This window comes from Gordonia sp. VNK21 (assembly GCF_046098115.1).
Classification (GTDB): Bacteria; Actinomycetota; Actinomycetes; order Mycobacteriales; family Mycobacteriaceae; genus Gordonia.
Genome location: NZ_JBJURU010000008.1, coordinates 41164 through 98834 on the forward strand (window position 1 = coordinate 41164; position 57671 = coordinate 98834).

Sequence of the window (57671 nt, forward strand, 5' to 3'; positions counted from 1 at the left end):
GGCCGCCTAGAGGCGTAGCTGGACCCGCTCCAACGCCTAGTCAAGCGGCGCGTACAAGGAGCTCCGGTGCAGGTGCTTCTGCAGGCTGCCGGAGCCGCCGAGGTGGAGCTAGGCGTCGACGTCGCCTGCCCGCGTCGCCTGCCACTCGCCCTCCCACTAGTCCGGCCGGTGCAGCATCACGTCGGCCAGGTCAAACTCCAGCTACTCGTCGGGCTACCAGTCGCCGTTGGCGTGCCACTTGCACTAGTCCAGCGGGTCGACGGCCGACTACCGGCCAAGCACCTGGACCTGCAGCCGGGCGTGGAAGTGGTACGGCGGCCCCGGTCGGCCCTAGCCGGGGTGGACTTTCCGGAGCGGCCGGTCGCGTGGCTCCCGACGCGGCTCGGCAAGCCGCCAGTGGCGGTGAAGCTTCTTCCGGGCCGGCTTGAGGAGCATCCAGTACATGACCAGGCCTAGCTACCGGAGGCTGCCGTGCTGCCCTCGCAACAGCCGGCCTGGCCGGCCCAGCCGGCCTGCGCCTCAGAGCTGCCGCCCTCAGACCAGCCAGTGCGTGAGTTAGGAACCCGGAACAGCCACATGCCTGAGTAGCTACCCTCCGTAGCGCGTCGGCGCCGCCCGTCCGCCACGGCCCGTCCCACTCGTCGAGCTTTACGGTGGTGAGCAACAGCTTCCGTGCCGTGTCAGGCATGGCCGACGGCACCGCGACGTCGTCACCCTCCCGCTCCCCGTCCGCTGCGCCCGTCCGCTGCAGCTGCGGATCGAGGTGGAGCCGCCGAGGCCGTCGGACGTCTTCGTGGACGTGGCCTCGAGGAACATGCGCGGCGAACTGATCCGCAACCTCGCCCAGGTCGATGCGGAGATCCGCCGGGTGATCGCACGGACCGTGGCCCAGGAGATCGAGAAGCCGGAGGCGCGTAAGGCGCGCTTCATCGACGTCTCCGCCGAACTCAGCCGCGCCCTGGAGGGCGACGCCGGCGCGGCCGCCGACGAGCCGGAGGAGAACGCCGAACCCGAGACCGCCGAACCCAGCGAGACCGCCGAACCCGGCGAGCCCGCCGAGCCGGTGGTGGCGGTCCAGGAGCCTCAGCCCACATCCGAAGGAGATGCGTGATGTCCGATCAGCAGGCGCCGCAGGCGGGGGAGCAGGGCAGCTATGTGCTCGTGAACCAGCCGTACGAGCGCGACACCCGGTACATCGAGACCCGGATCACCGCCGACGGCGCGGACGGCTACCCGGTCGAACCCGGCCGCTACCGGCTGGTCGTCTCCTACGCCTGCCCGTGGGCCAACCGGTCGATCATCGTCCGCCGGCTGCTCGGGCTGGAGAAGGTCATCTCCATGGGGGTGTGCGGGCCGACCCACGACAAACGCTCGTGGACCTTCGATCTCGACCCCGGCGGCGTGGACCCGGTGCTCGGCATTCCGCGGCTGGCGGACGCCTACTTCGCGCGGATCCCCGGCTACGAGAAGGGCATCACCGTCCCGGCGATCGTCGACGTGCCCTCCGGCGCCGTGGTCACCAACAACTTCCCGCAGATCACCCTCGACTTCGAGACCGAGTGGGCGCCGTACCACCGGCCCGGGGCACCGGTGCTCTACCCGGAGGAGCTGCGCGAGGAGATCGACGCGGTGAACGCCGTGGTCTACCGGGATGTGAACAACGGCGTCTACCGGTGCGGTTTCGCCGGCTCCCAGGACGCCTACGACGCCGCCTACGATCAGCTCTTCAGCCGCCTCGACTGGCTGTCCGAGCGGCTCGCCGATCAGCGCTACCTGGTGGGCGAGACCATCACCGAGGCCGACATCCGGCTGTTCACCACCCTCACCCGCTTCGACCCGGTGTATCACGGCCACTTCAAGTGCAACCGCCAGAAGCTGTCCGAGATGCCCGTGCTGTGGGCGTACGCCCGCGACCTGTTCCAGACCCCCGGATTCGGCGACTGCACCGACTTCGATCACATCAAACGGCACTACTACCAGGTACATCGGGACATCAACCCGTCCGGGATCGTGCCCAAGGGGCCCGATCTGGCCAACTGGCACACCCCGCACGGGCGCGAGAAGCTCGGCGGCGAGCCGTTCGGCGACGGGGAGCCGCCCGCCCCGCTCGACTGAGCCCGGGAATATCCCGGCCGCCCGCACCGTTGATACTTCTCGGTGCACAGGTGAGGAGGCCGTCGGTTGAGCAGGGTTCGCGGACACACCTTCGCCTCGCTCGCCGTTCCCAATTTCCGTCTCTACGTCACCGGCGCCTTCGTCTCCAACATCGGGACCTGGATCCAGCGCGTCGCCCAGGACTGGCTGGTGCTGCAACTGTCCGGGAACTCGGCGATCGCCGTCGGCATCACCACGGCGCTGCAATTCCTGCCGGCCCTGCTGCTCTCGCCGGTCGGCGGGCTGCTCGCCGACCGCTTCGACAAGCGCAAGCTGCTCATGGTCACGCAGACCTGGATGGCGCTCTCCGCCCTCATCCTCGGTGCGCTGGCCGTCTCCGGTGTCGCCCAGACCTGGCACGTCTACCTGCTCGCCTTCGTCTTCGGCATCGGTGCGGCCATCGACGCGCCCGCCCGGCAGGCGTTCGTCTCCGAGGTGGTCGGCGGCAAGTATCTGACCAACGCGATCGGGCTCAACAGCTCGTCGTTCAACGCGGCCCGGCTGATCGGGCCGGGCATCGCCGGACTGATCATGGCGGCCTTCGGCACCGGCTGGGCCATTCTCACCAACGGGGTCAGCTATCTGGCGTTCATCGTGGCTCTGGCCGCGCTCGACGAGAGCAGACTCCATCGCAGTGTCCCGCTGGCCCGGGCGAAAGGACAGCTGCGCGAAGGCTTCTCGTATGTGGCCCGGCGCAGCGATCTGCTCATCACCCTGGGGGTGGCGTTCGCCGTCGGCACCTTCGGGATGAACTTCCAGATGACCAACGCCCTGATGGTGCGCGGTCAGTTCGGCATGGGGGAGGAGGCCTACGGACTGCTCGGCTCGATCATGGGCATCGGCACCCTGCTCGGCGCGTTGATCGCCGCCCGGCGGGCCACCGCACCCGGCCTGCGCTTCGTGGTGGTGTCCGCGTCCACGGTGGCGGTGCTCATCGGCCTGTCCGGACTGGCGCCGACCTATCTGACCTATGCGATCAGCCTGCCGATCACCGGACTAGCCTCCCTGCTGACGCTCACCGCCTGCAACATGTACATCCAGACCGGTGTGGACCCGCAGGTTCGGGGCCGGGTGATGGCGCTCTACATGACGGTGCTGATGGGCGGCACCCCGATCGGCGCGCCGCTGCTGGGCTGGCTGGCGCAACTCTTCGGCCCGCGCGCGGCCCTGGTCGGCGGCGGGCTGCTGCAACTGGCCACCATCGTCGTGATCGTCGCCGCCGTGCGGCTCATGCTCCGCCGGCGCGAGGCCGCGGGGACGGCCGGAGCGGCTGCGGCGGAGGCGCCGCCCCGCGTGCCGGAGGCGCGGGGTGAGGTACCGGTGCCCGGTCACTGACCGGTAGCCTGCTCGGGTGCCCACCAGTGACCCCGCACTCGTGTCCCCGTCCACCGCACCGGCCGCCGCCTCCGGGCCTCCGGCCCCGGTCACCGCGCGGATCGCCGCCGATCTCCAGGTGGCCGAACACCGGGTCCGGGCTGCGGTCTCCCTGCTCGACGAGGGCTCGACGGTGCCCTTCATCGCCCGCTACCGCAAGGAGGCCACCGGCGGACTCGACGATGCGGAACTCCGGCGGCTGGAGGAGCGGCTGAGTTACCTGCGCGAACTCGACGAACGCCGGGACGCGGTGATCGCTGCGATCGACGAACAGGGCAAGCTCACCCCGCAGCTGCAATCCGCCCTGTGGGCCGCCGACACCAAGGCCCGCGTCGAGGACATCTACCTGCCGTACAAGCGCAAACGGCGGACCAAGGCGCAGATCGCCCGCGAGAACGGCCTCGAACCCCTCGCCCAGGCGCTGCTCGACGATCCGGCCCGCAACCCGGAGGAGACCGCCGCGGGCTATCTCGGCGACGAGGTCCCCGACGCGGCCGCGGCACTCGACGGCGCCCGGCACATTCTCATCGAACGCGCCGGAGAAGACGCCGAGCTGGTCGGCGCGGTCCGCGAACGCTTCTGGCGGGAGGCCACCGTACGCACCGAACCGAAGTCCGATCAGGTGGCGGCGAGCCCGGCCGCACAGAAGTTCCGCGACTACTTCGACTTCGCCGAAGCCGCCGCGACGATGCCCTCGCACCGGGTCCTGGCCGTCCTGCGCGGCGAGAAGGAGAACGTGCTGACGGTGGCCTTCGACGGCGGTGAGGACGAACCGTACGAGGCGCTCACGGCCGCGACCCTCGGGGTGGACCGGGCCGCGGCCGGGGCGGCCACGCCCTGGCTGACCACCACTGTGCGCTGGGCCTGGCGCACCAAGCTGATGATCTCGGCCACCGTCGACGCCCGGCTGCGGCTGCGCCGCACCGCCGAGGAACAGGCCGTCGAGGTCTTCGCGACCAACCTGAAGGATCTGCTGCTGGCGGCGCCGGCCGGCACCCGGCCCACCCTGGGCCTGGATCCGGGTTTCCGGACCGGCGTCAAGGTGGCCGTGGTCGACGGCACCGGCAAGGTGGTCGACACCGCCACGATCTACCCGCACCAGCCGGCCAACAAGTGGGATCAGGCCAAGGCGATTCTGGGTGCGCTCGTCGCCCGGCATGAGGTGGATCTGATCGCGATCGGCAACGGCACCGCCTCACGGGAGACCGATGCTCTGGCCGGCGAGCTGGTCGCCGAGATCCGCACGGCCGGTCAGCGGGCACCGGCCAAGGCGGTCGTCTCCGAGGCCGGCGCCTCGGTGTATTCGGCCTCCGAATACGCCTCCCACGAGCTGCCCGAGCTCGACGTCTCGCTGCGCGGGGCCGTCTCCATCGCCCGCCGGCTGCAGGACCCGCTGGCCGAACTGGTGAAGATCGACCCCAAGTCGATCGGCGTGGGCCAGTATCAGCACGATGTGACGCCGGCGGTCCTGGCCCGCAGCCTCGACGCGGTGGTCGAGGACGCGGTGAACGCGGTGGGCGTGGAGGTCAACACCGCCTCGGTGCCGCTGCTGGCCCGGGTCTCGGGCATCACCGACTCGCTGGCGAAGGCCATCGTCGAGCACCGCGACTCGGCCGGCGCCTTCACCGACCGGAAGGGTCTCCTGGAGGTCCCGCGCCTGGGCCCCAAGGCATTCGAGCAGTGCGCGGGCTTCCTGCGGATCCGGGGCGGCGGCAATCCGCTCGACGCCTCGGGGGTCCATCCCGAGGCCTATCCGGTGGTGCGGCGCATCCTCGACGCCACGGGGCGCGAGCTCACCGAGCTGATCGGCGACGAGCGGGCGCTGGCCGCCCTGAATCCCGCGGATTTCGCCGACGAGCGCTTCGGTGTGCCCACCGTCACCGACATCCTCGACGAACTGCGCAAACCCGGTCGCGATCCGCGGCCGGCGTTCGAGACCGCAACCTTCGCGCAGGGCGTCGAGAAGGTCTCCGATCTCACCCCCGGGATGGTGCTCGAGGGCGTGGTGACCAATGTCGCCGCCTTCGGCGCCTTCGTGGACGTGGGCGTGCACCAGGACGGACTGGTGCACGTCTCGGCGATGTCCGAGAAGTTCGTCTCCGATCCGCACGAGGTGGTCCGCTCCGGCCAGGTGGTGCGGGTCAAGGTGATGGAGGTCGACGTCGACCGCCAGCGCATCGGGCTGTCGTTGCGGCTCAACGACGATCCGGCGAATCCGCGCGGCGGCCGCTCCGGTGGACGCCCCGGCGGCCGCAAGTCCGAGGGCGGCAAGCGCGGGCAGAACAAGCACAGCCAGAACCCCCGCGGCGGGGAGCGGCCGGCGAACGGCTCGATGGCGCAGGCGCTGCGCGATGCCGGCTTCGGCCGGTGATCAGCGCAGCCGGACGCCCCGGGGGTAGAGGCGGTCGGCGAGGGCGCGTTTGCGGCGCCGGGCCGAGGTCACCGCGTCGGCGGTGAAGCCCCCGTCGGCCGGCGGCCGATCCGGGACGAGGTCGCCGCCGGCGACGATCGGCCAGTCCGAGCCGAGGGCTCGCAGGCTCGCGTGTTTGGTTCCGTAGTAGTCCGGCTTCGGCACCACGGCCACCCCGGGCTCCCCGGCGGCGGCGGCCACCAGATGCGGGTGGAAGCGGGTGGAGAGCCAGGTGTGGCCGCCGCGCAGCGGCAGGCCGTTCTCCCAGACGTCCAGGAACGACAGCCGCTGCGCCCCGGACAGCCGCTCGCCCATCAGCCCGGGCACCACCATGTCCAGGCCCGGAATCGCCTCGATCACGATCACCCGGTCACCGGGTACCCGCCAGTGGTCGAGGACCTCGGTCAGATAGCCGGCCAGTGCGCCGGCGCCGCGGAGCCCGCCGTGCTCGAAGTCGTCGGTCAGGTCGCTCTGCGCGCACAGCACCACCCGACCGGACGGCGCGACGGCCGGGCGCTCCGGATCGATCGCGGGGGAGAGCCACGCATCGTCGCCGCTGAACGAGGCACCCGGCTGGTCGGCGATCAGGTCGTGTGAGGGCTGATCCCGGACGTCGACGATGTCGAACCCGCGCAGATCGTCGGAAAGACGTTGCGCGGCACCACCGGTGACCGCCGGCAGCAGTCCCTGACCGGTGGCCGCGGCGCGTGCGCCGGTGGTGCGCGCCACGGCCGCGAGGGCGGCGACCAGACTCACGTGCTGCGGCCACACCGCGTTCACGTAGCCGCCGCCGAGCAGGTGCAGGGTCCTGGCGCGCAAGAGCATGTCGACGCCGTGGCCTTCGCGCGGGGCGGGACCGAATCGGCTGGCCGCCTGCGCCACCCACTCCCAGGGCGCCTGCGGGTCGATCCCGTCGCGATCGGCGCCGTGCGCATAGCCGGTCAACTCCCAGAGGGTGTTGACGAAGACCGCGCGCCGGTTGGCGCGGCGCAGCATCAGCGCGGCGGCGCCGGGCCGCGGACAGTCGACCACCACGGTGGCCAGGGGGCGATGGCGGGCCAGATGGCGCAGCCAGGCCTGCGCGATCAGCTCATCGCCGTAGTTGGGGAAACCGGCCGGGCAGACGAGGTAGATCAGATCGGCGCTCTCGGCCGCGCGCCGGGCACGGCGGCGCAGGCCCGTCAGGGTCGGGGTCATCCGGGGATCGGCTCCGGTCTCAGTCGTCGCTGTCGCCGACGAGGGTGGCGACGTGGTCGGGGACGAACTTGCTCAGCGAGCGGGGCGGGCGGTGGTAGTTGCCCGACGATTCGAGCTTCTTGGGCAGCTTGACCCGCGGCCGCTCCACCGGCAGGTAGTCGATCGAGCCGAGCAGGTGCGCGATCATGTTGAGCCGCGCATGCTTCTTGTTGTCCGACTCGACCACGTACCAGGGGCTGGCCGAGGTGTCGGTGTGCACCATCATCTCGTCCTTGGCCCGCGAGTACTCCTCCCACCGGTAGATCGACTCCAGATCCATCGGGCTGAGCTTCCACTGCCGCACCGGATCGTCGCGGCGGGCGCGGAAGCGCCGGAGCTGCTCCTCCTCGGACACGGAGAACCAGTACTTGCGCAACAGGATTCCGTCGTCGATGAGCATCTGCTCGAAGATCGGGGTCTGCCGCAGGAAGCGGGTGTGCTGCTCCGGCGTGCAGAAGCCCATCACCTTCTCCACTCCGGCGCGGTTGTACCAGGAGCGGTCGAACAGCACGATCTCGCCGGGCGCCGGCAGATGCGCCACATAGCGCTGGTAGTACCACTCGCCCTTCTCCCGGTCGGTGGGCGCCGGCAGCGCCGCGACCCGGCACACGCGGGGGCTGAGGTACTGGGTGATCCGCTTGATGGCGCCGCCCTTGCCGGCGGCGTCGCGGCCCTCGAAGATCACCACCACGCGGGCGCCGGATTCGCGCACCCATTCCTGCAGTTCCACCAGTTCGGTCTGCAACCGGAACAGTTCGGACTCGTAGGCCTTCTTCGACAGCTGGGGACCTGACTCGGTCTTGCCCTTGGACTTGCTCATGGACTGATCGTAGTCCGGCCGCCCGGGCGATCCGAGCCGGTCCGGGTGTTCAGGTCAGCGCGGCCACCGCATCACGTTCGGCCTCGAGCTCGGCGACGGACGCATCGATGCGTGCGCGTGAGAAGTCGTTCACCTCAAGGCCTTCCACGATCTCCCAGCGGCCGTCGCGCGAACGCACCGGGAAGGAGCTGACCAGACCCTCGGGAACGCCGTAGGCGCCGCTCGAGACCACCGCGGCCGAAGTCCACACCTCGCCGGGCGTGCCGAGCACCCAGTCGTGAACGTGTTCGATGGTCGCATTGGCGGCCGATGCCGCCGACGATGCGCCGCGGGCGGCGATGATCGCCGAGCCGCGCTGGGCGACGGTGGGAATGAAGTCGTCGGTCAGCCAGCCGCGGTCCTGCGCGAACTCGCTGCCCGGCCGCGCTCCGGCGTGTGCGTGGAAGATGTCGGGATACTGGGTGGCCGAGTGGTTGCCCCAGATACTGATGCCGCCGACCTGCGAGACCGGAACACCGGCGTGCCGCGCGAGCTGGGCGACGGCCCGGTTGTGGTCGAGCCGGGTCAGGGCGGTGAACCGCTCGGCCGGGATGTCGGGTGCGCAGGAGGCGGCGATCGCGGCATTGGTGTTGGCCGGGTTGCCCACCACGGTCACCCGCAGATCCGCGGCGGCCACCTCGTTGAGGGTGGCGCCCTGGGACTGGAAGATGGCGGCGTTGGCGGTCAGCAGGTCGCCGCGCTCCATGCCCTTGGTGCGCGGCTTGGCGCCGATCAGCAGCGCATGGTTCACCCCGTCGAAGGCGGCCCGCGGATCGTCGAAGACGTCCACGGAGGCGAGCAGGTCGAAGGCGCAGTCGTCGAGTTCCATCGCGGTGCCCTCGGCGGCGGCGACCGCGCCCGGCAACTCGAGCAGCCGCAGTGCCACCGGCTGATCGTCGCCGAGCATGGCGCCCGAGGCCACCCGGAACAGGGCGGCATAGCCGATGCTGCCGGCCGCTCCGGTCACGGTGACGACGGCGGGGGTGCGGGTGGTGGGCGACATGCGGGTCCTTTCGGGGCGGAGGCGGGGCGTGCTGCCGGACCGCAGCGGTCCGGTTCAGCGGGCGGTCAGGCGCAGACCGATGGCGGGATCGGCGGCGTTGGTCAGCGCCAGTCGATCGCCGTCGATCTCATACTTCACCGCTCCGGCCAGGACCGCCAGTACAGCCTGCTCGACGTCGGCGATTCCTTCCTCCAGACAGGCCTTCTCGGTGGTGGTCAGCGGCCCGATCGTGATGGTCTGGCCGCTCACCGTCGCCGGTCCGGAGACCGTGTTGCATCCGGTGTTGCCGGTGAGCCGGCCGTCGTCGCCGAAGCGCAGCCGGACGTCGGCCTGTTCGATGTCCACCGAGGACTCCACTCCCTGCTTGCGGACCAGGGACTGCAGGGCCCACTCGGTGCCCACCAGTGCGGTGGGCCGCTGCTGGGCCAGAGAGACGGTCTGATCGCCGCGGCGCAGCAGCAACCCGTCCGGGTCGGCGGGGGTCTCGCCGGCCGCGCTGACGGTCTGACTCCAGGTCACCGGTCCGGAGAAGAAGTCGCTGAGCCAGGCGTCGGCGTTGCCGCGCTCGCCGGCGCAGGCCATCCGGGTCCCGGCCAGCGGTCCGGTGGTGAGGGTGCCGCCGTCGAAGGTCACCGTGCCCGCGTGCCGGTTGCAGCCCGCCGTCGCGCGGATCCGGCCCTCCTCGGGAAAGGACACCTCGAGGGGGCCGCCGCCGGGGATGGCGGTGCCCTCGACGACATCGGAGACGAAGGTCTTGCCGACCAGCGAGGCCGGATCGACGGAGACGGTGGCGGCGTGGTCGTCGCCGTCGGCGCTGCACGCGCTGAGCGCGGCGGCGACGGGAATCAGTGCGGCACTCACGGCGGCCATCAAAGCGGTGCGTCTGCTCACCCTCGCCACGGTAGCCGGAGGAGGTGCGAGCCGTCGGGCTTCTGGCCGCGTACGGTAGAGCACGATTCGTCGCCCGCGCGCGTGGGCGGCCCCATGGCGATGCTTGAGGAGTGGGATAGCCCGGTGGGAAAGTTCTCGAACGCGATGTGGCGCATGCTCGGTGCGCAGACCTCCCGGAATCAGTCGAAATCGGTGGAGCTGATCGAGGCCTCGGCCGATCACGACGAGTGGGCCGCCGGCCTGTCCGATGCCGAGTTCGCGGAGGCTGCGGGCGATCTGGATCTCCTCGACGAGGGCGACCGCGCCAAGTTCCTGGCGCTGGCCCGCGAGGGCGGCACCCGGGCGCTGGAGATGACCCCGTTCGACGTGCAGCTGCAGGGCGCCCTGCGGATGCTCGAGGGCGACGTCGTGGAGATGGCCACCGGTGAGGGCAAGACCCTGGCCGGTGCGATCGCGGCGATCGGCTATGCGCTCTCCGGGCACAGTGTGCACGTCATCTCGGTGAACGATTATCTGGCCGTGCGCGATGCGAAGTGGATGGCGCCGCTCTACGAGCTGTTCGGGGTGAGCGTCGGCTCGATCGCCGAGGACTCCACCCGGACCGGGCGCCAGGAGGCCTACGGCGGCCAGGTCACCTACGGCTCGGTCAACGAGATCGGTTTCGACGTGCTGCGCGATCAGCTGGCCGTCAGCGCCGACGAACTGGTGGCGCCGGTGCCCGACGTGGCGATCGTGGACGAAGCCGACTCCGTGCTCGTCGACGAGGCGCTGGTTCCGCTGATCCTGGCCGGCTCCACACCCGCATCGATCGGCAACAAGGCCATCTACGACGTGGTCTCCCGGCTGAAGAAGAAGCACTACGAGGTGGACTCCGACGGCCGCAACGTGGCGCTCACCGACGAGGGCGCCGGCCTGGTCGAGGCCACCCTGGGCGGGATCAACCTGTACGACGACGAGCACGTGGGCAGCACGCTGGTGCACGTCAACGTCGCGCTCTACGCCTACTATCTGCTCGAACGCGATGTGCACTACATCGTGCGCGACGGCGGGGTCCATCTGATCAACGCCTCGCGCGGCCGGGTCGCCCGGCTTCAGCGCTGGCCGGACGGCGTGCAGGCGGCCGTCGAGTACAAGGAGGGCCTGGCGCTGACCGAGGCCGGCGAGGTGATCGACACGATCACCGTGCAGGCGCTCATCGGGCGCTACCCGCGGGTGGCCGGGATGACCGGTACCGCGATCGCCGCCGGCGAGCAGTTCCGGCAGTTCTACGGGCTGGCCGTCTCGCAGATCCCGCCGAACACCCCCAACATCCGCGACGACGAGCCCGACCGCGTCTACGACACCAAGGCCAACAAGGTCGAGGCCGTCGTCGACTACGTGGCCACCGTCCACGAGACCGGTCAGCCGATCCTGATCGGCACCCACGACGTGGCCCAGTCCGAGGAGCTCGCATACTTCCTCGACAAGGCCGGCGTGTCGGCGGTGGTGCTCAACGCCAAGAACGACGCCGAGGAGGCGGCGATCATCGCCGAGGCCGGGCGCAAGGGTGCGGTGACGGTGTCCACGCAGATGGCCGGCCGCGGCACCGACATCCGGCTCGGCGGCTCGAGCGGCGACGACGAGGCCCGCGAAGAGGTCCTCGAACTGGGCGGGCTGTGCGTGGTGGGCACCGGCCGCTACGACACCGAGCGTCTGGACAACCAGCTGCGCGGCCGGGCCGGCCGCCAGGGCGATCCGGGCCGGTCGGTGTTCTTCTCCTCGCTCGAGGATCCGCTGGTGGTCAAGAACATGAGCCTCAAGCGCGATCCGCAGTCCACCGAGGCCGACGGCTCGATGGGGGCGAAGGGCATCGAGACCGTCGAGCAGGCTCAGCGCATCGCCGAGGCCGCGATGCTCACCCAGCACTCGAACACCTGGAACTTCAACAAGCGGGTCAACGAGCAGCGTGAGGCCATCGTGCGCCGCCGCATGGACATCCTCAAGACCGAGGTCGCCGCCGACGAGCTGCGCGACCTCGAAGCCGAGCGTTGGACCGAGCTCGCCGAGACCGTCGACGACGAGGTGATCGCCGAGGCCGTGCGCCAGATCATGCTCTTCCACCTCGACCGCGGCTGGGCCGACCATCTGGCCTATGTGGCCGACGTCCAGGCCAGCATCCACCTGCGCGCGCTGGGCGACCAGAGCCCGCTCGAGGAGTTCAACAAGCTGATCTTCGCCGAGTTCACCAAGATCGTCGACGAGGCCCGGGAGGCGGCCCGGGAGACCTTCAGGACCGCCACCATCACCCAGGACGGTCTGGACATGGACGACGCCGACATGCACCGGTCGACGATGACCTGGACGTACCTGGTTCACGAGAACCAGTTCTCGTCCGGCTCGCAGGCGCTGCAGGGCATCGTGGGTATCTTCCGGTGACTCGGGCCGGGGACGGCGATTCGCGGGCGCGCGAGCGCTCGGATGCGGTGTGGACCGTCCCGAACGCGCTGAGCGTGATGCGCCTGGCACTGATCCCGGTCTTCATCTGGTTGCTGCTCGACGTCGACTCGCCGGGCTGGGCGTTCGTGGTGCTCTTCGTCTCCGGGCTGTCGGACTGGCTCGACGGGAAACTGGCTCGCTGGCTGGGCCAGTCGTCCCGGCTCGGTGCGCTGCTCGATCCGGCCGCCGACCGGCTGTACGTGATCATCATCCCGATCTGCTTCGGCATCCAGGGCTATGTGCCGTGGTGGCTGATCGGCCTGATCATCGCCCGGGACGTGCTGCTGCTGGCCACCGCGCCGCTGCTGGCCTCGCGCGGAGTGACCGCCCTGCCCACCCTGTACATCGGGAAGGCGGCGACGTTCGCGCTGATGAGCGCCTTCCCGTGGCTGCTGGCCGGGCAGATCGACGGCTGGGTGGGCACGGTCTTCTTCCCGGTCGGCTGGGCCTTCCTGATCTGGGGCGTCGGCATGTATCTCTGGTCGCTGGTCCTGTACTGGATCCAGACGATCGAGGTGCTGCGCCGGATGCCCCGGGTTGCGGGCGCGGCGAGCGCCCCCGGCCGATAGAATCTTCAGGTGCCGACCGGTGCTCTGCGCCGGTGACGAATGAAAGGTGAAACGTTGAGCGAGACCCAGATTCCCGACGACCTGCGCTACACCGAAGATCACGAGTGGGTGGCCAAGGTCGGACCGTCGACGGTCCGGGTCGGTGTCACCGACTACGCTCAGGATGCCCTCAAAGAGGTCGTCTACGTCCAGCTTCCCGAGGTGGGGGCCGAGGTCGTCGTCGGTGACTCGTTCGCCGAGGTGGAGTCGCACAAGTCGGTGTCGGACATCTACGGTCCGCTGGCCGGTACCGTGTCGGCGGTCAACGATGCGGTCGACGCGTCGCCGGAACTGGTCAACTCGGAGCCCTACGGACAGGGCTGGCTCGCCGAGATCACGGTGGCCGACGGGGTGGACCTGGACGAGGTGCTGGCCGGGCTGCTCGATGCGGCCGGCTATGCCGCAGTCATCGGGGACTGAACGGCCGATACGGGTGCGCCGGATATGATTTCGGCGTGGACGGAATCGTCGGTGACTGCTGACGCAGAGCCGACCCAACCGGTAGGTTCTCCAGGTAGGAGTTCCTGCTGTCGCGAACGCGCTCAACGGCGAGGAGTGTTCGCGGGAAAACTGATTGAGCGATATCCCGGCCGTGGCCGGTGAAGGAGTTGTGGTGAGCGGTAACGACGACGGTTTTGAAGCCCCCGTGGAGACGACTTCGGTCTTCCGCGAAGATTTCATCAAGGAGATCGACGCGCCCGCGACGACGCCGGAGCCCGCTGACACCGGAGTCGAGCGGCTCTCGCCGGGTACGGCACTGCTGGTGGTCAAGCGCGGTCCCAACGCGGGCTCGCGCTTCCTGCTGGATCAGCCGACCACCTCGGCCGGCCGGCACCCGGACAGCGACATCTTCCTCGACGACGTGACGGTCAGCCGCCGGCACGCCGAGTTCCGACTCTCCGGCACCGACTTCGAGGTGGTGGACGTGGGCAGCCTCAACGGCACCTATGTGAACCGCGAGCCGGTGGACACCGCGACCCTGAGCAACGGCGACGAGGTGCAGATCGGCAAGTTCCGCCTGGTGTTCCTGTCCGGCCCGCGTGCCGGGGAGACGGGCGCTTCTGCATCGTGACCGGGTCAGCTGCTCGCTCTGATGCCGGCGGCGACCGGTCGATGTCGATCGGCGCCGTGCTGGCCATCCTCCGGGAGGACTTCCCGGACGTCACCATCTCCAAGATCCGGTTCTTGGAGTCCGAGGGTCTGGTCACGCCCGAGCGTGCCCCGTCGGGCTACCGCAGGTTCAGCGACGCCGACTGCGAACGTCTGCGCTTCGTGCTGACCGCGCAGCGGGACCGCTATCTGCCGTTGAAGGTGATCCGTGAGCAGCTCGACGCGATCGACGGCGAGGGCGACGGCGGCGGCACCGCGCTGCTCTCGTCGGCGCGCAGCGCGGTGGCGCCGGCCACCGACTTCTCGTCCCGCGGCGGACGCGTCTCCCGCGAGTCGCTGATCGAGCGGACCGGGGTCGACTCGGCGTTCATCTCCGAACTGACCCGCAACGGTCTGCTGTCGGCGGGGCCGGGCGGCTTCTTCGACGAGGACGCGGTGCGGCTGGTCGAGGCGGCCGCGGCTCTGGCGAACTTCGGCCTGGAGACCCGCCACCTGCGGGCCTTCAAGGTCAGCGCCGACCGCGAGGCCGGCCTCGTGGCGCAGATCGCCAGCCCGATCGCCAAAGGCCGGGGGACCGGCTCGCGTGATCGTGCCGAGGAGCTGATCCGCGAGATGGCGGCGTTGTCGGTGACGCTGCATACTCAATTGGTGAAGGCCGCCGTCCGCGGCGTCCTGGACTGACGCGCCGGGCGTCAGGTGTGAATCGGCAACGGCAGAGGTGACTTCGATGGGTGAGATGCGCGTCGTCGGGATCCGGGTGGAGTCCCCGCAGAATCAGCCGGTACTGCTGCTCCGGGAGGCCGACGGGACCCGCTTCCTGCCGATCTGGATCGGGCAGAGCGAGGCGGCGTCGATCGCCCTGCAGCAGCGCGGCATCGAGCCGCCGCGACCGCTGACCCACGATCTGATCGTCAATCTCTGCGAGGCCTTCGACCAGAAGCTCACGCAGATCCGCATCGTCGACGTGTCCGAGGGCACGTTCTACGCCGACCTGGTCTTCGACTCCGGGATCGTGGTGTCGGCGCGGCCGTCGGATGCGGTGGCCATCGCGCTGCGCACCGGCGCGACCATCGTCGCCGCCGACGAGGTGCTCGACGGTGCCGGCCTGGAGATCCCGGACGAGGACGCCGCCGCCGAGGGCGGGGAGGAGCCGGGCACCAGCGAGGAGGAGCTCGAGGCCTTCCGGGAGTTCCTCGATCAGGTCTCTCCGGAGGACTTCCTGGGGCCGGACGCGCCGGGCTGATCGGCCGGCGCCGGTCACGGAACGGTCTCTCCCGAGTCACCGTTCACCTACACCTGAAGTTTAGGTTGAGGTTTACCGCGCGTCGCGTTGTCTCAGGCCCGCGATGACCCTAACTTCATACGCAAGCGCCGACGCGGTTGGTCGGCGGACACACCGGAACGACCCGGAGGAGTACCCTCGAACGAGGGACCCGCTCAGGTCCGAACTTGCGTAAGGGAGTTGCCGTGGCAGACCAGCCGTCCGATCTGCGGTCCGACGAACAGAAGACAGCGGACCAGGTCGCGCCCGCCGTTCCGGTGCAGGGCGGACTCGACGACATCGCGCCCGGTCTGTTCCCCAACGACACCGTGCCCGACGAGCTGGTCGGCTACCGGGTTCCCAGCGCCTGCCAGATCGCCGGCATCACCTACCGGCAGCTCGACTACTGGGCGCGCACCTCACTGGTGGTGCCCTCGATCCGCGGCGCCGCCGGATCGGGCAGCCAGCGGCTGTACTCGTTCAAGGACATCCTGGTCCTCAAGATCGTCAAGCGGCTGCTCGACACCGGCATCTCCCTGCAGAACATCCGGGTGGCCGTGGACCATCTGCGCCAGCGCGGGGTCGAGGACCTCGCCCGGATCACCCTCTTCTCGGACGGCACCACCGTCTACGAGTGCACCTCCGCCGAAGAAGTGGTCGACCTGCTCCAGGGCGGGCAGGGCGTCTTCGGCATCGCGGTCTCCGGCGCCATGCGCGAGCTCACCGGCACCATCGCCGACTTCCCCGGGGAGCGCGCCGACGGCGGCGTCTCGGAGACGGCGCCCGAGGACGAGCTCGCGGCCCGCCGCAAGAGCCGCACCCGCCGCACCGGATAGCGCCCGGCCTGTAAACTGGGCACACGCCGCTGCGCCGCGGGAGAGCGTTCGGTGGACGGATCGTCGTCCAGCGGGCCGCCGAAGGAGCAACACCTCTCCGTCAAACTCTCAGGCACCAGGACCGTGGCAGTTGCCGGCGTCTCTGGAAAGCGACGGCGCCAGCCGTCCGCCCACGGTGAAAGGCCGCGGCCGCCCCGGCGTCTGCGACTGAATCTCTCAGGCATCGCCACGGCGATATGACAGAGGGAGAGGACCCGCGTCCGTACCCCGGACCCGACCACCGAAGGTCCTCGTCGATGCCGACTCCCGCCGCACCCGAATTCGCCGCCCGACATCTCGGCCCGGATCAGGCCGAACTCGCCCGTATCCTCTCCGTCCTGGGTCTCGACTCGCTCGACCAGCTGGCCGAGAAGGTGGTCCCGGCGGCCATCGCCGAGGCCGGCGACTCCCTCGGCGCGCTGCCCGCACCCCTGAGCGAGACGCAGGTCGCCTCCCGGCTGCGTGAGCTGGCCGGCAAGAACGTCGTCGCCCGCAGCATGATCGGACTGGGCTACTACGGCACGCACACCCCGGCCGTGCTGCGCCGCAACATCCTTGAGAACCCGGCCTGGTACACGGCGTACACCCCCTACCAGCCGGAGATCAGTCAGGGCCGGCTCGAGGCCTTGCTCAACTTCCAGACCATGGTCGGCGACCTGACCGGTATGGAGGTCTCCGGCGCCTCCATGCTCGACGAGGCCACCGCCGCCGCCGAGGCGATGACGCTGCTGCGCCGGGCCGGCCGCAGCAAGTCCCAGCGCCTCGTAGTGGACGAGGACCTGTTCCCGCAGACCCGGGCGCTGATCGACACCCGCGCGAAGCCGCTGGGCATCGAGGTGGTCCAGGCGCGGCTCGACCCGCAGGCGCCCGGCGCCGGTCTGCCCGACGGCGACTTCTTCGGCGTCATCGTGCAGGTGCCCGGTGCCAGCGGCCGCATCACCGACCTGGCCCCGATCATCGAGGCCGCACACGAGCGCTCGGCGCTGATCGCCGCCGGCATCGATCTGCTCGCCGCCACCCTGATCACCCCGCCCGGCGAGCTCGGCGCCGACGCCTGCTTCGGCACCACGCAGCGCTTCGGCGTGCCGATGGGCTTCGGCGGCCCGCACGCCGGCTATCTGGCCGTGCACACCAAGCACGCCCGGCAGCTGCCGGGCCGCCTGGTCGGCGTCTCCAAGGACGCCGACGGCAATCTCGCCTACCGGCTGTCGCTGCAGACCCGCGAGCAGCACATCCGCCGGGAGAAGGCCACCAGCAACATCTGTACCGCACAGGTGCTGCTGGCGGTGATGGCGGTCATGTACGCCTCCTATCACGGTCCGGCCGGTCTGCGGGAGATCGCCCGGCGGGTGCACGGACTGGCCGCCGAACTCGCCGACCGGCTCACCGGGGCGGGGCTGACCGTGCGGCACGCGCAGTTCTTCGACACCGTCCAGGTGCTCGTTCCCGGGCGCGCCGGCGAACTCGTCGCCGCCGCCAAGACCAGCTACGGCATCAACCTGTGGCAGGCCGACGAGGACACGGTGAGCATCGCCCTCGACGAGACCACCACCGACGCCGACCTGGCCGACGTGCTGTCCGTCTTCGGCGCGGCCGGCGCCGCACCGGCGGGCTTCAGCGCCGACATCGAGAACCGGACCAGCGAATACCTCGGCCATCCGTGCTTCCACGCCTACCGCACCGAGACCGCCATGATGCGGTACCTGCGGATGCTCGCCGACAAGGACATCGCCCTCGACCGCAGCATGATCCCGCTCGGCTCGTGCACCATGAAGCTCAACGCGGCCACCGAGATGGAGCCGATCACCTGGCCGGAGTTCGCCGGCCTGCACCCCTTCGCACCCAACGCCGACAGCACCGGCATCCGAGAGCTCATCACCACCCTCGAGGACTGGCTGGTGACCATCACCGGCTACGACCGGGTGAGCCTGCAGCCCAACGCCGGCTCGCAGGGCGAATACGCCGGCCTGCTGGCCATCCGCGGCTACCACCGCTCCCGCGGCGACGAGCAGCGCGACGTCTGCCTGATCCCGGCCAGCGCCCACGGCACCAATGCCGCCTCGGCGGTGATGGCCGGCATGCGCGTGGTGGTGGTCGGCACCCGGGCCAACGGCGACGTCGACGTGGACGACCTGCGGGCCAAGATCGACGAGCACCGCGAGCGGCTCGCCGCCATCATGATCACCTATCCGTCCACGCACGGGGTCTTCGAGCACGAGGTGACCGACGTCTGCGCCGCGGTGCACGAGGCCGGCGGTCAGGTCTACGTCGACGGGGCCAATCTCAACGCCCTGGTCGGACTGGCCCGGCCCGGTCACTTCGGCGGCGACGTCTCGCACCTGAACCTGCACAAGACCTTCTGCATCCCCCACGGCGGCGGAGGCCCGGGCGTGGGTCCGGTGGCGGTGCGCGAGCACCTGGCACCGTTCCTGCCGAGCCATCCGCTCGCCCCGGAACTCCCGGACACCGGCATCACGATCTCCGCCGCGCCCTACGGCTCGGCGTCGATCCTGCCGATCACCTACGCGTACATCGCGATGATGGGCGGGACGGGTCTGCGGACCGCGACGCTGACCGCCATCGCCTCGGCGAACTACCTCGCCCGCCGGCTCGACGAGTACTTCCCGGTGCTCTACACCGACCCGCAGGGCTGGGTGGCCCATGAGTGCATCCTCGATCTGCGGGCACTGATCAAGGAGACCGGGGTGAGCGTGGACGATGTGGCCAAGCGGCTGGCCGACTACGGTTTCCACGCGCCGACGATGAGCTTCCCGGTGGCCGACACCCTGATGGTCGAGCCCACCGAGAGCGAGAACCTGGCCGAACTCGATGCCTTCGCCGACGCCATGATCGCGATCCGCGGCGAGATCGCCAAGGTGGCCGACGGCACCTGGACCGTCGACGACAATCCGCTCGCCGGTGCCCCGCACACCGCCGAATGCCTGGTCGGGGAGTGGAATCACGGCTATGACCGGCTCACCGCCGTGTACCCCCAGGGGTTGCCCTCGGCCGGCGCACGGCCCAAGGTGTTCCCGCCGGTGCGCCGGGTGGACAACGCCTACGGCGACCGCAACCTGGTCTGCAGCTGCCCGCCGGTGGACGCCTTCGCCGAGTGAGCACACGATGTGCCCAGCCGGCGTAGTGTCACCCGAATGGAGGACGCTACGCGTACGTTCGGACGGCTGGCGGCGGCGGTGCTGGCCGGTGGGATGCTGCTGGCGGCCACCGCCTGCAGCAGCGACGACGGCGGGGTCGGCGGCGGGGGCGGTACCGCGGTGACCGAGACGGTGACCGCCGCGCCGCCGTCGGACTCCGGGAACCCGGCACCGGCCACCGGAGAGCCCACCGCGACGACCGGCGATGCGGCCGGCGAGCCGACCGCGGTGAACCCCGACGACTACCGCTCCGGCGGGAGCAACGGTGGCGACGTCGCCTTCGTCTCGCCGAGCGGCAACATCTGGTGCCGCCTCGGCGCCGAGCAGTACACGGCCGGCTGCCAGGCGGAGAATGCCCCCATCCCGGCCGGCGCCGACTGCGCGGGCAGCGAGATGTATCCGCAGGACACCCTCAGCCGGGGATTCATCCTCGGACCCGACTCGGTGACCCCGTCGTGCTTCAACCAGGGGATCTTCACGTCACCGGAGAAGCGGGTGCTCGACTACGGGTCGAGCGTCAGCGCCAACGGGTACACCTGCGTCTCCCGGGTCGAGGGCGTCACCTGCACCACCGGTGCGGGCCGCGGCTTCGTGCTGTCGATGCAGGAGGCGCGGGCGTTCTGACCGTCGCCGGCCGGCTCAGCCGAAGAGGGCCAGCGCCGGGGCGAGTCCGCGGGCGCCGAGCTGGGCGGTGATGTGCGAGAGCACCGAGGCCTCGAGCGGGGCGCCGTCGGGGGTGGTCAGGGTGACCCCGTGCGCCACCTCGGCGGCCCACACATCGCGCAGCAGGCCGGCCAGCGTGGCCGGGGTGCCGGCGTGCACGATCCGGTCCGGGACGCCCGGGTAGCGGCGGTCGAAGGCGTCGAGCGCCCCGGGCACCGACTCGTCGAGAATCACCTCCACGTCGACGAACACCGGGCGGTCGGCCCGGGCGGTGCGGGCCGAGGCCTCCCCGAGCGTCGCCGCCGTGATGCGCTCGATCGGTGCGCCGGCGGCGTCGGCGGTCAACTCGCGCCAGCCAAAGGCGTCGGCGACGGCGATCCGCAGGTTCGGGGCGCTCACCGGAGCGTCCCGCCGGACAGGCGCGCCACGGTGCTGCGGTGGAAGACCAGCGGGCTGCGATGGTCGTGACCGTAGTGGTCGTGGACCTGCAGCAGCACGATGGTGTGGTCGCCGGCCGGCAGCCAGGCCGCCGGCTGCGTGGAGAAGCCGGCGGCCGCACCGTCGAGGTGCACCGCACCGTCCTCGTCGACGCTCCACGCCACCTGATCGAAGCGGCGCCGGGCGGGCCGCCGCAGCTGTTCGGTGACCTCCTGCTGGCCGTCGGCCAGCACACTGACACCCCAGTGCGGCGCCTCCCGCAGCAGCGGCAGGGTGGTCGAGCTCAGGGCGATGTTCACCGACACCAGGGCCGGTTCGATCGAGACCGAGGTGAACGACGAGGCGATCAGCCCGATTGGACCGTCGGGGCCGAGGGCGGCGATCGCGACGAGCGGACTAGGCGCCTGACCGTAGGCCCGGCGCAGTCCGGCCTGGTCGAGGCGGGGCGCCGGGGCGGCCCGGTCGGCGAGGGCGGGGGTGGACATGGGGTGTGCCTCCAATGCGGATCGGGGCGCGGTCAGCGGGCGCCGGCCGGAACGAACGGGGTGCCGCCGAAAGCGGCCGAGGGTGCAGGAGCGTCGTCGCCGAACAGGCCGCGCCGGGCCAGTTGCGGAACGACGCCCTCGCCGAACCAGTAGAGCTCTTCGAGGTGCGGGTAGCCGGACAGCACGAACTCGTCGATGCCCAGCGCGGCATAGGTCTCGATCAGGTCGGCGACCTCCGAGTGGCTGCCGACCAGCGCGGTGCCGGCGCCGCCGCGCACCAGGCCCACCCCGGCCCACAGGTTGGGATGGATCTCCAGGGCGCGGGGATCACGCCAGCCGCCGTCGGCCCGGCGGTCGGCGTGCAGTGCGGCCATCGCAGCCTGCCCGGTGGATTCGCTGCGGGCCAGTCCGGTCTGCACCTGCTCCACCACCGCCGGATCCAGCGCCGAAAGCAGTCGTCCGGCCTCGGCCCAGGCCTGCTCGGAGGTGTCCCGGCTGATCACGTGCAGCCGGATGCCGAACCGGACCCGCCGGCCGCGCTGCGCGGCCAGGGACCGGATCCAGTCCAGCTTGTCGGCGACGGCGGCCGGCGGTTCTCCCCAGGTCAGGTAGACGTCCGCATGGGTGGCGGCCACCGGTCCGGCCTCCGGCGACGAGCCGCCGAAGTAGATCGGCGGCGCGGGCCGGGGCACGGTCTGCAGGCTCGCCTCGGCCACCGACAGGTGCTCGCCGCGGAAGGTGACGGTCTCACCGGTCCAGAGCCGGCGGACGACGGTCAGAAACTCGTCGGTGCGCGCGTAGCGCTGCGCCTTGTCCAGATCGTCGCCGTAGGCCCGCTGCTCGGCGGGTTCGCCGCCGGTCACCACGTTGAGCAGCAGCCGGCCCGGCGCGTGTTTGTCGAAGGTCGCCGCCATCTGGGCGGCGAGGGTGGGGCTGATCAGCCCGGGCCGGAAGGCCACCAGAAAGGCCAGACGTTCGGTGTGCTGGGCCACCATGGCGGTGGTCAGCCAGGCGTCCTCGCACCAGGCGCCCGTCGGAGTCAGGGCGGCGGTGAAGCCGAAGTCCTCGGCGGCCCGGGTGATGGACGAGAGATAGCCGATGGAGGCGTCCCGATCCCCGCGCGCCGCGCCGGCGGGCAGCCCGTGGCCGCCGCCGACGATGAAGCGGGAGTCGCCGTAGGTCGGCAGGAACCAGTGCAGTTTCACAGACATGTCGGGTCAGATCTTCCGTTCTACAGAGAGGTGTGGCTGGGCGGTGTGCTGCCGGTCAGCGCCCACCGGCCCAGGTGATGGAGCTTCCAGCGCTCGGGATCGTGCAGCGTGTGCGTGCGCGCATCGCGCCAGTACCGGGACAGGTTGGCCGGCGCCGCCGCGGCGCGGGTGCCGCCGAAGTCGAACAGTGCGGCTCCCGTCTCACGGGCCGCGCGGCCGGCGGCGACCTTGGCGGCCGCGGTGGCCAGCGAGGCCTCGGCGACGGCGGCCGGGGCGGCGGACCCGCCGGCGTCGGCGGCATCGATCGCGGCCCCGGCGGCGGCGAGCAGCGCCTGGGCCGAGCGCACCGCCACCTCGAGCTCGCCGGCCTGGGCGATCAGGTACGGATCGTCGACGGCCCGTTCGACCCCGGCCTCGAACCAGGGCCGGGCACGGCTCGCGGCCTCGGCGGCGGCGGTGAGCGCGCCGCGCGCCAGCCCGGTGTCGATCGCGGCGTGGTAGAGCTGCGCCCGGGCCCCGTAGGTGCTCGGACGCGAGAGCAGCGCGGTGAAGTCGAGCAGCTGGTCCGGGCTCACGGGCACATCGTCGAAGACGACGGTGCCGCTGCTGGTGGTCCGCTGACCCATTCCGTCCCAGTCGTCGTCGATGCTCACTCCGGGGGTGTCGGCGGGCAGGTACACGATCACCTTGCGCTGTGTGCCGCCGTCGCTCTCGGTCACCGCGCGCACCGCGAGCAGATCGGCGAACGCCGAACCGGTGCAGTAGTACTTGACCCCGTGCAGCACCAGGCCGCCGGCGGCCCGGCGCACCGTGGTCGCATCGTCGGTCACGGTGGCCCCGCCGCGTTCGGTCTGCGCATTGGCCAGCACCGCGCCGCGCAGGACCGCACCGAAGATGCGCTCCTGCAGGTCCTCGGCGCCCTGCCGGCGCAGTGCCTCGAGGAAGGTGAAGTGACTCTGCGGGATCTGCGCGATGCTCGGATCGGCCGCCGCCAGCGCGGCGACGATGCGGGCCAGATCCGCAGCCCCGAGCCCGGGTCCGCCGAAGCGTTCCGGGACGGTCACCGCCAGCACCCCGGCGTCGGCGAGCGCCCGGATCTGTTCGCGGGGCAGCAGGCGCTGCGCATCGCGCTCTGCCGCGCCGGCGGCGAACTGCCCGGCCAGGTCGTGCACGGTGCGGAGCACCTCGTCGGCCCCGGTGCGGAGCACCTCGTCGGCCCCGGCTGCGCGGTGCAGGACCGCCATCAGCTGTAGAGGGTGAACTCGGGGGCCCGGCGGTTGAGGGTCCAGTCACCGATCTCGCGGGCCTTGTAGGCCACCGGGTCGTGCACGGTGTGGGTGCGCAGATTCCGCCAGTGCCGGTCGAAGCCGTAGCCGGTGGTGGTGGCCCGGGCGCCCTGGATCTCGAACAGCCGGGAGGCGGTCTCGAGGGAGACCTTGGTGGTCAGATACTTGGCCTCGGCGATCGCGATGGCTGCTTCGGCGCGCTGCTCGGCGGTGAGTGCCGGACCGATGTCGAGGGCCTCCTGCAGTGCCTCGCCGGCGCGGTCGGCGAGCAGGGCGGCCGCGGTGACCTGGGCCCGCAGTTCGCCGACCAGTTCCAGGATGTACGGGTCGTCGGTGGCCGAATCGAGTCCGGAGGTCTCCCAGGCACTGGCCCGGGTGCGGGTCCAGTCGAGGGCCTCGTCCAGGGCGCCTTCAGCGGTGCCGATGTAGAAGTTGACGAAGGCCAGCTGCCAGTGCGGGGTGACCAGGGTCTGGTAGGGGGAGAGGGTCCGGCCGGTGAGCGGATCGTCGCCGAGGATCTCCGCACGGGAGACCGGGGTGTTCTCGAAGACCACGCCGCCGGAGTCGGTGAGCCGCTGACCGATGTTGTCCCAGTCGCCGAGGGCGGTGAAGCCCTCCTTGCCGGCGGGCAACGAGAGGAAGACCAGCTCGCCCTCGAACGCCGCGGTCACCGACAGCCGGTCGGCCACCGACGCCCCGGAGGCGAAGGTGCGGGTGCCGTTGAGCCGGTAGCCGTCGCCGGCCCGGGTCAGTTCCAGTCCGGCGGCACCGCGCGGATTCTGCACGCCGCCCCAGAACAGCCGGTCGGCGGCGTTGGCGCGGGATAACTCGCGCGCCTGCTCGGGGGTGCCGAACAGGTGCGGGATGCGCTGCTGGGCGTAGTGGTAGCCGAGCAGATGGGCCACCGAGGTGTCACCGCGGGCGATCACCCGGGTGAGCTGCTGGGACTGCGCGTAGTCGAGGCCGGATCCGCCGAACTCCACGGGTTCGCCCACCTGCAGCAGGTCGGCGTCGCGGAGCAGGCCGATCTCGGCGATCGGTGCGGCGTTGGCGCGGTCGCGCTCGGCGGCGGTGGTGCGCAGCCGGCCGGCGACGGCCTCGGCGCGGCTCAGGGCGTCGGCGAAGAGACCGCCGCCGGTGGCGGGCGCCGGGGTGCGGGGCAGGGTCGAGGTCATGGGAGGGGTTCCTTCGGGGGTCGGTGGGGTGGTCAGGAGAGGACGCCGTGGCGGGCGAGTTCGGATTCGAGGCGGCCGCTGGCGGCCTGGTCTGCTTCGAGCTCGCGGACCAGCGGCAGGATCTTCTCGCCGAAGTGGGCGACGTCCTCGAGGTAGTGCAGGAAGCCGAGCAGGAAGAGGTTCACCCCGCGGGCCTTGTAGGCGACGATCCGTTCGGCGATCTGCTCGGGGGTGCCGATCAGTCCGGTGCGGAAGCCGTCGTTGTACTGGACCAGGTCGGCGAACTCGGAGTCCTGCCACATGCCCTTGCCGTCGCCGGCGGCGCGGCCGGCCTGCGTGACCGCGGAGCCGAAGCCTTCGACGGCCTCCCGGTCGGCCTTGGCGACGATCTCGCGCAGCACGTCGCGGGCCTGCGACTCGGTGTCACGGGCGATGAGGAAGCCGTTGAGCCCGAACTTGACGGTCCGCCGGTGCAGTGCCGCCTCGGCGGCGACGTCCACCACCTGCTCGGTGATGCCGTCGAAGTCCTTGCCGTTGCTGAAGTACCAGTCGCTGACCCGGCCGGCCATGGCGCGCGCCGCGGTGGAGTTGCCGCCCTGGAAGATTTCCGGATGCGGCCGGCCGGGCGTCTGCACGGGCTTGGGTTTGAGATCGAAGTCGTGCAGCCGGTAGAAGTCGCCGGAGAACTCGGCGTGCTCGCCCGTCCAGATCTCGCGCAGGTAGCCGATGAACTCCTCGGCACGGCGGTAGCGTTCGTCGTGCTCGAGCCAGGGTTCGCCGAGTTTGGTGAACTCGTCCTTGAACCAGCCGCTGACCACGTTCACCGCGGCCCGTCCACCGGAGAGCTGGTCGGCGGTGGCGATGAGCTTGGCCAGCACGCCCGGCTGCCACAGGCCCGGATGGACCGCGGCGATCACCTTCAGCCGCTGGGTCGCCAGCAGCAGTGCCAGCGAGAACGCCGTCGACTCCTGCTGGTAGGCGGCGCCGTAGGAGGCGATGTAGCGCACCTGGGTGAGGGCGTAGTCGAAGCCGTTGTTCTCGGCGAGCACCGCGAGCTCACGGTTGTAGTCGTAGCTCCAGTCGGTGCGCTGCTCGATCGAGGAGACGACCAGTCCACCGCTGACGTTGGGCACCCAGTAGGCGAACTGAAGCGGTTCGTGTGCGGCCTCGAGCCGTTGCTGCACCGAGTGCGCGTGTCCGTTGGCAGGCATGACGAAGAGACCTCCGGTGGGTACTGAGGGTGGGAAGGTGTGGGGGACAACCGAATCCGTGTGGACCGTGTGCCCTCAAGTCTGCGCGAGGACCCCGGTGGCGGCAATCGTTCCGATCACCGTGGGCGCAAGCCGGTCTCCGCGGCGAATCCGCAGGTACCGGGCGTGCGCCGCGGCCGGGCGCCGTCTACGATCAGCGTCGATGAACATGGCACTGAGGCGCTCCGAATCTGCCGACGCTGCACCAGGCGATCTCGGCGCAGACCGAGATCCTGACCTCGGTGGGCCGGTGACGCGGCGGGCCGGCCGGTGCCGCGGCACGCGTGCCGCCGCGACGATGACAGCCGCCTGCCTGGCACTGACCGCCTGCACCGTCGACGGCGTCGCCCAGCGCGGGCCGCTGGATCTGGACACCGGCCGCTACCGTCTGGAGCCGACCCCGGCGGCGGACCTGAGCGAGCCCGACGGCGCCGGGCAGCAGGCCGTGAACGCCGCCGAGACGGTGCTGCTGCGCGGCGAGGTGGATCCGGTCCTGACCGCGCCTGCGCAGAGCCTGCCGATCTCCGGCACCAACAATCTCGATGCGCTGACCTTCTTCACCCCGCCACTGGTGGTCGACAACCGGCAGCCGACCACCCCGAAGGCCTCGGCGCAGCCGAGCTCGCGGCAGCTGCGGTACGGGTCGATGATGGCAGGCCGGGCGCCGTCGGACTCGGCCGGCGAGAACTCGGTGCAGGTGGCGGTGGTGCGCTACCGCGACGCGGGGGCGGCCCGCACCGCCGCCGGTGAACTCGCCGCGGTGGCCCGGACCAACGCGAAGGTCAACTATCCGCGGGTCTCGGACGCCGTGCCGGGGATGACCGGCGGACGATCCTTCACCGCCGGCGGCCGGCCCTCGGGCTGGGTGTCGTCGCAGGCGGTGATCCCGCACGGCAGCGACGTGGTGGTGGTGTACGCGGGTGCGAAGGGGGCGGGCGGCCGGTCGTGGTCGGCGCGCACCGTGGTCGCGGCCGGTGCCGCCCAGATCGACCGGCTCGACCGATCCGGCGACGCAGCCGAGCAGCCGCGGTCGGAGGCCGGTACCACGCTGCTGGGTCTGTCCGTGCCGATCGTCGACACCCAGGATCGCTACGGAAACGAGGACTATGTGGCCGGTCCGCGGGCGATCGCCCGGAACTACGGTGACAGTGCGGCGCTGCTCGAGGCGATGGAGACCGCCGGCATCACCGAGGTGGCGGTGCGCGCCGACGACCTGTTCGCGACCCGGGACGCGGCCGCGGCGAAGGCCTTCGGCGCGTTCATGACGAGCCTGCTGCGGAACACCGGAACGTCCACGGTGCAGCAGGATTCGCCCCGCGACCTGCCGTCGGCGACCTGCTGGGACAGCGGGGAAGAGGACGCGGGCAATCGGTACTACTGCTTCCTCGTTCACGGACGGTACTTCGCCCAGGCGTCCGGCGCCGCACTGATCGAGGCTCAGCAGGTGATCTCGGCGCAGTACGCGATCCTGCGTGCCGCCGGCAGCTGACCGGGGCCGACTCTCAGGGAGCTGGGCTTTCAGGGAGTCGCGGCCGGCAGCACCACGGCGTTGATCGTGGTGGCCGCGGCCGGCTGCGGAACCGGCAGTGGATCGCGCACCTCGTCGAATCGCACCGTGGCGGTCGGCTCGGGCAGCGGACCGGCGCCGCGGAAGCCGGAGGCGGTGAGCAGCTTGAGCTGTTCGGGTTTCCGGGCGAAGGTGAAGAACTCGCTGGTCGCATCGGCGAGGTAGGCGCGCGACTGTGCGCTGGAGAGGCTGATCACCGGATAGTCGGCGAGCGGGGTGGCGCCCTCCGGCCTCACCGCGGCCACCCGGGCCCGCCGGTCGTCGCGGGTGAGCAGATACAGCCGCTGCTCGGTGATCGGCACCGCGCGCACCGGCGTATCGCCCGGATCATCGGTGTCGATGATCGAGCGCACGGCCGCCTCGGCGGAACCGTCGCCGATCCGCGGCGGTGCCGACATCAGCTCATCGAGTGCCGCGGTCACCGCGCCGGAGGAGGCCTGCCGTTCGGTGAGCGGCTGGTCGGTGTCTGCGGTGGCGGCGGCCACCGCCTGGCCGGCGAGCGCGGTGGCGTCCGACTGTGCGCCCTGCGGCATCGCGATGCGCATCGAACCCCAGCTGCTGCGTCCGTAGACGGCGAGCGCGTTGGCGCGGGTCAGTGACGGCAGCTCCGACCAGGCGACGCCGTCGCCGCCGGCCGAGGCAATCTGCGGCTCCATGGCCAGCAGGACCGGGCTGGTGACCAGCGACTGCGGATCTCCGGAGAGGACCTCGGGCCGGGCCGTCTGCAGGGCGGCGGTCCAGATCGACGATTCGGGCACCCAGGCACCGGGGAATGCGCCGTAGGCCTGCTCATCCCAGTCGTCGGCGGTGAGGCCTTCGAGGACGGTGACGGCATCGGCCGGCCGCACCTGCACGCTGATGCAGCGGTCGCGGACCACCGGATGCAGCGCGTTGTAATCGTCGGCGATCTGCGCCAGTGCGGGCGCGACACCCGGGTCGGCGATCACCGGGACCACGGCCTCGCCGTCGAGGCAGGTGCCCGCGGAGGCCGACGAGTCGTCGTCGATCCGATCGCCGAGTCCGCGCCAGGCGGCGACGGAGGCCACGAGGAGCATCACAGCGAGAATCCCGGCCAGCAACGGCCGCGACACCAGCTCCCGTGAACCGTTCCTCCGGTGACTGCTCACGCCCTCGTCCTTCCGTTCACCCGCGGTCCCGCGGATCGAGCCGACACGGTCCGAACAGACCGAACCCGGACCGGAATCCCGGCCCGGGCTCGGCGTCCATACCTGTTTCTATCAGGCGTTGGCGGACTTGTACTCGCGGCGCGCGCGATGCAGGATCGGCTCGGTGTAGCCGCTCGGCTGCGTGGTGCCCTCCAGGATCAGCGCCTTGGCGGCGTTGAAGGCGATGTTGCCGTCGAAGTCGTCGGCCATCGGGCGGTACTCCGGGTCACCGGCGTTCTGCCGGTCGACCACCGGGGCCATCCGCTGCAGGGCGGCCACCACATCGTCGGCGCTGACGATGCCGTGCCGGATCCAGTTGGCCAGCAGCTGGCTGGAGATGCGCAGGGTGGCCCGGTCCTCCATCAGCGCCACATCGTGGATGTCGGGAACCTTGGAGCAGCCGACGCCCTGGTCGATCCAGCGGACCACGTAGCCCAGGATCGACTGACAGTTGTTGTCGAGCTCCTCGCGCTTCTCCTCGTCGGTCCAGTCGGTGCTGGGGGCCAGCGGGATGGTCAGGATGTCGTCGACCGATGCCGGGGCGCGCTTGGCCAGCTCGTCCTGGACGGTGAAGACGTCCACCAGGTGGTAGTGCATGGCGTGCAGGGTCGCCGCGGTCGGGGACGGCACCCACGCGGTGGTGGCGCCGGCCTTCGGCTGACCGATCTTCTGCTCGACCATGTCGGCCATCAGGTCGGTCATGGCCCACATGCCCTTGCCGATCTGCGCCTTGTGGGCGAGGCCGGCGGCCAGGCCGACGTCGACGTTGGAGTCCTCGTAGGCCTTGATCCAGGTCTGCGACTTCATCTCGCCCTTGCGGATCATCGGGCCGGCCTCCATGGAGGTGTGGATCTCGTCGCCGGTGCGGTCGAGGAAGCCGGTGTTGATGAAGACCACGCGCTCGGCGGCGGCCTTGATCGCGGCCTTGAGGTTCACCGTGGTGCGGCGCTCCTCATCCATGATGCCCACCTTGAGGGTGTTGCGCGGCAGGCCGAGGACGTCCTCGACGCGGCCGAACAGCTCGGCGGTGAAGGCCACCTCGTCGGGGCCGTGCATCTTGGGCTTGACGATGTAGATCGAACCGGTCCGCGAGTTCTGCAGGCCCTCGGCGCTGAGGCCGTGAACACCGGCGGCCGAGGTGACCAGCGCGTCGAGGATGCCCTCGGGCACCTCGTTGCCGTCGGCATCGAGGATCGCCGGGTTGGTCATCAGGTGGCCGACGTTGCGGACGAACAGCAGCGAGCGGCCGTGCAGCTCCACGGTGCCGCCGCCGGGCGCGGTGTAGGTCTTGTTCGGGTTGAGCGTGCGGGTGAAGGTCTTGCCGCCCTTGCTGACCTCTTCGGCCAGGTCGCCGCGGTTCAGGCCCAGCCAGTTGCGGTAGCCCAGCACCTTGTCGTCGGCGTCGACCGCCGCGACCGAGTCCTCGAAGTCCATGATCGTGGTGATCGCGGACTCCATCTCGACGTCCTTGACGCCGGCCTTGTCGGTGGCGCCGATCGGCGACGACGGGTCGATCTGGATGGCGATGTGCAGTCCGTTGTGGCGCAGCAGGATCGCCGACGGCGCCGCCGCGTCGCCGTCGAAGCCGACGAAGGCCGACGGATCGGCGAAGGTGGTGGTGCCGGCATCGCCGAGCGTGACGGTCACCGAGTCGCCGTCGACGACGTACGAGGTGACGTCGGCGTGGCTGCCGCGCTCGAGCGGCACGGCCTGATCGAGGAAGTTCTTGGCGTAGGCGATCACCTTGTCGCCGCGGACCGTGTTGTACGAGGAGCCCTTCTCCGCACCGTCGGTCTCCGGGATCACGTCGGTGCCGTAGAGGGCGTCGTAGAGCGAGCCCCAGCGCGCGTTGGAGGCGTTCAGGGCGAAGCGGGCGTTGAGGATCGGGACCACCAGCTGGGGGCCGGCGGTCTCGGAGATCTCGGTGTCCACACCGGCGGTGCCGATCTGGAAGTCCTCGGGCGGGGTGACCAGGTAGCCGATCTCCTGCAGGAAGGCCTTGTACTCGGCGAAGTCGAAGCCCTCGCCGTGGTCGCGGTGCCACTGGTCGATCTTGGCCTGCAGGTCGTCGCGGACGGCCAGCAGCTGACGGTTCTTCGGGGCCAGATCGTTGATCACGGCGGCGGCCCCGGACCAGAACTGGTCGGCGTCTACACCGGTGCCGGGCAGGACCTCGTCGTTGACGAAGTCGTGGAGAACCTTGGCGACCTGCAATCCGTTGACGTTGACGCGATCAGTCATGGCAACCCTTCTATTCTGGGGAATGTGCACTCCGGACAACTGCGGCGGCCGGAGTTTAATTTCACGAACGCTCCGCGCGTACGACGATGCCATGTTACTCGGCGGTATCAAACCGGTTTCCGCCGGTGCGGGCGGTGGTGAGCAGGGTCTCACATGCGGTGAGCAGTTCCCGGCGCAGGGCCGTGCCCCGGTCGGCGATCGCGGTCTGCCCGGCGATGTACTCGGCACGGCCGGCCGGGGTCTCGATCGGCACGGGCGTGTAGCCGAGAGCGGTCAGATCGTAGGGACTGGCCCGCATGTCGAGCACGCGTGCGGCCAGGGCCAGTTCGAAGGCATCGGCGAGCAGCTCGCCGGGCAGCAACGGGGTCAGGCGCAGACAGTAGCGGTACAGATCCATGGTGGCGTGCAGGCAGCCGGGCTGCTCGTTGTCGAGCTGACGCGCGCGGCTGAGGGCGATGGTGTTGCGCGGCCGGGCCGGTTCGGTGAAGAACCGGAAGGCGTCGTAGTGGGTGCAGTGCAGCGGCCGGCTCTCCACCACGGCGTCGGTGCCCGCACGGCCCAGCCGCAGCGGCAGTGCGTGCCGGGGCGTGTCGGTGCGGTAGACCATGGCCCACTCGTGCAGCCCGAAGCAGCCGAACCGGGGCGGCCGCGCCGCGGTGGCGGCGAGCAGTGCGGCGATCGAGTCGAGGAGCTCGCGCCGGTGCCGCAGACAGGCCTCGTCGACGGCGACTGCGCCGTCGGGGCGGGTGCGGTACCCGGCCAGGCCGGCGTAGTCGGCGGCATCGGCCAGGGCGGTGGGGTAGCCGGGATGCCAGCGCAGCAGCTGTCCGGGCCGGGTGTTGTAGTAGGTGAACAGGAAGTCGATCACCGGGTGTTTCTCGCCGCGGCGGCGGGCCTGCAGGTAGGGGCCGATCAGCGCTTGGATGCGGTCCTCGTGATCGGCGGCCCGGCGGCGCCACTGCGCGCGCGGCAGCGGCGGGGCGTCTCGATCGCGGAGCGTCGGGGACACGGCGTCAGCCGATGCGGTGCGTGGAGTCGCGGAGGCTGCCGACGAAGGCCTCGGCCAAGTCGGCCAGGGCCAGCACACCGATGATGGTGCCGCCCGCGTCGATCACCGCACCGAGATGGGCGCTGGCGCGGCGCAGGACCGCCGCGGCCTCGTCGAGCGGGGTTCCGGCCGGCAGCTGCGGCAGCGGCCGGATGGTGTCCCGGCCGAGGATGGACTCGCCGCCGATCTCCTCGTCGAGGATGTCGTCGAGCACGTCCTTGAGGTGCAGATAGCCGATGTAGGTGCCGTCCGTGCCCAGCACCGGGAAGCGGGAGAACCCGGTTTCGCGGACGGCGGATTCCACGGCGTCCAGCCGCGGCCCGATGCGGCCGGTGTCCGGATCGAGCTGCACCCGCACCGCACGGACCTCGCGCAGCGGGATCATCACCTCGTCGACGGTGCGCTCGACGGTCTCGAGCGCCCGGGTGAGCCGTTCGTGCTCGTCGGCGTCGAGCAGGCCGAGTTCGCGGGACTCGCCGATCATCTGCGCCAGCTCGGCGGCGTTGACGGTGGAGGCCAGTTCGTCCTGGGCCTGGACGCCCACCAGCCGCAGACCGGCGTTGGCCAGTGCGTTGTAGAACCAGATCACCGGGCGCATCAGTCGGATGAAGGCCAGGTGGATGGGCACCACCAGCATGGCGGCCCGCTCCGGACCGGCCAGGGCGATGTTCTTGGGCACCATCTCGCCGACCAGGATGTGCAGGATCACCACCAGTGCCAGGGCGACGGCGAAGCCGATCGGGTGCAGCAGCGAATGCGGGACATGCGCCCAGTCCAGCGGCTTCTCGATCAGGTGCGCGATGGCCGGCTCGCCGACGCGGCCGAGCAGGATCGAGCAGATGGTGATACCCAGCTGGCAGCCGGCCAGCATCAGCGACAGGTGCTCGGAGGCGCGGATCACCGTGCGCGCCCGCTTCTTGCCGGCCTCCTCGAGTGCGGTCAGCCGGTCGCGGCGGGCCGAGATCAGTGCGAACTCGGCCGCGACGAAGAAGGCGTTGGCCGCCAGCAGGACGACGGTCAGCAGCACACCCCAGAGATCGCCCATGGTCTACGCCTCCTCGCCGGTCACGGCCGGCTGGATCGGGGTCAGCCACACCTGATCGACCCGGCGGTTGTCCATCGCCACGACGGTGGCCCGCCAGCGAGTGGGCTCGACGTCGGCGGAGTGTTCGGCGCGGACCGGCAGCTCCACCACGTCGCCGACCCGGGGGATGGCGCCGAGCAGGTACATGACCTGCCCGCCGAGCGTCTCGTAGGCTCCGTCCGGCGCCTGGTAGTCCACGGCATCGGCCACCTCGTCGAGGCGCAGCAGCCCCGAACAGCGGAAACCGTTGCCCACCCGGGTCACTTCGGACTCTTCGGTGTCGTGTTCGTCGGTCACGTCGCCGAGGATCTCTTCGATCAGGTCCTCGGAGGTGACGATGCCGGCGCTGCCGCCGTATTCGTCGACCACCACGCACAGTTCCAGGCCGTCGGCCTTGATCCGCTCCATCAGCGAGTCGCCGTCCAGACTGTCCGGCACGCGGGTGACCGGGCGGGCGAGCGAGCGCAGCGAGACCGTCGCCTGGGCCTGCGGGCTGACGGTGAACGCCTGCTTGATGTGCACCACGCCGACGAGGTTGTCCAGGTCGCCCTCCTCGGCGACCGGGAAGCGGGAATGGCCGGTGCGGGAGGCGGCCGCGATCAGGTCACGGACGGTGTCGCCGGGCTCGAGCGACTCGACCCGCATGCGCGGTGTCATCAGATCGTCCGCCGACAGGTCGCCGAACCGCAGTGAGCGCTCCACCAGGGTGGCGGTGTCGGCGTCGAGGGAGCCGAGGGAGGCCGAATTGCGCACCAGCGCACCGAGTTCGGCGGCCGAGCGGGCGGACTGCAACTCCTCGGTCGGCTCGATCCCCAGCCGGCGGACCATGGCATTGGCCGAGCCGTTGAGGCCGACGATCACCGGTTTGAAGATCGTCGAGAAGGCCATCATCGGACCGGCGGTGGCGCGCGCCACGCCCAGCGGCTTGACGATCGCCAGGTTCTTGGGCATCAGCTCGCCGAGCACCATCGACAGCGAGGTGGCGATCACCAGGGCCAGGATCAGGGTGATCGCCGACGAGGCGCCGTCGGACAGGCCGGTGTTGCGCAACAGCGGGTCGAGGAGTTCGGCGAGGACGGGTTCGGCCAGATAACCGGTGATCAGCGTGGTGATCGTGATACCCAGCTGGGCGCCGGAGAGCTGGAAGGAGAGTGATTTGTGGGCCCGCTGCACCAGCCGGGAACGGCGGTCGCCGCGCTGGGCGACGTCCTCGTTGACGGTGGAGCGTTCGAGCGCGGTGAGTGAGAACTCGGCCGCGACGAACAGTGCGGTGCCCAAGGTCAGAGCCAGGAAGCCCAGGAGCTTACCGACGATGATGACGACGTCCACGCGGGCGGCTCACCATCCCCCGGGCAGCGGACGGCCCTCGGCGAAACCGGCCGCGGACTGCACACCGAGGACCACCTTCTGGTGGAGTTCGGCGAGGCTGCGGGCGCCGGTGTAGGTGGCGGTGCTGCGCACCCCGGAACAGATGTGGTCGATGAGATCCTCCACGCTGGGACGCTCCGGATCGAGCCGGATGCGTGAGGAGGAGATGCCCTCCTCGAAGAGGGCCTTGCGGGCCCGATCGTAGGCGGCGTCTCCGGACGAGCGTGCCGCGACGGCGCGCTTCGAGGCCATCCCGAAGCTCACCTTGTACTCGCCGTCGGCATCGCTGTGCAGGTCGCCGGGCGACTCGTAGGTGCCGGCGAACCAGGAGCCGATCATCACGTTCGCGGCGCCTGCGGCGATGGCCAGCGCCACGTCGCGCGGATGCCGGACCCCGCCGTCGGCCCAGACCGCCGCGCCGGCGGACCGGGCCGTCTCGGCGCATTCGGCGACCGCCGAGAACTGCGGACGGCCCACACCGGTCATCATCCGGGTGGTGCACATCGCGCCGGGGCCCACGCCCACCTTGACGATCTGGGCGCCGGCGGAGATCAGGTCACGGGCACCGGTCGCGGAGACCACGTTGCCTGCGGCCAGCGGCACGCCCAGTCCGGCGGCGGCCACCGCCTCGAGGGCGGTGAGCATCCGGGCCTGATGGCCGTGCGCGGTGTCGATCACCAGCAGGTCGGCGCCGGCGGCCACGAGCTCGCGGGCCCGGCCCACCACGTCGCCGTTGATGCCGACGGCGGCGGCCACCCGGAGCCGGCCGTCGCCGTCCACATTGGGACGGTAGATGCCCGCGCGCAGCGCGCCCACCCGGGTGAGCACCCCGGCCAGGGTGCCGTCCCCGGCGGTCAGGACCGCCAGTTCGCTGTTGGCCTCGGTGAGGGTGTCGAAGATCTCGCGCGGCGGTGTCTGCACCGGCAGCAGGACGGGGATGGGCGTCATCGCCGACCGCAGGTCGGTGAACATGTCGATCTCGTGGCCGGCCGGTGCGCGCGGGATCAGGCCGATCGGCACCCCCGCCTCGCTGCCGGTGTCGCCGACCACCACGGCGCACCCGTGGGCCCGTTTCGGGATGAGCACCTGGGCGTGCGCCATCAGATCACCGGGGCCGAGGACCACGGGGGTGTCGGCCACCAGGTGACGGCTCTTGACGAAGGCGATGGTGTCGGCGGCTGCGGCCAGCGGCACGTCCTGGGGAAGGACCACCAGGCCGCCGCGGCGGGCGACGGTCTCGGCCATCCGCTTGCCGGCGACGGCGGTCATGTTGGCCACCACCAGGGGCACTGTGGTGCCCGAGCCGTCGTCGGTGGCGATGTCGACGTCGAAACGCGAGGCCACGTCGGAGTGCCCGGGGACGATGAACAGATCGTCGTAGGTCAGGTCATGGTCGGGCCGGTGGCCCTCGAGGAAGCGCATCAGTGGGTGAGCAGTCGTTGGAGTTCGGTGAGCCAGGGGATGGCGACGGCGAGCGTCGGCACCACCAGGATGGCGGCGGCCAGCAGATACGCGGTCAGCGAGATCCGTCGGGTGGAGTCGCGGTAGCCGAGCCGCTGGACGCGGGTGAGAGTCGAAGGGCCGCCGACGGCCATCGCTCCGTGCGGCGCGGTGGCGTCGGCGCAGGCGACCAGCGCCCTGCCCACCGCGGACGGCCGGGTGACCCGTACCGCCTGGTCGTCGGCGAGCGCCTCGACCAGGAGCCGGACTGCGCCGAGCGCCGACTCCGAGCGGACGAAGCGGGGGAACGCCGCGTGCAGGGCGATGAAGGCTTCGAGCACCAGATCGTGACGGGCGCGCAGGTGGGCGCGCTCGTGTTCGATGACCGCGGTGAGCTGTTCGGCGTCGAGCCGGGCCAGCACGCCTTCGGAGAGGACCACCCGCGAGCGCAGGCCGGGCAGGCAGTAGGCCAGGGGAGCGGCCACGTCGAGGACCCGGATGTCGCGGTGGCTGCCGCCGTGCATGTCGGCGCGGTCGACCAGGTCGATCATGCAGCGATGGGCGCGCCGGCGGGTGCGGGTGCGCACGCCGAGCCGGACGACGGTGACGAACAGGCGGGCCCCGATGAGCAGGGTCAGGGCGAGGACCACCACGTAGCCGGTCCAGGTGACCACGCCGAGCCGATTGATCTCGGCCAGCGGGGTGGTGGTGGGAGCGCCGTCGGGGCCGGGAGCGAGCAGGTTCGCGGCGATGGCCAGGCCCGTGCTGAAGGCGGAGAGGACGGCGGCCAGGGCGATCGACTGCCAGAGGACCATCGCGGCGCGCGGCGCGTACAGCGGCCAGGCGGCCCGGGCCAGGGTCTGCGGGATGGGTCCGACCAGCGCCACGGTCAAGATGCCGAACAGCAGCGCGGTCATCGACGGTCCTCGCGGGTCAGTGCGGTCAGGGGCTGGGACGGGTGCGGTGGTCTGCGGTGTGCGGACCGGCACGTCGGCCGGTTCCCACAATACGGCTTCGGGCGCCGATCAGCCCAATGACTGCTCGGATGCTTCCAGTTCGTCGAGGGCCTCGCGCAGCGCGGCGGCCTCGTCGGCGCCGACGCGGCCGACGAAGGAGACCAGGGCGGCGTGCCGGGAACTGGGTGCATCGGCGGCGCGCAGGGCGTCGACCATGAGGCTGGCGACGAGATCTTCGCGCGGACGGGTGGCCGCATAGCGGTGCGCCCGATCGTCGCGGATCTGGGTGACGAGGTCCTTCTTGGTCAGCCGCTGCAGCACGGTCATCACCGTGGTGTAGGCCAGTGACCGGGTCTCGGACAGCTGAGCGTGCACCTCGCGAACCGTCTGCGGCCGGCTGGAGGCCCAGAGGGTGTCCATGACCGCCCGCTCGAGATCGCCAAGTCCGTTCATCTTCTTCATTCTACGCCCGCTCCCTGTCGGCTCTGCGCTGCCATCGTCTGTCTAACGGTCGATCGGCCGCTGGTGTTCCCGGTGTCCGGAAACTCGCTCCACCACCGGATTTGACACCGAGGTAAGGCTACCCTACATTAATTGACGAGGATCGCGTGAGTGTCCTGAGGGCTGCAGAGACCCCCGATCCACGCCGGCGGCCCCGGAGGTTCGACATCGAACCGCCGGGGCCGCCGCGCATCTGCCGGGGCCTGTGCCGACGTGTCCGCCCGACGTGGCAGTCTCGAAGCATGGACACCAACAGCAACGACCACTCGACCGACGTTTACCAGGCCACGGGGCTCGACGGCCTGCTCGGCGCCGAGATCCTCGAAGCCGGGCAGGACGGGGTGCGGGCCACCCTGACCGTGCGGCCCGAGCACCATCAGCCGTTCGGCATCGTGCACGGCGGCGTGTACTGCGCGCTCGGCGAGTCGGCCGCCTCGATCAGCGCCTACGTGTGGCTGCAGGAGACCGGCCTGGGCGGCACCGCCGTCGGCGTGAACAACAACACCGACTTCCTGCGCTCGATCAGCGAAGGTGTCGTCACCATCGTGTCCACCCCGATCCATCGCGGCCGTCGCCAGCAGCTGTGGCAGGTGGAGATGACCGATGACACGGGTGGGTTGCTGGCGCAGTCGCGGGTGCGGCTGCAGAACATCGAGCTGCCCGCGCAGTAGTCCCGGCCGCGGCCGCCGCGCTGCGGCGGACGTGGCCGATATCACTGCCCTTCCCGTGCATCGGCGAATCGGGCTGTTACGGTCGATGCGCCGGTACGGCCGCTCCGTCGGTCGATGCATCTCGTCACCGATGAGTTCCGTTGCGCCGGCCGGACCGAGATCAGGTCCCCGGAACCGGGGTCGTTGAGGAGGCGCTACACGCTATGTCGACACCGTCAGAGCAGGACTCGGGCGAGGTGAGAACGGCGGAGGCGCCACCGGCGGAAGGATCGGGGGCGGGGCGCGACTGGTGGGTGTTCGCGATCACCGCGACGTTCGCCATCGCCTTCGTCGTCTGGGGTCTGGTGGACACCGACGGCCTCGCCTCGGTGGCACTCGACGCCAAGAACGATGCGATCAAATACGTGGGCTGGCTGTTCGTCATCGCCACCACCTTCTTCGTCTTCTTCGTCATCTGGCTGGCGCTGAGCCAGTACGGGCGGATCAAACTCGGCAAGGACGACGAGAGGCCGGAGTTCCGGACCAGCTCGTGGATCGCGATGATGTTCAGCGCCGGCATGGGCATCGGCCTGATGTTCTTCGGTGTCGCCGAGCCGTTGACCTACTTCGTCAATCCGCCGCCGAACACCGCCGACCCGGAGACCGCGCAGGCGCTGCAGACGGCGATGGCCACCACCATGTTCCACTGGGGCCTGCAGCCGTGGGCCATCTACGCGGTGGTCGGCCTGGCGATCGGCTACGGCATGTACCGCAAGGGGCGGTCCCAGCTCCTCTCGGCGGCCTTCGGCTCCCTCTTCGGCGACCGCGCCAACGGCATCGGCGGCAAGATCATCGACATCCTGGCGATCTTCGCCACCCTGTTCGGCTCCGCGGCCTCGCTGGGCCTGGGCGCGCTGCAGATCGGTGACGGCCTCAAGTTCGCGGGCTGGGTCGGCTCGGTGGGCACCCCGGTACTCGTCGCCATCATCGTCGTCCTGACCCTGGCGTTCATCCTGTCCGCCGTCTCGGGCATCGCCCGCGGCATCCAGTGGCTGTCGAACATCAACATGGTGCTGGCCCTGGTGCTGGCCGTCTTCGTCTTCGTGGTCGGCCCCACCCTGTTCATCCTGAACCTGATCCCCAGCGCCCTCGGCGACTACATCCAGGACTACGTGGCGATGAGCTCGCGCACCAATGCCGACGGCGGCGCGGAGCTCGCGGCCTGGCTGTCGTCGTGGACCATCTTCTACTGGGCCTGGTGGATCTCCTGGACCCCGTTCGTCGGCATGTTCATCGCCCGGATCAGCCGCGGCCGCACCATCCGGCAGTTCGTCACCGGCGTGCTGCTGGTGCCGACCGTGGTGAGCCTGCTGTGGTTCGCGATCTTCGGCGGCGCGGCCATCCGTCAGCAACAACAGGTCGGTGATCTGGCCGAACGCGGGGATGACGGGACGCTGTCGGTCAACAGCACCGGCGCACTCTTCGACCTGCTGCACACCATGCCGTGGGCGGGGGTCACCACGGTGCTGGTGATGCTGCTGGTGGCGATCTTCTTCGTCTCCGGTGCCGACGCCGCGTCGATCGTGATGGGCTCGCTGTCCGAGCGCGGCACGCACGAACCGAGCCGGCCCACGGTGATCTTCTGGGGTGCGGCCACCGGTGCGGTGGCGGCGATCATGCTGATCATCGGCGGCGGCGGGGGAGAAGCACTCGACGGCCTGCAGAATCTGACCATCGTGGTCGCGGTGCCGTTCGTGGTGGTCATGCTCGGCCTGTGCCTGGCGCTCTACAAGGACCTGCGCAAGGACCCGATGGTGGTGCTCAACGAGTACAGCAACGAGGTGGTCGAACGCGCGGTGGCCACCGGACACGAGTCCTACGGCCGGCACTTCGACCTGGTCACCGAGTACGCCCACCCCCCCGAGGCCACGGCCGACGAGGGGGCGGACGATACCGGAGGCGAGGACCTCGACCGTGCCGACGGAGAGCAGGCGACGCAGGAGGGATCACCGCCGGCCGGCAACTGACGGGCACGACGACGCGGGCCGGGTACACCTCACGGTGTACCCGGCCCGCAGTCTCAGATCAGCTCGTGAGTGCAGATCAGCTGGTGGGTTCGTCGGCCGGCGGAACCGACTTGGACTCGGCGATCTCCTTGACCGCCTTCGCCAGGGCCGCCGGGTCGGTGCCGCGCTCCTCCTGGGCCAGCCGCAGGCGCTCGAGATAACTCAGCTCCTGCAGCGCCGAGCGCGCGTACACCTGCTGTTCGGTGATCGCCAGCTGGGAGCGGCCGCGGGTGGTGAAGGCGAAGAACCAGTTGATGAGGGTGTTGAGGCGGTTGCGGAAGCCCACCAGGTACACCAGGTGCAGTGCCAGCCAGCCGAGCCAGGCGAAGTAGCCCTCGGTCTCGAACTTGCGCTTGGTGCCCGGAATCGGCACCTGCATCACCGCGCTGAACCGCGACACGGTGGCCATCGAGCCCTTGTCGAAGTAGCTGAACGGCTTGCGCTGTTCGGGCGTCTGGCCCTTGAGGGAGGCCTTGATCGCATCGGCGGCGTAGCGGCCGCCCTGGATGGCGCCCTGCGCCACGCCCGGCACACCGTCGACGGCCATCATGTCGCCGACGACGAAGATGTCCGGGTGACCCGGCACCGCCAGATCCGGTCCCACCTTGACCCGGCCGGCCCGGTCGAGCTCCACGCCGGTCTTCTCGGCGAGCACTTTGCCCAGCGAGCTGGCCTGCACACCGGCCGACCACACCTTGCACTGGCTCTCGATGCGGCGCTCGGTGCCGTCCTTGTCCCGGACCACCAGACCGTCGTAGTCCAGATCGACGACCATGGCGCCGAGCTGGATCTCCACGCCCAGCTTCTCGAGCCGGCGGGAGGCCTTGTGGCCGAGCTTCTCGCCGAACGGGGCGAGCACCGCCGGCGCGGCGTCGAGCAGGATCACCCGGGCCTTGGTCGGATCGATGTTGCGGAAGGCGCCCTTGAGCGTCTTGTCGCTCATCTCGGCGATCTGCCCGGCCATCTCCACCCCGGTCGGGCCGGCACCGACGACCACGAAGGTCATCAGCTTCTCCTGCTCGGCCGGATCGTCGGAGAGTTCGGCCTGCTCGAAGGCGCCCAGGATGCGCCCGCGCAGCTCGAGGGCGTGGTCGATGGTCTTCATCCCGGGTGCGTACTCGGCGAAATGATCGTTGCCGAAGTACGACTGATCGGCGCCGGCGGCGATGATCAGATCGTCGTACGGGGTCAGGGTGATGCGCTCGAGCAGCTGCGAGTGAACGATCTTGTTCTCGATGTCGATGTCGAAGACCTCACCCATGAGCACCCGGGTGTTGCGCTGCTTCTGCAGCACCACGCGGGTGGCCGGTGCGATCTCGCCCTCGGCGACGATGCCGGTGGCCACCTGATACAGCATCGGCTGGAACAGATGGTGGGTGGTCTTGGCGATGAGCGTGACGTCCACGTCGGCCTTCTTCAGGCGCTGGGCGGCGAACAGGCCGCCGAATCCCGAGCCGATGATGACCACTCGGCGGCGGCGATTCGGATCCGTGGCGGGGCGAGAGGTCATCGAACAGAACTCCTCTGGACGGGGCTGGACGGTGTGGTCGGGGCCGTCATGCGAACGGCTACACGACAACGGTAGTACTCCGGAGCTCGGCCGGTCATGCGGGAAGCGATTCCGGCGCGCCCGAACTGCCGCGGCCACGGGTGAGCAGCCAATGCTCGCGCAGCAACTCGTACTCCACATCGGGGGCGGCGGCCTCGGGCAGGGCCGGCCCGCCCGGCCGGTGCTGCGCTGGAAAGTGCCGGTCGTCGGCCCCGACGCCGGAGGCCAGGCGCATCCCCAGCTTCTCCATCACCCGGCGCGAGGCGGCGTTGGCCGGATGGGTGCTGGCGAAGATCCGGTCGGTGTCGGAGTCGGTGAACATCACCGCGATCAGCGCCGCCGAGGCCTGCACGGCCAGTCCGCGTCCCCACTGCTCGCGCCGCAGGCGATAGCTCAGCTCCAGCTCGCGGGCACGACTGTGCCGGGGGCGACGCAGCTGCACCCAGCCGAGGAAGCCGTCACCGGAGCGCGGGCGCAGCACCCACATGCCGGCGCCGTGCTCGCGCAGCGCCGCCTGCATCCGCGGAATCACCCAGTCGGCGATCTGATCGGCGGCCGTCGCCGGACCGCCGGAGACGAAGCGCATCACCGCCGGATCGGCGTCGAGCGCCACCAGATCCGGCAGATCATCGTGGGACACGGGTTGCAGCCGGAGGCCGGCGGTCTCGATGATCACGGGTGCCGAGTGTAGCCATCCGGTGACCGTCGCCGGAAGCGCTGCCGATACGGTGGTGGGCGTGTCGAACCAACCCACTGTGATCGAGCTCCAACTGCGCTGGGGCGACATGGATCCGCTCGAACACACCAACAACGTCATGATCGCGAGGCTGATCGAAGAGGCGCGCGTGCGCGCCCTCGACATCTGGTTCGGCTCCGGACGGCGGGCCGGTATCGGACTGCTGGTGGCGCGGCAGGAGATCGAGTTCGTCGCCTCGCTGCTGTACAGCGTGGAGCCGGCCCGCTGCGAGGTCTGGTGCTCGCGGATCGGCGGCAAGTCCGCAGGGTTCGGCTGCCGCCTGCTGGCGGCGGACGGGACCGTCGCGGCGCTCGCCGAGACCACCCTGGCGGTGGTCGACCGGGACACCGGCCGGCCCACCCCGATCGACGACGAACTCCGGGAACTGCTCGCCGCGCACTCCGGTGACCCGGTGCCCTTCCGGGCCCGGCGGCAGGCGTCCTCGCCGGCATGACCGCCGTCGTCCGGTCCACCAATCTGGCCGTCCCCAAACCGGATCCGGGCAGCCGGGGACGGCGACCGACCGGCATCGACAAGCGGCCGGTGGCGGCGCTGGAGGTGTTCACGCCCGGACCGTCGTACGGTGACGGTCCCGGAGTGGCCGGCGATCTGGTCGGCGACGACAAACATCACGGCGGTGCGCAGAAGGCCGTCTACGCCTTCGCCCGGGAAGAGCTCGACTACTGGGAGCAGCGGCTGGGCCGGAGCTTCACCGACGGCTCCTTCGGCGAGAACCTCACCACCGAAGGAGTGGTCCTGGAGGATCTGCTGGTGAACCAGCCGGTGACGATCGGCGACGCGGTCCTGGAGGTCTCGGTGGTGCGCTCGCCGTGTGCCACCTTCGCCGGGCACATCGGTGAGCCCGGCTGGGTCAAGACCTTCACCGGCCACGGCCGCTGCGGGACCTACCTGCGGGTCGTCCGGCCCGGCACCGTCAGCGCCGGCGACACCCTCGAATTCGGGCCGGCGCCGGCACATCCGGTGACCATCGCCACGGCCTTCGCCGCCGCCATGGGCGACGACGATGCCGCGGCGGCCGTGGTGTCGGCGCGCTGCCTGCCGGCCATGTACCACGACCGGCTGGTCCGCCGGCTGGCCCGGGCCTGACGAGCGGCGGCCCTCCGGCGCGGTGAACGCCGCCGCTGTCGGGGCACGCCGATAGGATCGACGACGATGTTGACGGTGCACCGGGCCGAGCGGGCCGACACACTGGCCGATGTGCTGGCGCAGACGCTGGCGACGCCGCCGCCGGACCCGATGCGTGCGGACGTGGTGGCCGTACCCGAACGCGGAGTCGAGCGCTGGCTGCGCCAGCGGCTGGCCCTGCGACTCGGCGAGTCGGCACCCGGCGCCGGCGACGGCATCGCCGCCAACATCGACTTCGACTCGCCCAACGCGCTGCTGCGGCAGGTGGTGGTGGCCCTCGCCGAGGACCCCGATGCCGCTCGGAACTGGTACTCGGACCGGCTGCGCTGGCCGGTGCTGCAGGTGATCGACGAGCACCTCGATGCGCCCGAGCTGACCGTCCTGCACAACCATCTGACCGGTCCGGCGCGCGCCGGCCGCAGGCTCGCGGCCGCGTCGACCATCGCCCGCCTGCTGCACGGCTACGGCTGGCAGCGCCCCGCGATGATCGCCGACTGGGCGCGGGGCTCCGACACCGACGGCGCCGGCCGGGCTCTGCCGGATGAGCTGGTCTGGCAGCCCTGGCTGTGGCGGCTGGTGCGCGAGCAGGTGGGGCAGCCGCATCTGGCGGAGATCCTGCCGGAGCTGACCGAGCGGCTCCGGGACGATCCCGGCGCGGTGGACCTGCCGGCCCGGCTCGCCCTGTTCGGGCCCACCCGGATCTCGCAGGCGCTGCGCGCGGTGCTCGCGGCTCTCGCCGAACACCGTGACGTGGACCTGTACCTTCCGCATCCCTCCGATGCGCTCTGGCGGACGGTATCCGGGCGGACGGTGGCCGGACCGGTGCCGCGCACCGGCGACGACCGCATCCGCCCCGGGCATCCGCTGCTGGCGGCGCTGGCCGGCGATGTGGTGGAGCTGCAGCAGGTACTCACCCCGCTGATCGGCCGGGACCGCCACCATCCGAGCGCCGAGAGCGCCCCGCAGACCCTGCTCGGCGCCCTGCACGCGGGACTGCGCGCCGACCGTCCGGCGCCGGTGCCCGGTGTCGCCGGCGACGACGGCACGCTGGCGGTGCACGCCTGCCACGGACCCGGCCGGCAGGTGGAGGTGCTGCGCGACCGACTGCTCGCGCTGATGGCCGACGATCCGACACTCGAACCCCGGGACGTGTTGATCATGTGCCCGGACGTGAACGCCTACGCGCCGTTGATCCGGGGCGCCTTCGGGCAGGCCGGACTGACCCATCCGGCCTACCGGCTGCGGGTGCGGCTGGCCGACCGCGGCCTGCGCGAGACCAACGGGGTGCTCGACGTGCTGGCGGCGGTGATCGGGGCGGCGGGCGGCCGGCTGCGGTCCGGAGAGCTGCTGGATCTGCTCGGCGCGCCCGCCGTCCGGCACCGGTTCGGCTTCACCGACGACGACCTGGACACCGTCGCCGGCTGGGTCACACGGGCGCCGATCCGCTGGGGGATGGACGCGACCTGGCGGGAGCGCTTCGGGCTCAACGGCTTTCCGCAGGCGACCGTGGCCACCGGCCTGGACCGGATCCTGCTGGGGGTGGTGGCCGACGAGGACCAGAACCAGTGGCTCGAGACCGCGCTGCCGCTGGCCGGCGTCGACTCGACCGACACCGATCTGGCCGGCCGCTTCGCCGAGTTCGCCGAGCGGCTGGCCGCGCTGCTCGCCGAGCTGGGCCGCGAGCACACCGCGGCCGGCTGGTCGTCCCTGCTGATCGAGACGATCGACCTGCTCACCGACACCCCGCCGGAGGACCAGTGGCAGCGCGGCCAGGCGGTGGGCCTGATCACCGACGCGCTGACCGGAGCCGGCGGCGACCTGCCACTGGTCCGCAGCGACATCGCCGAACTGCTCGACGACCTGCTCGCGGCACGGCCGACCCGGTCCAACTTCTGCACCGGTGAGCTCACCGTGGCCACCATGACCCCGATGCGTTCGGTCCCGCATCGGGTGATCGTGCTGCTGGGCATGGACACCGGGAGCTTCCCGCGCGGCGGCGGCCGCGACGGCGACGACGCGCTGGTGCGCACCCCGCTGCTCGGCGAACGCGATCCCGGGATGGAGGACCGCCAGGTCTTCCTGGACGCGGTGAACGCCGCCACCGAACATCTGCTGGTCTTCTACAGCGGCGCCGACCCGGTGACCGGGTCACAGCTGCCACCGGCGGTGGTGGTCAGCGAACTGGTCGACGCGGCCGCCGCCGTGCTCGGGACACCGCCCGGAGACCGGGCGGACCCGCCGTTCCTGCACCGGCACACCCTGCACGCGGTGGACGAACGGAACTTCCGTATCGACGGCGGCCGCCGGCCGGCCAGCTTCGACCGGTCGCTGCTGGCCGGAGCCCGCACCCTGGCCCGGCTTCAGCGCAGCGGCCCGGAGGCCGGTGCCGAACCGGACCTGCTCGCCGCTGCGCGGCTGCCGGCCCCGGCCGGGGATCCCGACGTCGAACTCGACGATCTCGTGGCCTATCTGACCGCGCCGGCGGAGGCCTTCGTCCGGCAGCGGCTCGAGGTGGTGCTCACCGAACCCGACGACGACCATCCCGATCAGCTGGACGTGGGCCTGGACGGACTGCAGCGCTGGGAGATCGGCGACCGCTATCTGCGGGCCCTGCTCGACGGGCTCGACGAGCAGGCGGTGCAGGCGGCCGAACTGCGCCGCGGCAGTCTGCCGCCGTTCGCGCTCGGCGCCGCCGAGTTCACCCCCATCCGGGCCAAAGCGCAGGCGGTGGCGCTGGCCGCCGGACAGTACCGCGCCGGCGATGCCCAGCCGCTGGACGTGCGGGTGGAACTGCCCGACGGGCGGCGGCTCACCGGCACCGTCGGCGAGGTCTTCGACGGCCGGCTGGTGACGGTCACCTTCTCCCGGCTCGGACCCAAACATCGCCTCGGCGCCTGGATCCGGTTGCTGGCCGCGGCCGCCACCGCACCCGGCGCCGTCCACGAGGCGCTGGCCGTGGGGGCGGCGCGGGGCAGGCACCCGGCGGCCGCGGTGAGCCGGCTCGGGCTGCCCGAGGACCCGGCCGGGCTGCTGGCCGCACTGGTGGCTCTGCGCGATGCCGGCCTGCGCCGGCCCCTCGGACTGCACCTCGAGGCGGTCGAGGCCGCCGCCTCGGCCTACCGGACCGGAGCCGCCCAGCGGGCGATGAACAGCGCCGGCTACGCCTACCGCAAGGCCTTCGCCGACCGCTATCTGGGACTGGTCTTCGCCGGCGATCCGTCCGCGGTCCCCGACTTCGGGGACCTGACCAAGGCCATGCCGGGTCCGGCCGAACTCGGTGCGGCGGCGGCCCGGCTGCCCGGTGCCGCCGAGGATCCGATGTTCGTCCGGCTCGCCGGCCTGATCTTCGGCGACCTGCTCGACCAGGAGAGTCCACGATGACCGGGGCCGCACCGATGCCCGAGTTCGCACTCAGCGATCCGCTGCCCGAGCAGACCATGGTCCTCGAGGCCAGTGCCGGCACCGGCAAGACCTATGCGATCGTCTCGCTGGCGGTGCGCTATCTCGCCGCGGGAGTGCCCGTCTCCCGGCTGCTCATGGCCACCTTCTCCAATGCGGCCTCGGCCGAGCTGCGGGACCGGACCCGCGGTCGGCTGGTGGAATGCCTGGCGGCCCTGGCGGATCCGGACTCCGCCCGGAGCAGTGACGACGAACTGATCGCGATGCTGGCCGGGGATCGGGAGGCCGGCCTGATCCGCCGCCGGCTGGCCGATGCGCTCGCCGACTTCGATGCCGCGACGCTGGCCACCACGCACACCTTCTGCAACCGCATGCTGGCCGTCCTCGGCTTCCTCGGCGACCGGGAACAGCATCTGCCGATCGTCGCCGACGTCGACGAGCTGGTCGCCGAACTGGCCACCGACATGTATCTGGCCGAGTTCGCCGGCGATCCCGGCGGTGTGCTCGGCCCGGCCGACGTGACCACGATCGCCGAGCAGGCCGTCCGCAATCCGTCGGCCGAGCTGGCGCCCAGCGGCCTGGACGCACCGTCCGACGAGGTGGTGCTGCGTCTGCGGCTGGCCGCCGCCGCGCGGACGGCCACCACAGCCCGCAAACGGGCCGCCCGGGTGCGGACCTACGACGACCTGCAGACCACCCTGCACCGCATCGTCACCGATCCGCAGGTAGGCGAGCAGGCCCGCAGCCGCATCGCCGCACAGTTCGATGTGGTGCTCATCGACGAGTTCCAGGACACCGACCCGCAGCAGTGGGCCATCGTCGAGCACTGCTTCCACGGCCGGCTGCCGCTGATCCTGGTGGGCGATCCGAAGCAGTCGATCTACGCCTTCCGGGGCGCGGAGGTGCTCAGCTACCTGGCCGCCGTGCAGGCGGCGGCGCAGCGTCGCAGGCTCTCGGTGAACCGCCGGTCCGACGAGGCCGTGGTGTCGGCGCTGGGCACCCTGTTCGCCCAGGCCACCTTCGGCCACCCGGAGATCGCCTTCACACCGGTGCGCGCGCATCGCCCCGGATCAGGGCTGCACGGCGCGGCGCCGGTGCGGTTGCGTACCTTCCTCGCCGACGACGAGTGCTTCACCGTGTACAGCAAAGACGGCAGCGTGCCATTGGTTCCGGGGGTGCGGGATGCGGTCATCGACGACGTCGCCGCCGACATCGCGGCGCTGCTGGCCTCGGACACCGAACTCGACGACCCGGACACCGGTGGGCGCCGACCGGTCCATCCGGGCGATGTGGCGGTCCTGTTGCGCACCAACAAGACCGTCGAACCGCTGCAGCGGGCTCTGGCCGCGCACGGCATCTCCTCGGTGGTGCGGGCCGGCACCTCGATCTTCGCCACCGCCGCCGCCCGCCACTGGTGGTACGTGCTGCAGGCGGTCGAGGCACCGTCCCGGCAGAACCGGGTACGGCTGGCCGCCCTGACCCCGCTGCTCGGTGAGAGCGCCTCTTCTCTCGACGAGGCCGGTGACGCCGGAGTGGGCCGGATCGCCGCGCGGCTCGCCGAACTGGGCCGGGTCTTCGCCGAGGGCGGTTTCGCCCCGATGGCGGCCCGGCTGATGGACCTGTTCGGCACCACCGCCCGGGTGCTGGCGATGCGGGGCGGGGAGCGGCTGCTCACCGACCTCCTGCAGGTCTCGGACCTGTGCAACCGGCAACTCCCCGACACCGCCGGCGGACTCTCGGCGCTGGTCGCCTGGCTCGGCGAGCAGATCGGCGACACCTCGGCCTGGCGCGGCGGCGACGAAGCCACCCGGCGGCTCGACCGGGACACACAGGCGGTGCAGATCATGACCGTGCACGCCAGCAAGGGGCTGGAGTTCCCGATCGTCTACGTGCCCTTCGGCTGGGACGGTGGGGCGCGCAGCCTGCCCGAGGCCTTCGTCTACCACGACGAACACGCGCAGCGGCGCCTGGACGTCGGCGGACGGGAGGCGCCCGGCCGCCGGGGCCGCGAGGCCGCCGCCCGCCGGGAGAACGCCGGCGAAGACCTGCGGCTGCTCTACGTGGCGGCCACCCGGGCCCGCTCCCAGGTGGTGCTCTGGTGGGCGCCGTCGACCACCACCGCAGACGGTGCGCTGCACCGTCTGCTGTTCACCCAGCAGCAGCGGCTCGCCGACGGCCGGCCCGGACCGATCCCGGAGGTCGTCGCCCTTCCCGGCTCCTCACACGAGGTGGTCGCCGGCCTGCGTGCCGTCGCCGCCTCCGGGGCCGGGATCGTCGTCGAACCGGCCGGCCGGCACGGGGCAGTGCCGCAGTGGCGGCCGCCGCAGGGCGCCACCGCCGTCCCCGAGCTCGACGTCGCCGAGTTCACCCGGCCGGTCGATCAGCAGTGGCGGCGCACCTCGTACTCGGCGATGGTCGCCGCCGCGCACGCCCGGGCGCATGCCGGTGCGGACCTGGTCACCACCGGCAGCGAGACCGAGGCGCAGCTGCGCGGCGACGAGCCGGTCGACGGCGGACCGACCGACGAGGACACCGCGGCCGGTGCGCTGCCGGCCGGCGCTCTGGCCTCGCCGATGAACGGGCTGCCGTTCGGCGCGGCGTTCGGCACCCTGGTGCACGACGTCCTCGAGCACGTCGACACCGCGGCTGCGGACCTGCCGGCGCACGTGCACGAGATGGTTCTCGACTCGGCCGCCCGCACCGGACTCGATGCCGACGTGCGGGTGCTGGCGGAGGCGCTGGTCGCGGTGCTGACCACCCCGATCGGGCTGGACCGGCTCGGCGGCGGCGGGGCCGGCGATCTGGTGTCGATCCCGCCGGGCGACCGGCTCGCCGAGCTCGACTTCGAGCTGCCGCTGGCCCAGCCCGGATTCACCCTGGCGCAGGTCGGCGCGCTGCTCGAGGCGATGCTGCCCGCCGACGATCCGCTGGCCGCATACGCCCAGGCGGTGCGGACAGTCTCCGAGGAGACCTTCCGCGGCTTCCTCACCGGCAGCATCGACTCGGTGCTGCGCGTCGCGGCCGAGCCGGCCGATCCCGCCGACACCGTGGGCCGGTTCACCGTGGTCGACTACAAGACCAACCGGCTGCGCCCGGGCGAACTGGCGGTGACCGACTTCTCCGGGCCGGCGATGGCCGCGGAGATGATCACCGCACACTATCCGCTGCAGGCACTGCTGTATTCGGTGGCGCTGCACCGCTATCTGCGCTGGCGGCTGCCGGGCTATCGGCCCGAACGCCATCTGGGGCCGGTCCAATACCACTTCGTGCGCGGCATGGCCGGACCGCAGACCCCGCCCGGCTGCGGCGTCTTCGAGTGGCATCCGCCCGCGCAGCTGGTGATCGCCCTGTCGGAACTGCTGGCCGGGCGGGGAGGAGCATCGTGACCGGCGATCCACAACGCGGAATCCGCGGTGACGGGATGCGCGGCGACCGGAACACGGTGGCCGTGACCGACGACCCGGTGCTGGCGCCGTTCAACGCCGCCGGAGTACTCAGCCCCGCCGATGTACATGTGGCCCGCCGCATCGCGGCACTGTCCGGTGAGCAGGTCCCCGGTCCGGTGCGGCTGGCCACCGCCCTGGCGGTGCGCGCGGTGCGGACCGGCTCGACCTGCGTGCAGCTCGACCGGCTCGCCGAACTGGCGGCCGACACGCAGCGCGCACTGGCCGAGCGCGCCGCCCTGGACCCCTCCGCGGCAGTGCCCGACGCCCCGGACTGGCCGTCGACCGGTGAACTCGTCGCCGCGCTGCAGTCCTCGCCGCTGGTCACCGGCTGCGCCGGCGGTCCACTCCGCCCGTTGGCCCTCGCACAGTCGCTCGACGGCCCGCTGCTCTACCTGCGCAAGTACTTCCGGCAGGAGAACGCCATCCGCGAGATCCTCGACGAGCGGGCCGGCCGCAGGCCGGTCGTCGACGAGGAGGCGCTGGCGACCGCGCTCGAGCGGGCCTTCGGACCCGTCGGTGACGGCGACGGCCGCTACGACCGGCAGCGCGCGGCTGCGGCGCTGGCCGCCTGCTCGTGGACCACGGTGCTCGCCGGCGGGCCCGGCACCGGCAAGACGTACACGGTGGCCAGGATTCTGGCGGTGCTGCAATCGGTGCTCGGTCCGGCCACCCGGATCGGGCTGTGCGCGCCCACCGGCCGGGCGGCCGCCCAGATGCAGTCGGCGATCGGCGCCTACCGCCGCCAGTCGGGTCTGCTCACCGGAGAGCAGACCGCGGTCACGGTGCACCGGATGCTCGGCGCCCGCCCCGACGGCACGTTCAAACGCGGCCCCGGCAACCGGCTGCCCTACGACGTGGTGGTGGTGGACGAGACCTCGATGCTCTCGGTCACCCTGATGAGCCGGCTGCTCGGGGCGCTGCGCCCGGACAGCCGGCTCATCCTGGTGGGCGATCCGCACCAGCTGGTCTCGGTGGAGGCCGGTGCGGTGCTCGCCGACCTGGTCGACCGGGCACAGTCCCCGTCCCCGTCCGAGTCCGAGTCCGGGGCCGCCGACGCCGGCCGGCCGCGGCCGGAGCTGTTGCCGGCACCGGTCCGCGGCGGCGCCGACTTCACCGGACCGGAATGGACGTCGCTGGCCGCCGGGGTGATCACGCTGCGGCGCGGGCACCGCTACGGCGGGGTGATCGCCGCCGTCGCCGAAGCGGTCAACGACGGCCGCGCCGACGAGGTGCTCGAACTGATCGCGGGGGAGCAGCCGGGACCGGCGACGGTGACGCTGGTCGATCCCGAGGAGCTCGACCCGGTCCGCGATCAGGTGCGCAGTGCGGCCGCGGCGCTGTGCGATGCCGCGCTGGCCGGGGATGCCGCCGGGGCGCTGGAGGCGCTGTCGGCCCATCGGGTGCTGTGCGCGCACCGCGACGGACGCTACGGGGTGGGCGGCTGGTCCCGGCAGGTCACCGCCTGGATCGGCGACGACCTTCCGCCGGCGCCGGACGGCGGCGCCTGGTATCCGGGGGAGCCGCTGCTGGTCACCGCGAACGATCCGGCGCAGGACGTCTACAACGGCGACGTGGGCGTGGTGATCGCCGACGGACAGGATGTGACCACGGTCTTCGAACGCGGACGGCAGATCACCCGGCTGCACCCGAGTCAGCTCGCCGACACCGTGCCGGTGTATGCGATGACCATTCACCGCAGCCAGGGCAGCCAGTTCGGTGCGGTCACCGTGGTGCTGCCGCCGGCCGCCTCGGAACTGCTCAGCCGGGAACTGCTGTACACGGCCATCACCCGGGCCGAGCACACGGTGCGCATCGTCGGCACGCAGGAGGCCCTGCGGGCGGCCGTGCAGCGGCGGGTGCAGCGCGCCTCCGGCCTGCGCTCGGTGGTGCGCGAGGACTAGGCCGGACCCAGTTCGGCGCCGCCGGGCACCAGATCGCGGCGCAGATAGGCCTCGGTGCGCAGGAACAGCCGCTGCTGCTCGGGCGGCAGCGACCCGAACTGCCTCATCGAGGCGCTGCGCTTGAGCTCGGTCGCATGCGAACGGATGGCCCGGATCTTCCGGCCCACCACCGGGCCGACGTCGAGCCGCAGGTCCACCGCCGTATCGGGCGTCCCGGACACCGGGATGTGCGCCTCGGCGGTCAGGTGGGGAGTGAGCGCATCGACGGTGGACTGCGGCAGGGTGGCGAAGTACAGGGACGGCACCTGCCACGGCGGGCCCAGCTCCGGCTGGTACAGCGCCACCCCCGCCGCATCGGCGGCGGCGCAGGCCAGCCGGTTGGTGTGGATGTGGTCGATGTGTCCATAGATCCCGAAGGCGTCGTAGGTGACGATCACCTCGGGCTGAAGCTGGCGGATGTGCCCGGCGATCAGGTGCACCTGCTCGTCGAAGGGGACGTCCACCAGCCGGGCCGCACCGGGTGCGGAGTCGGGGACGTGCGAGTCGGCGTAGCCGAGCATGATCGGCGGACGGGTCATGCCCATCTGTGCGGTCGCCTCGAGCAGCTCGCGGTGCCGGTGGGTACCCGGCGCCCAGGTGCACATGATCAGCGAGGTGTCGCCGCCGCGGGCGGCGACCGACGCGATCGTCCCGCCCGTCCAGAGCGATTCGTCGTCGGGGTGGGCGTGAATGAACATGGTTCTCGGTGCGTCCGGCACACGTCCACAATACGTGTCGGGGACCATCGGTAAACTGGCCCAACGTCCCGAATCGGTGTTCGGGGCCTCTACTCGCTGATCACAACGGAGGAATCACACGGTGAGTGCACAGGTGCATGAGTTCCAGGCCGAGGCCAAGGCGCTGCTGGACCTGATGGTCCATTCGATCTATTCGAACAAAGACAGCTTTCTGCGCGAGCTGATCTCCAATGCCTCGGATGCGCTCGACAAGATCCGGCTGGAGTCGTTGCGCGACAAGGACCTTCAGGTCGACACCGGCGATCTGCACATCCGGCTCGATCCGCAGCCCGGCGCGCGCACGCTGACCGTCTCGGACAACGGCATCGGCATGAGCCAGGACGAGGTGATCGAGCTCATCGGCACGGTCGCCAAGTCGGGGACCGCGGCGCTGCGGGCTCGGCTGGCCGAATCCGGCGAGGCCAACGCCGAGGAGCTGATCGGACAGTTCGGCATCGGCTTCTACGCGACGTTCATGGTGGCCGACCGGGTGGAGCTGGTCACCCGCAAGGCCGGCGAGGCCGTCGGTACCTCGTGGAGCTCCACCGGCGACGGCAGCTACACCGTCGACGACGTGGCCGATGCCCCGCAGGGCACCGCGATCACGCTGCACCTCAAGCCGGTCGACGAGGAGAACGCGCTGCACGACTACGCCGATCAGTCGGTGCTGCGCTCGCTGGTCAAGCGGCACTCCGACTTCATCTCCTGGCCCATCCGGATGCGCACCGAGACGACCGTGCCGGCGGCCGAGGAGGGCGGTGAGCCCACCGTCGAGGAACGCGACGAGCGACTCAACTCGGGCAAGGCGCTCTGGGCCAAGAACAAGGACGAGGTGAGCGACGAGGAGTACGCGGAGTTCTACCGGCACGTCAGCCACGCCTGGGACGATCCGCTCGAGGTGATCTCGCTGCACGCCGAGGGCACCTTCGAGTACCAGGCACTGCTCTTCCTGCCCACGCAGCCGCCCTTCGACCTGTTCATGCGCGAGCGCAGCGGCGGCATCCACCTGTACGTCAAGCGCGTCTTCATCTCCGACGGCACCGCCGGGGAGGGCGCCGCGCAGCTGCTGCCCGAATACCTGCGCTTCGTGGCCGGCGTGGTCGACGCCGCCGACCTGCCGCTGAACGTCTCGCGCGAAATGCTCCAGCAGGACCGGCAGATCCGGGCCATCCGGCGCCGGCTCACCAAGAAGGTGATCTCCACCGTCACCGAGCTCGCCGACCGCGAACCGGACAAGTACGCCACCTTCTGGTCCGGCTTCGGCCGGGCCTTCAAGGAGGGACTGGTCAACGACCCGGACAACCAGCAGGCGCTGCTCAAGGCGTGCGTCTTCGACTCCACCCACGGAGAGGACCCCACCAGCCTCACCGACTACGTCACTCGGGCCGGGGCCGATCAGGACGTCATCTACTACCTGACGGGCGAGTCGCGTCAGCAGATCGAACGGTCACCGCATCTGGAGGCCTTCCGGGCCAAGGGTGTGGAGGTGCTGCTGCTCTCGGATCCGGTCGACGAGCTGTGGGCCGGGGCCGCCCCCGAGTTCGAGGGCAAGCGGTTCGTCTCGGTGGCCAAGGGCGAGATCGACCTGGACGGCGACGACGCGGACGACGGCGCCGACGACGAGCAGGCCGGCGAGTACGCCGATCTGCTCGAGTGGATGACCGGAGTCCTCGACGAGCACGTCTCGCAGACCCGGCTGAGCAAGCGGCTGACCGACTCGCCGGCCTGCCTGGTCGGCGATGCCTTCTCGATGTCGCCGCAGCTGGAGAAGCTCTACCGGGCCTCCGGACAGCCGATCCCGTCGGCCAAGCGGATCCTGGAGGTCAATCCCGGCCATCCGCTGGTGACCGGGCTGGCGACGGCCTTCGCCGCCGGCGACGATCACGCCGCGCTCGAATCGCCCACCAAGCTCCTGTACGGGATGGCGCTGCTGGCCGAGGGCGGCGAACTCGACGATCCGGCCGAGTTCACCCGGCTGCTCAGCGACACCCTCGTCGCCGGTCTGCCGCGCGACTGACAGGAGAACGAGAATGGGACTGCTGACGCCGATCGCGGTGCGGGTGGGGGCCATCCCGTGGCTTCCGCAGCACCTCCCGGCCATCGTCAAAGTCGACGAGACGCTGCAGAAACTGACCGGCGAGCGCGTCGACATCCTCCGGGTGGCGGGGCTGCCGAGTGTGACGATGATCATTCCCGGCCGCAAGTCGGGGGTCGAGCGCAGCACCACGGTGCTGGCGGTTCCCGACGGCGACGACTGGCTGGTGGCGGGCTCGTACTTCGGCGGACCCAAGACCCCGGCGTGGGTGTACAACCTGCGGGCGGTGCCGGCCATCGAGGTGATCACCCGCGGCGATCACCGCATCCGGATGTCCCGCACGGAGATCGCCGAGCCGGAGCGGGCGTCGACCTGGCCGGCGATGGACCGCGTGTGGCCGAACTTCGCGCTGTACCGGAAGCGGACCGACCGCACCATCCCGATCTTCCGGCTGAGCCCGCAGGACGGCTGACCGGGCCGATCCTTCTCCCGCGCCTTCCGGCGCGGGAGAAGGATCGAGCTCACTCGCCCTTGAACTGCGGCGGACGCTTCTCGAAGACCGAGGAGATGGCCTCGGTGAGGTCGTTGCTGGGCAGGAATGCGGCGTTCCAGGCGGCCACGAAGCGCAGGCTGTCGTCCACGCGGGCCGCCCGGCTGTGGTCGAGGACCTCCATGATGCCCTGGACCACCAGCGGGGGATTCGCGGCGATCTCCGCCGCCGTGGCGCGGGCCGCCGCCAGCAGCGCCTCCTTGTCGTCGAACACCCCGGTGACCAGACCGATCGTGTCCGCCCGCCGGGCGTCGATGTCCTTACCGGTCAGCGCCAGTTCGCGAGTGTGGGCCTCGCCGACGATGAGCGGAAGCCGGGCCAGCGAACCCATGTCGGCGACGATGGCCACCTTCACCTCGCGCACGCTGAACTTGGCGTCGGCGCTGGCGTAGCGGATGTCGGAGGCGGTGATCAGATCCACTCCGCCGCCGATGCACCAACCCTGCACCGCGGCCACCACCGGCTTGCGGCAGTCGGCCACGGCGTTGATGCCGGCCTGCATGCGCTTGACCATCTCGTGGAAGGCCGTGCGCGGCCCCGCCTTGGCATCGGGGGCCAGCACCGGGCCGAAGTCACCGGCCATGGCCGGCAGATCCAGACCGAAGGTGAAGTTCTTGCCCGACCCGGCCAGCACCACCGCGCGCACATCCGGGTCGGCGTCGATCCCCTCGAACACCGGCCGCAGCTCGGCCCAGCAGTCCGGGCCCATCGCATTGCCCTTACCGGGTCCGATCAGGGTGACCTCGGCGACGTGATCGGCCACCGTCACCTCCAGGGCCTTGTACTCGGCGGAGCGGTAGCTCGGAACGTCCATGTTCTTCTCCTGCGTGTCGTCGTACATCGTGATCGATGCGGTGGCCGGTGGGCGCCGCGCCGCGGTCAGTCGCGGTGCAGGAGCGGCACCAGCCGTTCGGTGTCCGCATCGGTCCAGTCCGGTGGTTCCAGTATGGCCTGCCATGCCCAGGGAATCGTTTCGAGGTAGTGGTGCCCGTGGCCGTCGGGCACATCGGCGGCCACCGCCAGATCCGCCGCCACCTGGAGGAAGGTGACGATGGGGATCCACTGCACGGAGTCCAGCACGTCCGGGCCGCGAGGCTCGGAGAGCCAGTCCGGCTTGTTCAGCACCAGATCCGGAGACCACCAGCTGATCGGGTCGGAAGCGTGCTGCAGATAGACGATGCGGCCGTGATCCCACGGACCGAGCCGGCGCCGCAGATCCTGCGTGCCGCTGATGAACCGGACCATCTCGCCGTTCTGGTACTCCGGCAGCCATTCGGGCGAGCCGCTGTCGCGATTGGCGGTGGTCTCCTTCCACAACGTGTTGCTGAAGGTGGGCCCGACGAACAGGGCGCCGTCGGTGCGGGCAGAGAGGGTGGGGATGGAGCCGAAGGGCGACTCGCCGCCGAACGACCCCAGACTCTCACCGAAGACCACCACCAGCGGCCGCTGAGCCTCCGGGATCGAGCGGACCACCTTGTCGACCGCCTCGAAGAGCGCGATGCCGGCGTTGCGGGCGCGCTGCCGGTCCACCAGGAAGCTGAGCCAGCTCGGCAGGGTCGAATACTGCATCGACACCATGGCCGTGTCGCCGCCGTACATGTACTCGAGGGAGTCGACGGTGGCCTGGTTGATCCATCCGGTGCCGGTGGAGCTGCCGATGCCGATCAGCTTGCGCTCGAAGGCTCCGGTGCGCTGCATCTCACGGACCACCAGGTCGGCGGTCGCCCGCGGAGTCGAATTCTGGTCCAGACCGGCGTAGGCGCGGATGGGATCGTCTGCGGGCCGGCCGGTGAACTCGGCGATGTCCTGCCGGGTGGGGCCGGTGGAGACGAAGGAACGGCCCAGCCGGCCCAGGCTCGCCCAGCTCATCAGCGACTCCGGTCCGCCGGAACGCAGCGTCGACAGCGGTGGATCGCTGTCCGGGTTGGTCTCGTCGTTCAGGGCGGCGAACGACGAGTTCAGCGCACGCATGCCGTAGTTGGCCACGACGCCGTTGACGATGAAGATGCTCAAGACCACCATCAGCGTGACCGAGGCGATCGCGGAGATTCGCCGCGGGATCCGGCGGTTGATGCGGCTGGTGAGTGAGCGCACCGCCGCGCCCCAGAGCTGGCCGATCACGATCAG

Annotated in this window: 46 protein-coding genes and 1 riboswitch (1 of these 47 running past the window's edge); of the genes, 23 read left to right on the plus strand and 23 right to left on the minus strand. The window is 71.0% G+C overall.

Features of this window, described 5'->3' with window-relative positions:
* Positions 1–763 precede the first annotated feature (763 nt).
* The 4 genes from ACJMNC_RS10165 to ACJMNC_RS10180 all read left to right on the plus strand — a co-directional run bounded on the left by ACJMNC_RS10165 (position 764) and on the right by ACJMNC_RS10180 (position 5899).
* Positions 764–1111, plus strand: a complete 348-nt coding sequence (locus tag ACJMNC_RS10165; protein WP_408947832.1) for a hypothetical protein — start codon at positions 764–766, stop codon at positions 1109–1111.
* A complete protein-coding gene (locus ACJMNC_RS10170; RefSeq protein ID WP_408947833.1) occupies positions 1111–2115 on the plus strand; it encodes a glutathione S-transferase family protein in 1005 nt (334 codons plus the stop codon). Before ACJMNC_RS10165 ends, ACJMNC_RS10170 begins: the two co-directional genes overlap by 1 nt.
* Positions 2116–2181: 66 nt before the next feature.
* The gene (locus tag ACJMNC_RS10175) at positions 2182–3489 is read left to right on the plus strand and encodes an MFS transporter (protein WP_408947834.1); all 1308 of its coding nucleotides are present in this window, start codon (positions 2182–2184) and stop codon (positions 3487–3489) included.
* Between the two features lie 40 nt (positions 3490–3529).
* Positions 3530–5899 (plus strand): Tex family protein, encoded by a 2370-nt coding sequence (locus ACJMNC_RS10180; RefSeq protein ID WP_408947984.1) that lies wholly within the window; start codon positions 3530–3532, stop codon positions 5897–5899.
* Here the strand turns inward: ACJMNC_RS10180 and ACJMNC_RS10185 are convergent, their stop codons facing one another.
* The 4 genes from ACJMNC_RS10185 to ACJMNC_RS10200 are packed head-to-tail and all read right to left on the minus strand — an operon-like array spanning position 5900 to position 9927.
* Positions 5900–7135 (minus strand): polysaccharide pyruvyl transferase family protein, encoded by a 1236-nt coding sequence (locus ACJMNC_RS10185; RefSeq protein WP_408947835.1) that lies wholly within the window; start codon positions 7133–7135, stop codon positions 5900–5902.
* A gap of 19 nt (positions 7136–7154) precedes the next feature.
* Complete coding sequence (ppk2, locus tag ACJMNC_RS10190) at positions 7155–7994, minus strand: polyphosphate kinase 2 (RefSeq protein ID WP_408947836.1); 840 nt, start codon at positions 7992–7994, stop codon at positions 7155–7157.
* Positions 7995–8043: 49 nt separating this feature from the next.
* Positions 8044–9036 (minus strand): malate dehydrogenase, encoded by a 993-nt coding sequence (locus tag ACJMNC_RS10195; RefSeq protein ID WP_408947837.1) that lies wholly within the window; start codon positions 9034–9036, stop codon positions 8044–8046.
* Between the two features lie 54 nt (positions 9037–9090).
* Positions 9091–9927: an META domain-containing protein gene (locus ACJMNC_RS10200; protein ID WP_408947838.1), complete on the minus strand. Its 837-nt coding sequence runs from the start codon at positions 9925–9927 to the stop codon at positions 9091–9093.
* 123 nt (positions 9928–10050) lie between these two features.
* On the opposite strand from ACJMNC_RS10200, the gene secA2 reads away from it, so the two are divergent.
* From secA2 to ACJMNC_RS10245, 9 genes are all read left to right on the plus strand, one after another.
* On the plus strand, positions 10051–12342 hold the full coding sequence (gene secA2 / locus ACJMNC_RS10205) for an accessory Sec system translocase SecA2 (protein WP_408947839.1): 2292 nt from the start codon (positions 10051–10053) through the stop codon (positions 12340–12342).
* Positions 12339–12971 (plus strand): CDP-alcohol phosphatidyltransferase family protein, encoded by a 633-nt coding sequence (locus ACJMNC_RS10210; protein ID WP_408947840.1) that lies wholly within the window; start codon positions 12339–12341, stop codon positions 12969–12971. Before secA2 ends, ACJMNC_RS10210 begins: the two co-directional genes overlap by 4 nt.
* 54 nt (positions 12972–13025) lie before the next feature.
* Positions 13026–13430, plus strand: coding sequence for a glycine cleavage system protein GcvH (gene gcvH, locus ACJMNC_RS10215; RefSeq protein WP_408947841.1), 405 nt, complete (start codon positions 13026–13028; stop codon positions 13428–13430).
* Positions 13431–13620: 190 nt separating this feature from the next.
* A complete protein-coding gene (gene garA / locus ACJMNC_RS10220; protein ID WP_408947842.1) occupies positions 13621–14082 on the plus strand; it encodes a glycogen accumulation regulator GarA in 462 nt (153 codons plus the stop codon).
* Between the two features lie 41 nt (positions 14083–14123).
* A complete protein-coding gene (locus ACJMNC_RS10225) occupies positions 14124–14801 on the plus strand; it encodes a MerR family transcriptional regulator (protein WP_408947843.1) in 678 nt (225 codons plus the stop codon).
* Between the two features lie 46 nt (positions 14802–14847).
* Positions 14848–15363: a bifunctional nuclease family protein gene (locus tag ACJMNC_RS10230; protein ID WP_408947844.1), complete on the plus strand. Its 516-nt coding sequence runs from the start codon at positions 14848–14850 to the stop codon at positions 15361–15363.
* A 224-nt stretch (positions 15364–15587) separates the two neighbouring features.
* The gene (locus ACJMNC_RS10235; RefSeq protein WP_408947845.1) at positions 15588–16217 is read left to right on the plus strand and encodes a MerR family transcriptional regulator; all 630 of its coding nucleotides are present in this window, start codon (positions 15588–15590) and stop codon (positions 16215–16217) included.
* A gap of 27 nt (positions 16218–16244) precedes the next feature.
* Positions 16245–16351: riboswitch (glycine riboswitch) on the plus strand.
* A 162-nt stretch (positions 16352–16513) separates the two neighbouring features.
* Positions 16514–19372, plus strand: a complete 2859-nt coding sequence (gene gcvP / locus ACJMNC_RS10240; protein WP_408947846.1) for an aminomethyl-transferring glycine dehydrogenase — start codon at positions 16514–16516, stop codon at positions 19370–19372.
* 36 nt (positions 19373–19408) lie between these two features.
* Positions 19409–20035 carry a hypothetical protein gene (locus ACJMNC_RS10245; protein WP_408947847.1) on the plus strand — a complete coding sequence of 209 codons (627 nt, stop codon included), beginning with the start codon at positions 19409–19411 and terminating at the stop codon, positions 20033–20035.
* Between the two features lie 15 nt (positions 20036–20050).
* Here ACJMNC_RS10245 and ACJMNC_RS10250 read toward each other — a convergent pair whose 3' ends face one another.
* The 6 genes from ACJMNC_RS10250 to sfnG are packed head-to-tail and all read right to left on the minus strand — an operon-like array spanning position 20051 to position 25880.
* Positions 20051–20473, minus strand: a complete 423-nt coding sequence (locus tag ACJMNC_RS10250) for a hypothetical protein (protein ID WP_408947848.1) — start codon at positions 20471–20473, stop codon at positions 20051–20053.
* Positions 20470–20997 (minus strand): flavin reductase family protein, encoded by a 528-nt coding sequence (locus ACJMNC_RS10255; RefSeq protein WP_408947849.1) that lies wholly within the window; start codon positions 20995–20997, stop codon positions 20470–20472. Before ACJMNC_RS10255 ends, ACJMNC_RS10250 begins: the two co-directional genes overlap by 4 nt.
* A gap of 32 nt (positions 20998–21029) precedes the next feature.
* On the minus strand, positions 21030–22208 hold the full coding sequence (locus ACJMNC_RS10260) for an LLM class flavin-dependent oxidoreductase (RefSeq protein ID WP_408947850.1): 1179 nt from the start codon (positions 22206–22208) through the stop codon (positions 21030–21032).
* Between the two features lie 20 nt (positions 22209–22228).
* Entirely contained in the window at positions 22229–23452 is a 1224-nt protein-coding gene (locus tag ACJMNC_RS10265) for an acyl-CoA dehydrogenase family protein (protein WP_408947851.1), read from the minus strand.
* Complete coding sequence (locus ACJMNC_RS10270) at positions 23452–24669, minus strand: acyl-CoA dehydrogenase family protein (RefSeq protein ID WP_408947852.1); 1218 nt, start codon at positions 24667–24669, stop codon at positions 23452–23454. Before ACJMNC_RS10270 ends, ACJMNC_RS10265 begins: the two co-directional genes overlap by 1 nt.
* A 32-nt stretch (positions 24670–24701) precedes the next feature.
* Complete coding sequence (gene sfnG / locus ACJMNC_RS10275; protein WP_408947853.1) at positions 24702–25880, minus strand: dimethylsulfone monooxygenase SfnG; 1179 nt, start codon at positions 25878–25880, stop codon at positions 24702–24704.
* A gap of 337 nt (positions 25881–26217) precedes the next feature.
* Between sfnG and ACJMNC_RS10280 the strand changes: the two genes are divergently transcribed.
* Positions 26218–27408 carry a hypothetical protein gene (locus tag ACJMNC_RS10280; RefSeq protein ID WP_408947854.1) on the plus strand — a complete coding sequence of 397 codons (1191 nt, stop codon included), beginning with the start codon at positions 26218–26220 and terminating at the stop codon, positions 27406–27408.
* Positions 27409–27437: 29 nt separating this feature from the next.
* On the opposite strand, the gene ACJMNC_RS10285 is transcribed toward ACJMNC_RS10280, so the two are convergent.
* The 8 genes from ACJMNC_RS10285 to ACJMNC_RS10320 form a co-directional block, all read right to left on the minus strand.
* Positions 27438–28613, minus strand: a complete 1176-nt coding sequence (locus ACJMNC_RS10285) for a hypothetical protein (protein WP_408947855.1) — start codon at positions 28611–28613, stop codon at positions 27438–27440.
* A gap of 111 nt (positions 28614–28724) precedes the next feature.
* Complete coding sequence (locus ACJMNC_RS10290) at positions 28725–30893, minus strand: malate synthase G (protein WP_408947856.1); 2169 nt, start codon at positions 30891–30893, stop codon at positions 28725–28727.
* A gap of 94 nt (positions 30894–30987) precedes the next feature.
* On the minus strand, positions 30988–31902 hold the full coding sequence (locus ACJMNC_RS10295) for a 3-methyladenine DNA glycosylase (protein WP_408947857.1): 915 nt from the start codon (positions 31900–31902) through the stop codon (positions 30988–30990).
* A gap of 4 nt (positions 31903–31906) precedes the next feature.
* A complete protein-coding gene (locus ACJMNC_RS10300; protein ID WP_408947858.1) occupies positions 31907–32986 on the minus strand; it encodes a hemolysin family protein in 1080 nt (359 codons plus the stop codon).
* Positions 32987–32989: 3 nt separating this feature from the next.
* Complete coding sequence (locus ACJMNC_RS10305) at positions 32990–34354, minus strand: hemolysin family protein (RefSeq protein WP_408947859.1); 1365 nt, start codon at positions 34352–34354, stop codon at positions 32990–32992.
* Positions 34355–34363: 9 nt separating this feature from the next.
* Positions 34364–35815, minus strand: a complete 1452-nt coding sequence (locus ACJMNC_RS10310) for a GuaB1 family IMP dehydrogenase-related protein (RefSeq protein ID WP_408947860.1) — start codon at positions 35813–35815, stop codon at positions 34364–34366.
* Positions 35815–36750 (minus strand): M56 family metallopeptidase, encoded by a 936-nt coding sequence (locus ACJMNC_RS10315; protein WP_408947861.1) that lies wholly within the window; start codon positions 36748–36750, stop codon positions 35815–35817. Before ACJMNC_RS10315 ends, ACJMNC_RS10310 begins: the two co-directional genes overlap by 1 nt.
* 108 nt (positions 36751–36858) lie before the next feature.
* Positions 36859–37251: a BlaI/MecI/CopY family transcriptional regulator gene (locus ACJMNC_RS10320; RefSeq protein ID WP_408947862.1), complete on the minus strand. Its 393-nt coding sequence runs from the start codon at positions 37249–37251 to the stop codon at positions 36859–36861.
* Positions 37252–37532: 281 nt separating this feature from the next.
* On the opposite strand from ACJMNC_RS10320, the gene ACJMNC_RS10325 reads away from it, so the two are divergent.
* Together ACJMNC_RS10325 and ACJMNC_RS10330 are read left to right on the plus strand one after the other, a co-directional pair.
* Positions 37533–37961, plus strand: a complete 429-nt coding sequence (locus ACJMNC_RS10325) for a PaaI family thioesterase (protein ID WP_408947863.1) — start codon at positions 37533–37535, stop codon at positions 37959–37961.
* A gap of 203 nt (positions 37962–38164) precedes the next feature.
* A complete protein-coding gene (locus tag ACJMNC_RS10330; protein ID WP_408947864.1) occupies positions 38165–39967 on the plus strand; it encodes a BCCT family transporter in 1803 nt (600 codons plus the stop codon).
* Positions 39968–40043: 76 nt separating this feature from the next.
* Here ACJMNC_RS10330 and ACJMNC_RS10335 read toward each other — a convergent pair whose 3' ends face one another.
* Together ACJMNC_RS10335 and ACJMNC_RS10340 are read right to left on the minus strand one after the other, a co-directional pair.
* On the minus strand, positions 40044–41516 hold the full coding sequence (locus ACJMNC_RS10335) for an NAD(P)/FAD-dependent oxidoreductase (RefSeq protein WP_408947865.1): 1473 nt from the start codon (positions 41514–41516) through the stop codon (positions 40044–40046).
* 94 nt (positions 41517–41610) lie between these two features.
* Complete coding sequence (locus ACJMNC_RS10340; RefSeq protein ID WP_408947866.1) at positions 41611–42231, minus strand: GNAT family N-acetyltransferase; N-acetyltransferase; 621 nt, start codon at positions 42229–42231, stop codon at positions 41611–41613.
* Between the two features lie 61 nt (positions 42232–42292).
* On the opposite strand from ACJMNC_RS10340, the gene ACJMNC_RS10345 reads away from it, so the two are divergent.
* The 5 genes from ACJMNC_RS10345 to recD all read left to right on the plus strand — a co-directional run bounded on the left by ACJMNC_RS10345 (position 42293) and on the right by recD (position 52183).
* Positions 42293–42745, plus strand: coding sequence for an acyl-CoA thioesterase (locus ACJMNC_RS10345; protein ID WP_408947867.1), 453 nt, complete (start codon positions 42293–42295; stop codon positions 42743–42745).
* On the plus strand, positions 42742–43398 hold the full coding sequence (locus ACJMNC_RS10350; protein WP_408947868.1) for an MOSC domain-containing protein: 657 nt from the start codon (positions 42742–42744) through the stop codon (positions 43396–43398). Before ACJMNC_RS10345 ends, ACJMNC_RS10350 begins: the two co-directional genes overlap by 4 nt.
* Before the next feature lie 66 nt (positions 43399–43464).
* Entirely contained in the window at positions 43465–46818 is a 3354-nt protein-coding gene (gene recC, locus ACJMNC_RS10355; protein WP_408947869.1) for an exodeoxyribonuclease V subunit gamma, read from the plus strand.
* Positions 46815–50222: a UvrD-helicase domain-containing protein gene (locus ACJMNC_RS10360; RefSeq protein ID WP_408947870.1), complete on the plus strand. Its 3408-nt coding sequence runs from the start codon at positions 46815–46817 to the stop codon at positions 50220–50222. The genes recC and ACJMNC_RS10360 overlap by 4 nt, the downstream gene beginning before the upstream one ends.
* A gap of 35 nt (positions 50223–50257) precedes the next feature.
* The gene (gene recD / locus ACJMNC_RS10365; RefSeq protein WP_408947985.1) at positions 50258–52183 is read left to right on the plus strand and encodes an exodeoxyribonuclease V subunit alpha; all 1926 of its coding nucleotides are present in this window, start codon (positions 50258–50260) and stop codon (positions 52181–52183) included.
* On the opposite strand, the gene ACJMNC_RS10370 is transcribed toward recD, so the two are convergent.
* Positions 52180–52920 (minus strand): PIG-L family deacetylase, encoded by a 741-nt coding sequence (locus ACJMNC_RS10370; RefSeq protein ID WP_408947986.1) that lies wholly within the window; start codon positions 52918–52920, stop codon positions 52180–52182. The genes recD and ACJMNC_RS10370 overlap by 4 nt on opposite strands.
* A 121-nt stretch (positions 52921–53041) precedes the next feature.
* Between ACJMNC_RS10370 and htpG the strand changes: the two genes are divergently transcribed.
* Positions 53042–54976, plus strand: coding sequence for a molecular chaperone HtpG (gene htpG, locus ACJMNC_RS10375; RefSeq protein ID WP_408947871.1), 1935 nt, complete (start codon positions 53042–53044; stop codon positions 54974–54976).
* Positions 54977–54989: 13 nt separating this feature from the next.
* Entirely contained in the window at positions 54990–55466 is a 477-nt protein-coding gene (locus ACJMNC_RS10380) for a nitroreductase/quinone reductase family protein (protein WP_408947872.1), read from the plus strand.
* A 49-nt stretch (positions 55467–55515) separates the two neighbouring features.
* Here the strand turns inward: ACJMNC_RS10380 and ACJMNC_RS10385 are convergent, their stop codons facing one another.
* Both ACJMNC_RS10385 and ACJMNC_RS10390 read right to left on the minus strand, forming a co-directional pair.
* Positions 55516–56358: a crotonase/enoyl-CoA hydratase family protein gene (locus ACJMNC_RS10385; RefSeq protein ID WP_408947987.1), complete on the minus strand. Its 843-nt coding sequence runs from the start codon at positions 56356–56358 to the stop codon at positions 55516–55518.
* A 65-nt stretch (positions 56359–56423) separates the two neighbouring features.
* Positions 56424–57671, minus strand: the 3' portion of a protein-coding gene (locus ACJMNC_RS10390) for an alpha/beta hydrolase (RefSeq protein WP_408947873.1). It continues 552 nt past the right edge of the window; the window shows 1248 of its 1800 coding nt (coding positions 553–1800); its start codon lies off the right edge, out of view — the gene reads right to left on this strand; it ends in the stop codon at positions 56424–56426.

Excerpts from the sequence above, each read along its gene's own strand:
- gcvP (WP_408947846.1), top strand. The coding sequence starts at position 16,514 with ATGCCGACTCCCGCCGCACCCGAATTCGCCGCCCGACATCTCGGCCCG.
- ACJMNC_RS10265 (WP_408947851.1), bottom strand. The coding sequence starts at position 23,452 with ATGGCGGTCCTGCACCGCGCAGCCGGGGCCGACGAGGTGCTCCGCACC.
- ACJMNC_RS10225 (WP_408947843.1), top strand. The coding sequence starts at position 14,124 with ATGTCGATCGGCGCCGTGCTGGCCATCCTCCGGGAGGACTTCCCGGAC.
- ACJMNC_RS10320 (WP_408947862.1), bottom strand. The coding sequence starts at position 37,251 with ATGAAGAAGATGAACGGACTTGGCGATCTCGAGCGGGCGGTCATGGAC.
- ACJMNC_RS10280 (WP_408947854.1), top strand. The coding sequence starts at position 26,218 with ATGACAGCCGCCTGCCTGGCACTGACCGCCTGCACCGTCGACGGCGTC.
- recD (WP_408947985.1), top strand. The coding sequence starts at position 50,258 with ATGCGCGGCGACCGGAACACGGTGGCCGTGACCGACGACCCGGTGCTG.
- ACJMNC_RS10230 (WP_408947844.1), top strand. The coding sequence starts at position 14,848 with ATGGGTGAGATGCGCGTCGTCGGGATCCGGGTGGAGTCCCCGCAGAAT.
- ACJMNC_RS10330 (WP_408947864.1), top strand. The coding sequence starts at position 38,165 with ATGTCGACACCGTCAGAGCAGGACTCGGGCGAGGTGAGAACGGCGGAG.
- ACJMNC_RS10310 (WP_408947860.1), bottom strand. The coding sequence starts at position 35,815 with ATGCGCTTCCTCGAGGGCCACCGGCCCGACCATGACCTGACCTACGAC.
- ACJMNC_RS10270 (WP_408947852.1), bottom strand. The coding sequence starts at position 24,669 with ATGACCTCGACCCTGCCCCGCACCCCGGCGCCCGCCACCGGCGGCGGT.
- ACJMNC_RS10370 (WP_408947986.1), bottom strand. The coding sequence starts at position 52,920 with ATGTTCATTCACGCCCACCCCGACGACGAATCGCTCTGGACGGGCGGG.
- ACJMNC_RS10360 (WP_408947870.1), top strand. The coding sequence starts at position 46,815 with ATGACCGGGGCCGCACCGATGCCCGAGTTCGCACTCAGCGATCCGCTG.
- recC (WP_408947869.1), top strand. The coding sequence starts at position 43,465 with ATGTTGACGGTGCACCGGGCCGAGCGGGCCGACACACTGGCCGATGTG.
- ACJMNC_RS10385 (WP_408947987.1), bottom strand. The coding sequence starts at position 56,358 with ATGGACGTTCCGAGCTACCGCTCCGCCGAGTACAAGGCCCTGGAGGTG.
- ACJMNC_RS10325 (WP_408947863.1), top strand. The coding sequence starts at position 37,533 with ATGGACACCAACAGCAACGACCACTCGACCGACGTTTACCAGGCCACG.
- ACJMNC_RS10195 (WP_408947837.1), bottom strand. The coding sequence starts at position 9,036 with ATGTCGCCCACCACCCGCACCCCCGCCGTCGTCACCGTGACCGGAGCG.
- ACJMNC_RS10245 (WP_408947847.1), top strand. The coding sequence starts at position 19,409 with ATGGAGGACGCTACGCGTACGTTCGGACGGCTGGCGGCGGCGGTGCTG.
- ACJMNC_RS10255 (WP_408947849.1), bottom strand. The coding sequence starts at position 20,997 with ATGTCCACCCCCGCCCTCGCCGACCGGGCCGCCCCGGCGCCCCGCCTC.
- ACJMNC_RS10335 (WP_408947865.1), bottom strand. The coding sequence starts at position 41,516 with ATGACCTCTCGCCCCGCCACGGATCCGAATCGCCGCCGCCGAGTGGTC.
- ACJMNC_RS10185 (WP_408947835.1), bottom strand. The coding sequence starts at position 7,135 with ATGACCCCGACCCTGACGGGCCTGCGCCGCCGTGCCCGGCGCGCGGCC.
- ACJMNC_RS10260 (WP_408947850.1), bottom strand. The coding sequence starts at position 22,208 with ATGTCTGTGAAACTGCACTGGTTCCTGCCGACCTACGGCGACTCCCGC.
- sfnG (WP_408947853.1), bottom strand. The coding sequence starts at position 25,880 with ATGCCTGCCAACGGACACGCGCACTCGGTGCAGCAACGGCTCGAGGCC.
- ppk2 (WP_408947836.1), bottom strand. The coding sequence starts at position 7,994 with ATGAGCAAGTCCAAGGGCAAGACCGAGTCAGGTCCCCAGCTGTCGAAG.
- ACJMNC_RS10380 (WP_408947872.1), top strand. The coding sequence starts at position 54,990 with ATGGGACTGCTGACGCCGATCGCGGTGCGGGTGGGGGCCATCCCGTGG.
- ACJMNC_RS10170 (WP_408947833.1), top strand. The coding sequence starts at position 1,111 with ATGTCCGATCAGCAGGCGCCGCAGGCGGGGGAGCAGGGCAGCTATGTG.
- ACJMNC_RS10290 (WP_408947856.1), bottom strand. The coding sequence starts at position 30,893 with ATGACTGATCGCGTCAACGTCAACGGATTGCAGGTCGCCAAGGTTCTC.
- ACJMNC_RS10315 (WP_408947861.1), bottom strand. The coding sequence starts at position 36,750 with ATGACCGCGCTGCTGTTCGGCATCTTGACCGTGGCGCTGGTCGGACCC.
- ACJMNC_RS10300 (WP_408947858.1), bottom strand. The coding sequence starts at position 32,986 with ATGGGCGATCTCTGGGGTGTGCTGCTGACCGTCGTCCTGCTGGCGGCC.
- ACJMNC_RS10350 (WP_408947868.1), top strand. The coding sequence starts at position 42,742 with ATGACCGCCGTCGTCCGGTCCACCAATCTGGCCGTCCCCAAACCGGAT.